Origin of the sequence: Edaphobacter sp. (assembly GCF_035763405.1) — a bacterium.
GTDB lineage: Bacteria > Acidobacteriota > Terriglobia > Terriglobales > Acidobacteriaceae > Edaphobacter.
In genome coordinates this window covers 1-57,671 of record NZ_DASUBE010000066.1, presented here as the reverse complement: position 1 = coordinate 57,671, position 57,671 = coordinate 1, and the positions used below count along the sequence as shown (strand labels likewise).

The following is a 57,671-nucleotide window of genomic DNA, read 5'->3' as shown; positions in this document are numbered from 1 at the left end:
TGGATGGCTCATAAAGGAGGCAAGCTTGTCGCCGGCGACCTGCGCGACTCCGCGGAGAACGACCCCAGCGAGCAGGTCCGCAGATCCGCTGTCTTCGCGCTCTCACGCTTGCCTGCCCCTGATGCTACAACCCAGCTCATCCACCTGGCCGACACCAGCAAAGACCCGGTCGTGCGCAAACAGGCCGTCTTCTGGCTGGGGCAGTCCCACGACCCGCGCGCACTCGACTACCTCACGCAATTACTTAAGCAATAGCGTGAACAAAACTCTTCGACGCAACGTATGTAGTGCTTATAAGACAAAACGATTCAGCAAAGCCTCCAGTTTGGCCTGCGCGATTCACTCCCGCGCAGGCCCCTTTGTTCTTTGGTGCTGAAATTTACTTCGCTGCGACACCGCTTCCTCTTCCGGTCAGGCTGCGGATCAGGTCCACCTCGTGCTGACGGTACGGCGTTCCATCTTTGTGAAACACATCGTGAAACCAGATCGTCGGCTTCGACCGCACATAGGGACGCTCCCATGAATCCCAGGGAAGATAGGTCTGCGTTTTACCGGCAACCAGGCCCCAGTTAATCGCGCCGACGTTGTACTTCTTCGCCAAGGGAAGCACCGTGTCGAAGGTGCTGCCGGCCCCGCGCGCCATGTACTCGGTGCAGATGATTGGTCTACCGAGCGGGAGCAGTGACTTCACACGCGCCTCAAAACCCTCCGGCCAGTCATAGTTGTGGAAGGTGACGATGTCTGACTCGGCGAGCTGGATCTTCGTCATCTCGCTCTCTTTCGCCGGGTCGGTCCAGTCACCTTGCCACACGCCACTGGTCAGCGGCTGCGTTGGATGCACAGAACGCGCCCACGCAAATGCCTTGGGCAGCAACGCGGCGACAAGCTCTACTTTATTCCCTGGCTCTTTGAATCTGCCGCCATTGGTGTTATCAGGCTCGTTCCAGATGTCCCAAGCCAGAACGCGATCGTCATTGGCAAATGCGCCGACGACGCCTTTGACGTAAGCCTCAAGCTTCGGTTCGTAGGATGGATCGGAGAGTTCCTTTGCCCCCGGACTCTGCACCCAGCCGGAGTTGTGGACGCCTGGGATCGGCGGGTGCTGCGGGCCCAGTTGCGGGTCCGGCTCCCAGCACGAATCAAACAGAACGAAGATGGGACGGATATGATGCTTCGCCGCAATGCCCAGGAAGGTGTCGAGGCGTTTGGTAAAGCCCTGCGGGTCCTGCTGCCAGAGCTGATCCTGCAGAAAGACCCGCATCGTATTCATCCCGATGGACTCTGCCCAGCCCAGTTCCCTGTCGTTCAATTCCGGATTGAACGTTGCCGCCTGAAACATCTCCAGTTGGTTAATCGCGTCGGAAGGAACATAGTTCGCTCCCACCAGCCAAGGCTGTTTGGCATACCAGGCATTCGCGGCTGCTGCCGACCAGCGTCCGGACTGGCTCTGGGCGAAGCTGAACAGTGAAAGTGTAAGCGCAAGACAAAGAGCCGAGATACCGGATCGCATGAACACCTCGAACCAGCATCATACCGTGAACCGTGCTTACCTCACGCCAAAGCGGTAAGTAACGCCTGTACTGATGCGGATGTCATTCTGGCGGTCGTTCACGGCGTTGGGAATGCGTGTATGGATCCAGTCGGCCTGCACGATGGTCCAACCCCACTTCGGCTTCACGGTTGTCGTCACACCGCCGCCAGCGAGAAAGCCGAAGGCGTTGCGGTTGATGTCGAACTGGATGTTCACGTTCTCCTTCGCACCGCCCAGCATGACCTCCGCATACGGAACGAAGCGGCTCGACCTGCGAATGCTGTAGCGCGGGCCGAAGAGGTAGTTGAAGATGCTGATGTTCTGCCCCGAGTTATTCACGTTACTGGCATGCGCGTACATGATGTCCGCTACAGCGGCCCACTTAGGCGACAGGTTGAAGATGAACGTGCCGCTGCCGCCATTCAGGCTGAAGCATCCACACTGCCCCGGGGGCGCATTCGCGTGGAAGAAGTTGTAGTTCGCGCCAACTTCGAAGCGCCCGATGTCGTCTACCGCTGAACCGTTCGGTATGGCCTGGCCGCTCAGCGCACACGGTAGAGCAATCATCGCTGCAAATAATGCGAATAGAACAATCCGTCGCAGGTCCATCATATTTCTCCTACTGTACGACCAGGGTTGCGGTGGCGGAATGTTGAACTGAGCCCTCGGTACCGGTCAAGGTAACAGTGTAGGTATGAGGATCCAGAGCGAAGTAGCCACCGGCGCAGCCACTGAGCGCGGCGATTGGCAAAAGCGTCGCAATCATCAGCAGCAGTACCAGCAACGGACGCGGCAGCTTCTTCCTCAATTTGCGCACCGTGCCCAGTCCGGCAAGGCCCAGCATTCCAAGCGCGATGGGCAGCCCACCGTGCGAGTTCGGCCCGTCGATCGGCACGCGGTTCTCTGCCGTCAACGAACTGCTGGTCTTCACCGTCAGGACGACGCCGGTCTCGCCGCTTCCTGCTGCGGCGGAGGTCGGGGTCAGCGTATAGGTCGAGCCTTCAGGAAGGCCCGTCACAGCCAGATTCACAGCATCGACGAACGTCGTCGAACCAACCGGGGTGATCTTGAAGTTGAACGCCGTGCTCTTGCCGGGGGACACTGATTGGCTCGCCGCGCCGCTGTTGACGACCGTGAAGTCTTCGACAACGTTGTCGAGCGGTGCAGAAGTGCTTGTGTCGAAGATGGTGTCGCCCGAGTAGACGGCGGTGATCTTATGGTCTCCGGTGGCAAGGCTCGAGGTCGAGAACGCCGCGTTGCCGACGGTCAGCGAGACGACCACGCCATTGGTGCTCAGCGGGGCCATGCCAATCTGGGTCTGGCCGTCATAGAAGGTGACAGTGCCGGTCGGCGTTGGGATGGGTGCCGTAACGACCGCCGTAAATGTGACCTTGCTATTGAACAACTGGGCCGCGCTGCTTGCGGTAATCGTGATCGTTGTGGGGACCTTACCGACGACCTGCAGCAGCGGGGCAGACGTCGCCGAGCTGTAATTGGTATCGCCAGGATAGGTTGCCGTAATGGAGTGCGATCCCGAACTCAGCACAGACGTGGTGAGAGTCGCAACGCCTGCTGCGTTCGGTATGCCTGTGCCGAGTACAGTCGAGCCGTCATAGAAGGTGACTGGAGCGGTCGCACCAGGGTAGACCGTTGCGGTGAACGTCACCGGCGCGCCCGGCGTCGAGGGGTTCGACGACGAAGTGAGCCCGATGGTGGGCACCGCCTTGCCGACCGTGACCGTGACCGCAGGCGACGTGGCAGGGTTGTTGTTCGCGTCACCCGGCGTCGAGGCCGTAATTTGGTTCGGGCCGATGGGCAACGTGCTGGTGGTGATGGTGGCAACGCCGCCGACGATTGGAGCCGTGCCGATGGGAGTGCTTCCGTTATAGAAGGTGACGGGGCCGGACACTCCCGGAGGAACCGTCTCCGAGATCGTCACGGTTGTGCCAACCACAGGATTGGGCGGGGTCGCCACCGGCGCCGGCAGTACCGGTGTGTCTTTGTTGACCGTCTGCGTGGTCGTTCCCGTGGCGGGATTATTATTGTTGTCGCCGCTATAAGAGGCGGTAATCGGATCGGAGCCAACTGGCAGGGTCGTTGTGGTGATCGTGACCGTGCCACCTGAGGTGACGGTGCCTGTCCCCAGCGTGGTGCCGCCGCTGGTCACTGTCACGGTGCCAGTGGTTCCCGGAGGCAGGGTGGTCGTGATGGTAACGGGCTGGCCGTAAGTGCTGGGTCCGGAGGTCGTCACCGTCACCGTCGGCGTTGTCTTATCCACAGTCTGGACGAGGGTCGCGGTCCCGGCAGCATACGTGGAATTGCCGCTGTAAGCTGCCGTGATCGTGTCGCTGCCAACCGGCAGGGTTGACGTGCTGACCGACGCGGTTCCGTTGTTCACATTCGACGTTCCAAGCACCGTGGACCCGTTCGAGAACGTTACGGTTCCGGTAGCTGCCGAAGGAACGGTTGCGGTGAAAGTGACAGACTGGTTGACGGTCGAAGGATTCAGCGATGAGGTCAACGTGATCGTCGACGGCGTGCTGTTGACTGTCTGGGTCAGAGTGGCGGTCGCCGTGTTGTTGTTCGAGTCTCCGCTGTAAGTTGCCGTAATCGCGTCGCTGCCTACCGGCAATGTGGACGTCGTGACCGCGGCACTTCCATTATTGACATTGGACGTTCCGATCACGGTGGATCCGTTTGTAAACGTCACCGTTCCGGTAACAGTCAAGGGGAGCGTCGCAATCAACGTAACCGACTGGTTGATGGACGACGGATTGACGGACGAAGTCAACGTCATGGTTGGCGTTGCTTTGTTGACCGTCTGGGTCAGGCTGGCATTCGCCGCGTTGTTGCTCGCGTCTCCGCTGTAGGTTGCCGTGATCGGGTCGCTACCGGCAGGCAGCGTGGATGTGCTGACGGTGGCAACTCCATTGTTCAGCGTCGATGTTCCCAGCGCCGTTGCACCGTTCATGAACGTGACGGTTCCAGTCGCAGTCGATGGGAGCGTCGCGGTGAACGTCACCGCCTGTCCGACGGTGGACGGGTTGAGCGACGAAGTCAGCGTCATCGTCGTGGCGCCCTTGCTGACAACCTGCGTCGTAGTCCCCGTGGCCGGATTGTAGTTGGTATCTCCCGGATACGAGGCCGTAATGGTGTCGGTCCCAACCGGCAGCACCGTGGTCGTAATCGTTACTTTTCCGCCGGAGATTGTTCCGGACCCAAGCGTCAAGCCGCCGCTCGTAAAGGTGATCGTGCCCGTGGCTCCGGTGGTGATGGTCGCGGTAATCGTTACCGATGAGCCAAAGTTGCTCGGACCGGACGTGGTTACGGTGACGGTCGGGGTTGCCTTGTTGACCGTCTGGACCATGGAGGCTGTTGCGGTTTTGTAGTTCGTATCTCCGTTGTACGTCGCTGTAATGGTGTCGCTGCCTGCGGGGAGTGTGGAGGTAGTCACCGTGGCAACTTTATTGGCAACGGTACCGGTGCCAATGACGGTTGAGCCATTCTTGAAGGTGACTGTGCCGGTAGCGTCGGCGGCCGTAAGGGTGGCGGTGAACGTCACCGCCTGCGCGACGTTGGATGGATTGACCGATGAGGTCAGCGCAAGCGTCGTGGACACCTGCGAGACCGTTTGAGTCGTGGTTCCGGTCGCCGGGTTATAGGTTGTGTCTCCGCCATAGCTGGCCGTGATGGTGTCCGTTCCTGCAGGCAGCGTTGAGGTTGTGATCGTCACCTTTCCGCCGGAGATGGTCCCGGAACCCAACGTCTGGCCTCCGCTTGTAAATGTCACGGTGCCGGTGGCGCCTGTCGTCACGGTCGCCGTAATCGTCACGGGCTGGCCGTAGTTGCTCGGGCCCGAGGTTGTCACGGTTACGGTCGGGGTCGCTTTGCCCACGGTTTGCGTTGTCGTTCCTGTAGCGGTGGCATAGTTCGCATCGCCGTTATACGTCGCAGTGATTGGATCGCTGCCAACCGGTAGCGAAGAGGTTGTCACCGTCACCACGCCGCCGCTGATCGTCCCAGTTCCCAGCGTCGTCGATCCGCTTGTAATGGTGATTGTTCCCGTAGGACCTGAAGGAACCGTGGCCGTAATCGTCACCGGCTGGCCATACGTGCTCGGCCCCGAGGTTGCTACGGTAACAGTGGGAACAGCTTTATTGACCACCTGCGTGAGGATGGGCGAAGTGGATGAGTTGAACGACGCTGTCATGTCATGCGACCCCACCGAAAGCGATGAAGTCGTGAACGACACGGACGGGCCTGCGATCGCCACTGTTCCCAGCAGGGTCGTCCCGTCGTAAAAATTCACACTACCGGATTTGCCTGCGCCAATCGTCGCGGTGAATGTGACCGACTGCAAATACTGTGACGGGTTGAGCGACGACGTGAGGACAATGTTCGTGACCGTTACACCCAGTGTGTTCGAGCTGCTCTGCTTATAGTTCGAGTCTCCTGGGAAGATCGCCTGCAGCGAATCGGAACCGACCGGCAGAGAGGTCGTTGTCAATGTGGCGACGCCATTGTTCAGCGTGCCGGTGCCAAGCGAGGCTCCACCGTTGTAGAAGGTGACCGTCTCGCCGTTGGTCGTTGTGCTCGGTGGTCCGGTGACGGTGTATGGGCTCAGAGTCGCAGTCAGGATGATGGGCTGACCAGCCAGCGTTGCCGTTGCGGGATTCGCGCTCAACGCCAACGTCGTCGGCACAGGTGCTGCCGTCAGCGGCACCAGCGATGACACGCTTCCTATATAGATTGAGTCGCCGGAGTAGCTTGCATCCACCTGGTGGACGCCGCTGCCCAGAGGCAGAACAGCCACACCGGTCAGAGCCGAAGCATCCGAGGTCTGTTGCACCTGGCTGAGAGACACCGCAGCCTGAGGACTATCGGCGTCCGTACCGATCAGGTCGGCGTTACCGTCGTTGTTATAGTCGCCCGCATTGACCGCATAGGTGAGCGAAAAACCGCCGATGACCGGCTCTTGATACGGCTGGAAGGTGCCGTCGCCATTGCCCTGATACACCAGAGCGCCGTAGCTGCCGCCAGCAATGATGTCGGGAATTCCGTCACCGTTGACATCGGCCAGGTGCGGGTCCGAAGGAATATCGGAGGTATAGACCGCCGGGGTCTGGAAGGTTCCATTGCCCTTGCCGAGCAGTACCCACAGGCTCTGGCCCACGTTGTTGGTGCCACTGCCGGGTTTGGTAATGGTGGTCGAGACGATGTCCTGAATGTTGTCCGCGTTTGTGTCGCCGGAGGTCAGGAATTCGCCAATCGCGGTGGCGACTTTGGTCGGCGTATTAAATGTTCCGTCGCCCTTGCCCAGCGCGACGTATAAGTCCGAAAGGTTGCCGGACCCTGAGCTGGCTACTGCATACGCGACGTCGTCGTTGCCGTCTCCATTGAAATCGCCGACCACGATGCCGTGAGACGAGGACGGCGTCGAAATGGTCGTCCCTCCAGTAAACGTGCCGTCGCCGTTGCCAAGGAGGATGGAGATATTTTTCTGAGACTGGTCAGAGACGGCGATGTCGAGCAGACCATCATTGTTGAAGTCGCCGACAGCAATGCCGAACACATCACCGGTCGAATAAGACACCGGTGCGCGGAACGTTCCGTCTCCGTTGCCCAGGATGATGGTGACTCCGCCGTTCGTTCCATCGGAGCAACCCAAGGCAACGTCGGTAGCGCCGTCACGGTTGAAGTCCGCCAGCACAACCTTCAGGGCCCGTCCCACCGGGCATCCGGTATAGTTCACCTTCGGCTTGAACGTTCCGTCTCCATTGCCAAGCAGTACGCTGATCGTCTGCTTCGCATCGCCGGTCACGACGTCCAGATTGTTGTCGCCATCCAGATAGGCCGACTCCAGCGCGACCGACCTGAGCGTCGTGTTGCCGCCTCCAATGGAAAATGGAGACAACTGAACGAAGGTATTGCTTAACGTTGAAACCTGAAGTGTCGAAGTTCCCAATACTGTGTTGCCTGCGCTGGTATCAATGAAGGACACGATGCCAGTTGGCCCCGCGGACAACGAGCCGACCCCGGCGACTCCAGCTTTGAGCGAGTAGCTACCCGGCGATCCGGTTGCTGCCAATGTCGTCGTTGAGGCATATGTCCCCGTCACCGAATAGCTGACCGTATTCGACGTGCTGGTCTGATAAAGATTGTTTGCCCTGAAAACCGCTTTGTATTTGTGGACACCGATGGGACCGCTGCCGATTTTGACCACCGCCGTCGCGTTGGGCGAGGTCAGTTGCGCGACCCCCAGCGCGGAGTTGTTTTCGCAATAGGTCGCCGTCGCGTCGCAGAACAGCACCAGACCCGACGTGACGGGAGTCCCGCCGGCTTTGACGGTCGCGGTCAAAGTAATCGGCGTCTTATATGGCACCGACGTCGATGAGATGGTCAGCGTTGTCGTGGTCGCCAACGTGACGGCCCAGGCTGCGGGGGTCATCAGCATCGCCACAAGAATAAGAGCGCCAAAAAAACGGCTCTGAACGAACGAAATCAGCTTTACGGCGGAGCGGGGAGGTGTCATACGGTTCCTTGTGCGCGGCATGACCGCGTCAGAACTTTCGTAACCACCGTAACCGGCTGTAGTTGGCTCAGGTATTGCACGAAAGTTGCACAGATGCTAAAGGCACAGTGGCCCTCGCCTCGCTCGCAACGATATGTCATACATGCGACTCAAAACTCGGGCATCGTTCTTCTCTACGCTGGTGTCCAAACGTTGTAGTTACCAGTTGCATCACCCCGATGTTGCGAAGCCGTTAGCGCAAGGGCAGCGATTTGTTGTCTACTGGTTGGGCGGAAAATCAATTTGTCGAAGGACAAGAGTGTGGCTCCTGTTTCAAGACGCAGGTTTCTCTATAGTTCAGCAGCATTGTCAGCCGGACTGTTTGCCGGAGCAGAGTCGCCGGGAGGACATCAATTGTTACTTGTTGGAACGCAGACGGCCGCGACGAGCAAGGGCATCTACGCCTACACCCTGGACACAGTCACCGGTCATCTGAAGCAGGTCGGGCTGGCGGCAGAGGCAGATAACCCCACCTTCCTCACGCTGGGGCCCGACCGCGAAACCGTCTTCGTGGCCAACGAGCTGGATGAATTCGAGGGCAAGAGCAGCGGCGCGGTATCGAGCTACCGGCTTGACCGGAAAAATACAAAGCTCATGAAGATCAGTGAATCGGCCACAGGAGGACCGGGCACCTGCCACGTCGCCACCGATCACACTGGACGAGCCGTGTTCGCAGCCAACTACGCCGGCGGCAGCGCCACCTCCTTCCGGGTCAGCCCTGACGGACATCTGAGCCCTGCCGTCTGGTTTGAGCAGTACCACGGCCATGGACCCAATGCACGCCGACAGGAGATGCCTCACGCGCACCGGGTCACGGTTTCGCCCAACAACCGGTTCCTGCTGGTCAACGATCTCGGCCAGGACGAGATTCACATCTACCACCTGGACGCGGCAACGGCTGAGGTGACGCCGAACGAGCCCGCAGTGTGGAAATCTGCTCCGGGGGCTGGCCCCCGCGCTCTGCGCTTCCACCCCAATGGCCGCTGGGCTTACTGCGTCACCGAGATGGGATCGACGGTCGATGTTCTGGACTGGGACCCCGAACATGGGTCGCTTAAGACAGTTCAGGTCGTCTCGATGGCTACCGCGCCGCACGACCACTGGAAGACCGGAGGATCGGAGATCGTTTTTGACGCCTCGGGGCGGTTTGCCTATGCTGCGGATCGGTTTTACGGAATCTTGATGACGTTCGCTATTTCGCCAAAGGACGGGACCCTGACCATCCTCGGTCGTGTCCCCTGTGGCGGGCGGCTTCCACGCCACATTGCCCTCGACCCGACCGGAAAATGGCTTCTGGTCGCAAACCAGGAGACGGACAATATCTCCGTATTTGCGCGGGACATACACTCCGGCCACCTCAGCAGTCCGGGGGCAAGTTTTTCTATTTCACGTCCGCAATGCCTGGTGTTTGCCTAAGTTGCGCCTAAATCCTCGTAATATGCTGTATTGATTAGCTTTATTTGAGGAATGCCTTAGCTCGCCTGTTTGTGGCATCAATACGGAGTCCGTACGGCGGCCATTTCCCGGTTGACATCTCACCCTGACTGTGGTGGCAGGGCAGTCATTTTTATCCTCTAAAATATCCCGTATCTGGGTGGACTTTCATATACTTAAGGGTATGCAAGCACCGCTCAGAACAGAACGGAGACGAACCCTGCCCGGCGTGTACCGCACCGCCTGCACCATCGCGGCGATGGTCGTCATGGCTGCGTTCGCCCGCGACGCCAGCCCGGTGTTCGCACGAACCTCGCTGACGACTGTCATCCGGCACGATCAAGAGCCTTCCCTGGCCAACGTGGCTGCACAGACGCCGAGGCTCAGGGTTGTCCGCCGCATTAAGAGCGGACTGGCAAGCTGGTACGGGAAGATGCTGCAAGGCCACCAGACGGCCAGCGGTCGTCCCTTTGATATGCATGAGCTTACCGCCGCCCACCGGACGCTTCCCTTTGGGAGCAAGGTCAAAGTCACCGACCTACGGAACAAGCGGTCGGTCGTTGTGACAATCACGGACCGTGGGCCGGTTCCCGATGACCGCGTCATCGACCTCTCGATGGAGGCTGCAAAGCAGCTCCGGATGGTCGGCAGGGGTGTGACCCCTGTTCGGCTGGAACTGATGGCCTACGAGCACTAAGCGAGAGCCTTCCGACTCGGCCAGCTTTGCTGCCACGGGTCTAAATGTTTATGCCAAAGAAAAGACAGCCGGGTCGCTTGTGGCCAGACGGCTGGTTTCGACGTGGCCTGCAAACCGGCGTAGCATTGGTGCGTCCTCCAGGTTGGTCATCGACAGGTCGAACCAGCCTGCGCTGGCGTCCAGGGGCCAGCGATCTTCGGTGACCTTTCCGGGTGCAAGGTCGTAGTGCCTGTTTTCACCCCCATAGCGATTGACGGCCGACAGAGTGCACGGCGAGGTCCCTGTATTGGTAAGCGTAAGATATACATCGCCCGAAAGCCGGTCGGGGCGAACGCTGGCTTCCGGCCTCCCAACCTGTTTGCTGCCGCCCCGGAAGTGGGCGAAGTAGCCGTTGGGGCCGTAGACGGACAAGTCATAGGCAACCTCTCCAGCGGTTGGCTCCCAATAGTCTGACAAGGATTGTCCGGCGGAGACTGCGTAACGGCGCGGCGGCGCATCTGGGGTATTCGATGTATTGCGGCTATAGATATAGAAGGCTGCGCCTGTTTTGCCGGTGTTGTGGAAATCGACCCAGACTTTGCCCTCTTCGATCCGGCACTGTGCCATGAACTCGTAGGGCAGAGTGCGCGCAGGCCGAACGCCCGGCTCCTGAACCGGCATCTTCTGGGCCACAGGAACGCGGTACCGTTTGTGACGAGACTGGATAGGCTTCGGTACGGGAAAAGATACGGTGCGCGTATCGGGGGATTTCGAAAAGTCGAAGGCGGAGGTCAGGTCTCCGCAAACTGACCTGCGCCATTGGCTGATGTTCGGCTCGTGGACGCCGAAGCGGGCCTCCAGGAACCGGAGGACTGAGGTGTGGTCGAAGGTCTCGGAGCAGACCCACCCGCCCGTGCTCCACGGGGAGATAACGAACATGGGTACACGCGGCCCCAGACCGACAGGCTGTAGACCGCCGGGATCGGCTCCCGGTACCAGCGGATGTTTCACGCTGCTGTATTTGTCCAGATCGACGAACTCGTCCTTCAGGCTCTCGGCCAGGTCATCGGATACAAGTCCCTGCGCCTTCACGGACTGCGTGGCGGGCGGCATGGGCGGAACAACGTGGTCGAAGAGGCCGTCGTTTTCATCGTAGTTAATGAGGAAGACGGTCTTGCTCCAGACCTCGGGGTTTGAGGTGAGTGCTTCGAGAACGAGGTTAATATAGTAGGCGCCGTGCGTGGGCGACGCTTCCGGGTGTTCGCAGTATTTGTAAGGCGCAACGATCCAGGAGACCTGAGGCAGGCGGTTCGACTCGACATCGCGGCGCAGGTCGCGGAGCGTGTGGGTCGAGACGCCGTTACGCACCAGCGAGCTTGTGGGTGAGGCTCCCTCTTCGACCTGATACTGTGCGAAAAATTCAAGTGAGTTGTCGGTGTAATTGTCAGTCGGCGTCCCTGGGATGCCGGTGCCTCCTTGATAGACCCGCCAACTGATGCCATTGGCCTCAAGCCGCTCGGGATAAGTGGTCCAGGTATATCCATTCACCTTGCCACGCTCTTCGAGAGCCGGGCCGTTGGGCTTTTTGCCGAGCACGTTGCGCGCGTCACAGGTGCCGGTCCACAGATAGATACGGTTAATGACCGTGTTGGCGTGCGCGGAGCAGAAGTAGGAGTCGCAGAGGGTAAATGCATCGGCCAGCGCATAGTGGAAGCTGACATCCTGCCGCTTCAGGTGCCCCATCGTCAGGACGTCCTGTTTCTGGTTGACCCACTGATCGTACTTGCCGTGGTTCCAGGCGAGATGGCCGCTGCTCCATCCATGATCGGTGCCCGCCTGATACTCGGTCGTGTTCTTGGGGTTCAGATACCAGGGTAGTACGTGCTCGGCCCGGGGTGACAGGCCGCGGCTGCGGTATCGTTTGGTTTTAACAGTTGCGGAAGGCTGATACCAGACCGGTTTTCCATCGGGGAAGATATGCGGACGGGGATCGTTGAAGCCGCGCACGCCTCGCAGCGTGCCGAAGTAGTGGTCGAAGGACCGGTTCTCCTGCATGAGGATGACGACGTGTTCCACGTCCTGAATGGAGCCGGTCACCCGGTTGGCCGGAATAGCCAATGCTCGTCGAATGCCCGAAGGCAACATTGCAACACCAGCAGAGGCTGCTGCTATCCGAAGGAATTCCCGCCTGCTTCTACTATGGCCCATCAGAATTTACCTTTGCGAAAGGAGGCCGCGAGGCCTCTGGTTTTATAGACGCTGATCTTCATGGAAAAGGACAGACCGTCATCCTCATGCGGTCTGTCCCAATGGTTAGCTCTTCGTGTCATGGAAGAGGAAGGCGATCAGAAATCGATGCGGGCCGAAATCTGCCCGCCCCGGGCGTCCCGTCCGCTGGTTATCTGACCGAACTTTGCCGAGCTGATGTTGAGGTTCGGATTGTTGAGGTTTGTATGGTTCAACACATTGGTGAACGTGCCCTGTAGTTGCAGCTTCATCCTCTCCGTGATGACGAACGACTTGCTCAGGCCAGTGGACAGGTTGAAGTATCCCGGCCCCTCAATCGATCCTGCGCCAGCGTTGCCGAAGCGACCGATGGGAAGAATCTGCGCCGTTCCTCCTTTGCCGTTACCTGTAGTGCAGGGGTGCCCAGCTATCCAGTTCGGGTCGCCGGGGCAGGTCAACCCTGCCGGGTTCAGCCAGTGCAGGCGGGTACGGCCCGAGGGCGTCATCGAGACACCGCGAACCTTGTCCGGGTACTGCGAGCGGCCGGTGAGAGAGTTTCCGTTGGCGTCGCTGCTGAGGCCCGAACCCGTACCGGAAGGGTCGCCTTGTCCGCTCGAGAAGTACGGTGAAAGATACGGGCCCGTCTCGATCAGCAGGATGTTTGAGAGTTGCCAGCCGCCGACGACCAGGTCTGCCAACCGAGGCATGGCGCCGCCGAATGCGCGGTTACGACCGAAGGGCAGGTCATAGACCATCGTTGTGTTCCACAGGTGACGGCGCGTACCGTACACGTTGCCATAGTCGATGCTGGGCTGGAGAATGGAGGTCGCGCGCGATCCGCCCGTCTCTCCCGAGAAGCCGCTGTTGCTTGCCGGTCCCTGGTTGTTCGCCAACGCTTTGGCGAAGGTATAGATCGAGTCGAGCTGCAGACCCGCGGAGTAGTGGTGCGATACCTCGATCTGGCCGGAGTGGTAGTTGGAGGACGCTCCCGTGTCGCGGGTGTTGATGACTCCCCAGTTCGGGAAGCGGCGCGCGCTCAGCGGCTGGTTGTACGCCGAGACCGTGCTGGAAAATGGCAACGTGTTCTCGTCCGGCGCATAGACCAGGTGTTGCGTCTGTGAGCCGATATAGGAGAGCCTCACTGCATACCCACGGCCCAGTGAACGATCCGCACTCAACGACCACTGGTAGGTATAAGGATCCTTCCAGTTGACGCTGTTCGCAGTACCGAAATAGTTGTGGCCGTAGCAGGTGGTGCAGCCTCCTTCGCCCGCACCCGCAGAGATCGCTGGCCACTGATAGCCAATCGCGTGCGACTGGCTGTCATAGGTATTGGAGTATTGTGTCGTGTCCGCCTGGACGGTACCGGTGAGCGAGTAGAAGTTGCCGCCCAGCAGCGTGATGTTGTACATGCCGAAACCTCCGCGGATCGCCGTGTTGTCGTTCCCGAAGGGACGCCAGGCGAAACCGAAGCGCGGCATAATGCGCAGCTTGGGATAGTGCTTAAGGCCCGTGGGGTAGCCGGCCTGGCTATTCGAGAGGACCGGCATGCAGGGCGCGCCGTTGAGCGTCGCGCCCGAAGTGGAACCGAACGGCAGGCAGGCGTTCGCGCTCTGCATGAAGGGCAGGGAGATCAGTTTGCCAAATCCATCCGGATAAATGATCGCGCCGCTCTTTCCGTAGGAAGGATCGAAATTGGCTATATCGCCGTGTACGTCGTGGTAGCTCGGATGCAGCTCATACCGGATACCGTAAGAGAGAACCAGCGAGGGAGTGGCAGCCCACTGGTCCTGCGCGAAAACATGATAGTGAGCCGACTTGCCGTTGTTGTCCTGGCTTACCACGTCATAGAACGTCTGGTTCGGCAGACCAAGGAGGAGATCGGCGAAGTCCACGCCCGTGAAGAGTCCGCCGCCGGTGTTGCTGGCGAATCCGAAGGTACCGTAGTTGTCCGCTCCTGAAAAGCCCAGCGGGGTGATCGCCTGGATGGTCTGGACGTCCACACCGAACTTCATCTGATGCTTGCCCCGCGACCAGGAGAGGGTGTCGTAGTAGTCGTAGGTATTGGACTGCGAGACTGAGTTCAGGCGATCCGGGTCGAAGTTGCTCAGACTGCTCGAAAAATCCACCTCGGGCAGCCCGTTGTAGAACAGGTTCTGCAACCCATTCAGACCCAAACTGTTGGTAAATGCCTTGCCGTCGAACGAATTGACGTCGCCGCTTTGGTACCGCGTATAACCGTAGCTGAATTCGTTGATCAGGTTTGGAGTGATGGTATAGTTCGCGCTGATCTTCAGCACGCGCGAGTTGCCGGTGCCCTGTGAGGCAGGAACGAGCAACTTCTGCGGGTCGATCGAAGACTGGTTCTTCCAGGTGTAGCGTCCCCAGAGCAGAAACTTCTGATTGCTGCCAAAGTACTGGTCAGCGCGCACGTCGAACTGATTGGAGCTCTTCGCCTGGCTCTTGTTGATCTGGTAGTTGGCCTTTCCGTTGTCGTCGAAAACGCTCGTGTCGCCAATGTTGGGATCGGGGAAGAACTGCATCAACTTTTGCGCAATCGAACTGATGCTTGCGCTTGGCAGCGTGTTGCCGTAGGTGCCGCCCGTGTAGGGGTTGTACAGTTTCCCGGAGAAGCCGGTGGCGAGGTAATTCGAAAAGTCGCCCTTCTTCATTGCCGCGGTGGGCACCGTGTACGTATACGTTGATGAGCTGGGATGGCGCCATCCTTCGAAGGTGCCAAAGATGAAGGTACGGTCACGCCCGTTGTAAAGGTGCGGGATCACGACTGGACCGCCAAAGCTGCCGCCGAAGGTATTCGCCACCAACTTCCCCTTCTTCGGAGTAATCGGATAGTTGTAAGGGATTGCATCGAAGGCCGCGTTCTGGTGATACCAGAAGAGCGAGCCGTGGATCGTGTTGGTACCCCCCTTCGTGGTTACAGTGACCTCACCGGGCTGTCCGTATTCCGCATCGTTCTGCACGCCGTCGGCACGCAGTTCGGAGATCGATTCGCTGGACGGGAAGGCATTGCCGAGTGGGCTATTTCCGGTCGCGCTCTGCACCGTGATGCCGTCCACCGAGATCTGGCTCTGGAACGGCAGGCCACCCTGCAAGGAGAACGAACCGTTGGTGCCGTTGTCGCTCTGCACGCCAGGCAGCACGCCCACGACGTTTAGCGCACTGGTGCCGCCCGCACTGGCGCGCGTATTGGTGGGCAGGTTCGCAATACTGGTGGAGTTGAATACCGCACTGACCGATGCACTTTCCGTGTTAATCGGCGGCTGTGAACTGGCGGCAACAGTCACCTCCTGCTGCACATCGCCGACCTGCAGCACCGCATCGACGCGGAGATCCTGATGCACAGACAGCGTAAGCCCGGTGAACTTCCATCCCTGGAAACCCGCTACAGAGATCTCCACCTTGTAATGGCCGGCGGGCACATCGATGAAGTGGTAATCGCCGGCCGCATTGGTGACCGCATGGCGCGTGACACCCTTGTCGGTATCGGTCAGAACTACAGAGGCATTCGGGACAATCGCCTGGTTCTTATCGCGGACTGTACCGATAATGCTGCCCTGGATCGACTGGGCCACTGCTGGATATGCGATCACAGCCATCGCAGCAGCAACCAGGACGAGAAATCGAACTCCTACCTTTAATCGCATAACGTTCCTTTCAGCTAGAGCCTCGCTCACAAAGTGGTTCGCAGAAACGTGAAACAACCGGATGAGACTGACACAGGGCATCCGTAGAGACTCTGCACGGACGGGTTGCGCCGCGACTGACCTGGACTTCTCATCACCATGTAGGTGCAGAATAGTCAGCCAGCGCGAAAACCGTTATCTCATTTCGGCAAAAGCGAGATATTTTTTATGATTTTTTACTGAGTATTAAGAAATGAAGCGGGGCGGCGCTTCAGGCGCTCGGAAGGGAGCTCGCCAAACAACTCGTGATAGTCCCGTGCGAACTGGCTCAGGTGCCAGAAGCCCCAGTCCGCCGCAGCCTGCTGCACCGAGGTGACGCCGGAGTTGGGATCGCGCAGGCAGCGGCGCACGCCATTGAGCCGCAGAGTCCGCAGATACGCATTCGGGCTCATCCCCATGACATCCTGAAACGCATACTGCAACGTGCGGCGGCTTATCTGGAATTGCTGACAGAGATCGACGACCGTGATGCTCTCGTCCTGATTTTGCAAAAGATGCTGCCGCACCTCGCGCACGATTCGGTAGTGGCTCATCTGCCGGTAGGGCGCACGGCCAGTCGTCTCATGCGAGCTGCAAACATCGGCCAGCGCATCGAGCACGGCGTTGCGAATGCTCTCGGTCGATGCGGGATTCACAACGATGTCGGGAGTGCGGGATGCCTGTTCGAGTATCTGCCGGACGAGTTTTTGCAAACCAAGTTTCTGTCCCGGCCTGACCCGGAGCAGTTCGTCCTGCATCGCACGCGGCAGAACGCTCGACTGATTCAACGCACGGATGTGCCGCTCGAGATCGTTCCTGCGCACTACCAGGCCGAGGATTTCAAAGTTGTTCGGCGTCAACAGCTCAAACTGCGACAGACCGGGCCTCATGGCAACCGTGTTTTCGCCGACCGAATACGAGCCGAGTTTGCAGCTCTCCGCCCGCTCCATCGGAATGCCAAACCACCAGCTCTCCGAGTCAACCACGCAGGACTGGCGCAGCACATGGCTCGTCGATTCCCGAAAGATCTGCATCCCGTTGATCCACAGCTCGTGGATGCTCCCGTTGAATCGCCCCGGCGCAAGCTGGTCGTAGAGCTGATGCCACCCGGTCAGGCTATGGGCCTGGTCGTCAACGTCGGTTGCTACATGCGCATAGAAGCCAGATCGGGGCATGCAGCCGAGTTCTGCCGATATGTTTGATGCCGTTGTCATGCTGTGTGCCTGGTAACGCTAACACGCTGGCGATTGAACTTCAAACTTCAATTTTCACCCGATCTCATTTCAAAATAGCATTAAAAAAATATAAAAAGATAGTATGCGCTAGGTGTGAGGCATTGGCATATCTCCTAAGTCTTCTTTCATAAGAAGCGTACCGGCATGACCTGCAATAGCTTGCGCGGCATCGTCACTGTCATCTTTGAGGTGGATGCCGGTACTCCCCAAAAGGCGGGCCTTGCGCAGCAAATAGGCCAACTTGTGCGCAGCCTGCTCGAAGGTGAGGCCTGTGGGCCTGATGTTCGAGATGCAGTTCCGCTCCGCGTCTGTTCGTCCAATGCACGGACGATAGGTAAGGTATGCCCCAAGGCTATCGGCGGCATTAAGTCCGGGTCGTTCGCCGATGAGCACCACCACCGCCTCCGCGCCGCGCAGCTCGCCAATCTCGTCTCCCAACGCAACGCGAGCCTGGGTTGCAAGCACGATGTCGTCCAGGTCCCACTCCGGTAACTGCTGCCTGAGTATAAGCAGCAGAGGGAGCGCATGCTGCATGGGAGCGAGTGACGAGAGTCCGTCAGCAACCACGACGGTGAGGCGGCGCACGGCGCTTGATTGCGGACGAAGACCCTCGACGCACGCTGGGTCGAGCCTGCGGCCAAGATCGGGGCGGTGAAGATACTCCTCGCGATCTTTGCTCCGGCTCCGCGCGTGAATTGTATGGAAGCCGCTCCGTTCCAGTTCGCGTGCCAGATGGCCAATCTCAAGTGGAGCGGAGATGACGCTGCGAGCGTGTGCGTGGTCCATTCCGAACTCCAGCAACGCCTTAGTAGGCAGGCTCGTTCCCACTCGCCCCATACCGATGCGTGCCGGTGTATACCGCCGCAGCGTCTGCCATGGATCGAGCGTGACGAGAGGGTTACTCATGGCGCCTCGACTGATAGAGGGCTTCCTGAAAGCAGCGCCCTGGCCGCGTTCCCCGAAGGTGCAAGCCTGCCGTCGCGGTTGACGATCCCCATCTGCTGTAACCATTGCTCGAACTCGGGAGCGCGCCTGAGTCCGAGGACCTCGCGCACATAGAGTGTGTCGTGGAACGAGGTGCTCTGGTAGCTGAGCATGATGTCGTCGGCGCCGGGAACACCCATGATGAAGTTCACACCGGCGACGCCAAGCAGTGTCAGCAGCGTGTCCATGTCATCCTGGTCGGCCTCTGCGTGGTTGGTGTAACACACATCACATCCCATGGGCAGGCCCAGCAGCTTGCCGCAGAAGTGGTCTTCCAGTCCTGCGCGAATGATCTGCTTGCTGTTGAAAAGATACTCCGGCCCAATGAAGCCGACGACGGTATTGACCAGCAGAGGCGCGTATCTGCGCGCCACCGCATAGGACCGCGCCTCGCAGGTCTGCTGATCTACCCCGAAGTGCGCATCGGCGGAGAGCGCACTTCCCTGCCCTGTCTCGAAGTACATGCAGTTCTGTCCGACGGTACCGCGTTTGAGTGAAAGCACGGCCTCGTGGGCCTCCTGTAGCAGGCTGAGTGTGATACCGAAGCTCTGATTTGCCTTCTGGGTCCCGGCGATCGACTGAAATACCAGATCGACCGGTGCCCCGGACTCGATGGCCGTCATCGTATTGGTGACGTGCATCAGGACGCAGGACTGCACAGGCGCCTCGAACCGCTGCCGGAAGTTGTCAAGCGCCCAGAGAAGTTCAATGGCCTTCGTTGTGCTGTCGGTTGCCGGATTGATGCCAATCACAGCATCGCCGCAGCCGTAGAGCAGGCCGTCTACCGTGGAAGCGAGGATGCCTTGAATGTCGTCGGTAGGATGGTTTGGCTGAAGGCGGACCGCCATGTGCCCTGGCAGGCCGAGCGTATTGCGGAAGCGCGTGACGACGCGGCACTTTTTCGCGGCGAGAATCAGGTCCTGGTTGCGCATCAACTTCGAGACGGCGGCGACCATCTCCGGCGTCAATCCAGCCGAGACGGCAGACAAGGCTTCGGCATCGCGCTCTTCGCCGAGTATCCATTCGCGTAGTTCGCCCACGGTGAGATGGCGGATGGGGGAAAAGACCTCGGCATCGTGCGTGTCGATGATGAGGCGCGTTATGTCGTCGTTCTCATACGGGACAACGGCCTCAGCGAGAAACCGAACCAACGGAACGTCGGCCAGAGCAAAACGGGCCGCAGCCCGTTCGATCTCCGACTCAGCCGCAACCCCGGCGAGAACATCGCCTGAGCGAAGCGGACTTGCTTTGGCAAGCAGCGTCTTGAGGTCCTCGAACCGATAGGTCCGCCCGCGGGTTGTATGAGAAAAGCTCACGATCCGGAATGCTCCTCGACAGCATCGGCAGCCTCCGGCACGAACCTCTTTCCGCGCCAGCTCAGCCGCAGTCCAAGGTATCCCACAACCAGCAGGCCAACAAACATCAGCGCAATCAGACGATTGTAGTAAACAAGACTGGCAATACAAATTCCCGCGCAAAGTAGCGTCCAAATAGGCGCGAACGGATACAGTCGTGCGCGAAATGGCCGCGAAAGGTGCGGCTCTGTCGTGCGCAGCCGGAAGAGTGCGAACATGCTGACGACATACATGACCAAAGCACCAAGCACGGACATGGTGACAATGTTCGCCGTCAACGGCTGCCCTCCGATGGTAATCCACGAGTCGCTGTAAATCGCCGCGATGCCAACCAGGCCACCGGCAAGGATCGCAAGATACGGTGTATTGAAACGCGAATGGACTTTGCCGAGAACTGATGGAAGATAGCCGGCGCGGGCCAGCGCAAAGATCTGCCGCGAATAGCCGAAGATGATTCCGTGCAGCGAGGCCACAAGCCCGAACAGACCCAGCCAGACGAGCATGTGCAGCCATCCGCTCTTTGCTCCGACGATGATCTTCATCGCCTGCGGCAACGGGTCGTTGATGTCGGCCAGCACGCGCCAGTCACCAACGGCTCCAGCAAAAACCATCACACCAATCGCCAGCAATAGGAGCGTCATGATTCCGGCAATGTACGCAATCGGGATGGAACGCGAAGGACGCTTCACCTCTTCAGCTGCCATCGCAACACCTTCGATGGCGAGAAAGAACCAGATTGCAAAAGGAACCGCAGCAAACATACCCGCAACGGTGATGGCAGAGAAGTGATCGTGGCCGGCCCATCCGTGCGCGAGGAAGTTGCTCAGCCTGAAGCCGGGAGCGACGACCGCCATAAAGACCAGCAGCTCGATGATTGCAAGCACCGTAACAATGAACTCGAAGCTCGCGGCAATCTTCACACCGATGATGTTGATCGCCATGAAGAACACATAGGCCAGCACCGCCGCATGTCTGGGCGAAAGGTCCGGAAACTGGACGTGAAGGTAGGCCCCGATGGCCAGCGCAATCGCCGGTGGCGCGAAGACGAACTCCACCAGAGTGGCTGCGCCTGCGATGTAGCCTCCTGTATCGCCAAAGGCGCGCTGAGCGTAAGCGAATGGGCCGCCCGCGCTGGGGATTGCCGTCGTCAGCTCAGTAAAACTGAAGATGAACGCCGTATACATGGTGGCCACCAGAACGGTGGTCAATAGAAAGCCGAGTGTGCCCGCGCTGGCCCAGCCATAGCTCCAGCCAAAGTATTCGCCTGAGATGACGAGGCCGACTGCGATCCCCCATAGCTGCCAGGTGTTCAGCGTTGCCTTGAGCTTTGCGTGTTCTTCCATGCCGCCTCGCAGTCCTCATTATTATGGGACTACGCCTGGTGGGGTTATCAAGAATCGGCAATCAGGCATGGCCTTCCGACAAAAAATTTCCTGAAATTTGCCGATTTCTGCTAACGCTCGTGTTTTGTGCTGACTATGCTGGAACCCATGGATGGCCGGGCGGCACGTTTGCAGCGCCTCATCGCGCAGGAGTACCGTAGCTACGCCCAGACGTAGGCGATCTCCCACAAGCTCACCCACGCCCGTCTAAAAAGACATCCAAATCGATGAAGGAGCGCACCCCATGTCCACCATGACCACCGCACCAGCCAGCAAAGTCGCACCCGGGTCATACGGGTTTCCCGTTAAGTTTCGAAAACAATATGGCAACTACATTGGCGGAGCGTGGGTTGCGCCCGCCTCTGGCACCTATTTTGAAAATGTCACACCAGTCACCGGCGAGGTCCTCTGCGAGATTCCGCGCTCGAACGCCGACGACATCAACCGGGCACTTGATGCCGCCCACGCCGCCAAGGGAGCGTGGGGTCGCACATCCACCGCTGTACGGGCCCACATTCTCGAACAGATAGCCCAGCGCATGGAAGATAACCTGGAGATGCTGGCCACCGTCGAGACATGGGACAACGGCAAGCCAATCCGCGAGACCCTGGCTGCCGACCTCCCCCTCTGCGTCGACCACTACCGTTACTTCGCCGGCGCCATTCGTGCGCAGGAGGGAGGAATCTCGGAGATTGACCACGACACCATCTCCTACCACTACCACGAGCCCTTGGGCGTCGTCGGCCTCATCATTCCGTGGAACTTCCCGCTGCTGATGGCAGCCTGGAAGCTCGCACCCGCGCTGGCCGCAGGTAACTGCGTGGTGCTGAAGCCAGCCGAACAGACTCCGCTCGGTATCCTTGTTCTGATGGAGTTGATTGGCGACCTTCTGCCACCCGGCGTCCTCAACGTCGTCAATGGCTTCGGTCTGGAAGCCGGCAAGCCGCTCGCCTCAAGCACGCGCGTGAATAAGGTGGCCTTTACCGGAGAAACCACCACGGGACGACTCATCATGCAGTACGCCTCGCAGAACATCATCCCCGTCACGCTGGAGCTGGGCGGCAAGAGTCCCAACATCTTCTTCGCCGATGTGATGCGTGAGGACGACGCCTTCTTCGACAAGGCGCTGGAAGGCTTCACGATGTTTGCGCTGAACCAGGGAGAAGTCTGCACCTGCCCATCGCGTGCGCTGGTCCAACAGTCCATCTACGACAAATTCATGGAGCGGGCGCTCGACCGCGTGAAGAAGATCAAGCGGGGCAATCCGCTGGATCGCGACACGATGATCGGCGCGCAGGCTTCAACCGAACAGATGGAGAAGATCCTTTCCTATCTTGACATCGGCAAAAAGGAAGGCGCGAAGGTCCTCACGGGCGGCAAGCGGGCGGACAATGGGGCCGACCTGGCCAACGGATTTTATATTGAACCGACAGTCTTTGAAGGCAACAACAAGATGCGCATCTTCCAGGAGGAGATCTTCGGGCCGGTGGTTTCGGTTACTCCGTTCAAAGACGAGGAAGAGGCCCTGTCGATTGCCAATGACACGCTGTATGGCTTAGGGGCAGGCGTTTGGACACGCGACTTGAACCGCGCCTACCGTTTCGGACGCAACATCCAGGCGGGACGTGTCTGGACGAACTGCTATCACCTGTATCCGGCGCACTCGGCCTTTGGCGGATACAAGCAGTCCGGCATCGGACGCGAGAACCACAAAATGATGCTTGACCACTATCAGCAGACGAAGAACCAGCTCGTCAGCTACAACCCCAACGCGATGGGCTTCTTTTAGACCTTCGCGCCTGGCTACTGCAACGCCTCCACTTGCCGCAACCAGTGGAGGCGTTGCAGTCCACATTGGACCACGCTGTTATGCCCTCTATTCCTCAACAAGTCATCGCTACGCCAGCCGCTATGGAGCTGATCGCGAAGCTCAAGCGGAAGCACGGCGACCTGATGTTTCATCAGTCCGGCGGGTGTTGCGACGGAAGCTCGCCGATGTGCTATCCACGTGGCGAGTTTCTCGTCGGCGACAGCGACATGCTGATCGGAATACTGGGGGAGACGCCGTTCTACATGAGCCGGAGCCAGTTTGAGTACTGGAAGCACACGCAGCTTATCCTGGACGTCGTTCCTGGACGCGGTGGTATGTTCTCGCTGGAAAATCCGGAGGGCATTCGCTTCCTGATCCGCTCTAATGTCTTCACGGATGAGGAGATAGCCTCACTGCGTGCGGCAGGACGAATTTAGACTGCTCGATGGGATGCTGTTATATCGGAGTCAATGATTCTGCATGGCTTGTGGCCGAGTTTGCGCGTGGCTGTGCTTACAGTTTGGGAAGTGTTCTCTCAATAGTGCCTTCTTCTCGCCGAGCATGCCGCATTCCAGTACCGTAACCGATTCCCAGACCAAGGCCGCAGGTTGCTTGAATCGACCAAAGTCTTGAGGGACGAGGTTGCCTGAGTGAAGGTAATAGCATCAAACTACAGGCTGCGAAGTTCTACTATTACAAAGCTATCGCTTTTCTGCGTCCGTCTTGGCCGAAGAAGGGCGATGGCACAGGCTATAGGATGACACTGACTCAAGCACATCTACGATCACAGGTTCTTTTGTTAACAACCTTTTGCTGGCTTGGGATCGCCGCAAAGGGACAACAATCACCCCCCGCAAATGCCCCCACAGCGCACCCTATGTCGCGGCCTTCGGCAATCATGCAGCCTTCGCTCAATGTCGTAGGTGAAGCGTTGGAGGTCTTACACCCCGAGAAGTGGAAGGCGCCAGGCAGCGTACGTGAGGCGACCACCGCAAATATCGACTCGATCCGCCGCGATCTTGAGGTGACGCTGCCGCCTCTGCTGACTGCTGCCGACCAGGAACCCTCCTCAGTCGCACACGCGCTGCCTGCCTATCGCAACATTGAGGCGCTGTATGACGTGCTACTCCGTGTGACGGAGGCAGGACGCCTTGCCGCCCCTCGGGATCAGTCAGTGACGCTGCAAAGGGCGCTCGCCAGTCTTGAAGACGGCAGGCGTGCGTTCGCCGAACAGATGCAGTCCGCAGCGGTAGCGCACGACCTGCAACTCCACAATCTGGAAGCCGCAGCACGGGCAGCTCCACGCACAGTCGCTGCCACGCCTGCACCTTGCCCTCCTGCGCCGCACATCCGGAAGCGTAAGACGACCTCAAAAACGACGCGGAAACCGGTGCATTCGTCCACCAGCGAGCCGACGAAAACGGCCTCTCACTAGCGGGCCGCTCGATACCTCTTGCGCATTGCGGCTGGTACATTGGCATAGAGTGATGCATATGCGATTTCTTCCCTGTTGCCTGCTTTTCGTCGTGCTTTCGGCGCTTCCGGCCTACTCGCAAACAGAGTCGTCCGTGGTTCGCGTTGACGTGAACGCGCAAGGTGCGACAACCGCCTTTCCGCACTTCTGGGAGCAGATATTCGGATCCGGTAGGGCCACCCTCTCGCTACGTGAGAGCTACCGTGACGACCTACGCACGGTGAAGAAGGTCACCGGGTTCAAGGCCGTCCGTTTTCACGGCATCTTTCTAGACGACGTTGGACTCTTCCACCTCGACCGGAACGGCAAGCCAGTCTATAACTTTTCCTACGTCGATCAGATCTACGACGGATTGTTGGCCAATGGCATACAGCCATTCGTTGAGTTGAGCTTCATGCCGAAGGACATGGCCTCCGACCCGGCTGCTCTGCACGCCTTCTGGTACAAGCAGAACGTCTCGCCGCCGAAGGATTACGAGCTGTGGGACGGCATGGTTGAGGCGTTTGCGCAACACCTCATTGACCGCTATGGCATCGACGAGGTTTCGAAGTGGGACTTCGAGGTATGGAACGAGCCGAACATCGATTTCTGGGTAGGTAAGCCGAAGCAGGCAACCTACTTTGAGCTGTATGACCACACTGCGCGTGCGCTCAAAAAAGTCAACAGCCGCATTCGCGTAGGCGGGCCGGCCACGGCGCAGGCGGCATGGATTCCGGCGTTTCTTGAACATTGCAAGGAAAACAACGTGCCGGTTGACTTCGTGACGACCCATGTCTACGCGAACGACACAGCCAAAGACGTCCTTCATACCAATGAGCAGATCCCGCGCGACCGCATGGTGTGCCGATCCGTGCGCAAGGTGCATGACGAGATTGCAGCCTCACCGTTCCCGAAGACACCGCTCATCTTCAGCGAGTACAACGCCAGCTATGCCAACGAGCCGGACGTGACCGACACTGTCTACATGGGGCCATGGCTGGCCGAAACGGTGAGCCAATGTGACGGCCTGACGGAGGCGATGAGCTACTGGTCATTCTCCGATGTTTTCGAGGAGCAGGGTGTGGTAAAGACCCCGTTCTATGGTGGCTACGGCCTGATTGCAGAGGACAGCATTCCGAAGCCTGCGCTGAACGCATTTGCGATGCTACATCGGCTCGGCAACCGCAGGCTGAAGGTAGACTCCGACGCTGCGCTTGCGACGAGAGCAGACGATGGAAGCACCGCTGTGTTGCTGTGGAACTATGCTCCCCCCTACGGCACGGGCGCAACATATACCCAGCCTCCGGCAGCCCCAGGGCCGGCAAAGACCTTCCACGTCCACCTTACGGGTGTCGCTCCCAACGCATCGGCGGAGATCTGGCGGCTGGATGCCAATCACGGTAACGTGATCAATGCCTACGATGCAATGGGGCGTCCTGCATTCCCTACGCGCGAGCAGATTGTCCAGCTTCGAGCGGTAGGGCAGCCTTCGCCTCCGGAAGAGACGTCGCTCAGTGGAGGCGAACTGACGGTTGAAATCCCTCCGCAGGGTCTTGTGTTGATCAAAATTACAGGGAATAGCACTAAATAAGTGCTGATGCTTCAGTAGGGATTCGTGACATCAGGTGGATAGTCTTCGCCGAACTTGTTCGCATGATGGTTCATCATGTCGCCGGTGGCGGTGAGACGGAAGTCTCCGAGCCGCGTGTTTCCGGAGGAGATTTCTACGATGCGGCCCAGCGCATTGAGACGCTCGTTGTCGACATTTTCCGCCCAGATGTGCAGCCGGTAGCTGCCGGGCGGGACATTATGAATGACGATGGTCCCGTCGGCTTTGGAGATGCCATAGTAGGGAGTGCTGAGCGTGATGACAACGGCGCCCATCTCCGGATGAATATTACAAAAGATATAGGAGACGCCCTCGCGATCGAATCGAACTGCGCGATGCGTGTGCGCTTCGTAGAGGCCAAGATCGAATCGCTTGCCGTTGAAGAGTGAAAACACATTATGAAAGAAGGGATCGAGGTTGGGGAAATCGACATTACTACCGGTGGGAACTACGAGCAGGTGTGGGATGAATTTTTTGTTCTTTTGCACCAGGGTATAGGTCTTCGTCTTTCCCGGATCGGACGGGACCTGCGTTTTCCGGGTTGCAACTAACCAGATAACAACGTCGGCGGAGGAGGTATGCTCAGTATGTGCGCGGCCCGTCTGGCGTTTGACTTCAACATGCGCGGAGACATCGACCGCCTGTGACCAGGCAAACGGCGTCAGCGTAAGGATCGAGAGCGCCGCCACACGGAAGCAACAGCGACTCTTTGTCAGCCTAATCGTCATTTATTACGCTCACTCACGACGGTCCTACGGAAATTCAGAGTCAAAACTGATACCCCGCAGTAATGGTGAAGACATTCGCAACGTTGTCCGTGCCAGAATAACGCCTGCTAAGTATTCGACGGTACTCGGGCGAAAGGATGAGATATGTGCGGGGACGAAAGATAAGATTTCCGGCAACAGTACTATTTCGTGCGTAGGCCTGAAAAGGGTTTGGGGAGGGAGACAAGACAAGCCCCTCAAAGTTGCTGCTGAAGGCGTTGTCGAAGCCGAACATAGCATTGGCCTCGAAGGTTTGTCCGAGTCGGAGTTTCAACTGGCTCCAGCCGCCAGCGGCTTCGACGCCGCGGGTAACGGCAAGGCCCGTGACAGCATCCTTACCTGTCAACGTGTCCTTGTATGCTCCTCCGCCGAGACCGCCGAGTGAGCGGCCGCGATAGATCTCACCCCTGAGCTCGAACCATTTCACTGGAATCCTCCAGTCACCTGTAACTGCCCAAGCGTGTATCCGCGTGGAACTGTTATAGAACAGGTTGCTGGAGTAAGCACCGATGCCAAACTCGAAAGAGTGTTCGATGTCGCTGAAGTCGCCCGCATTGCGATAGGAGACTCGACCTTCATAACCCGGATGACGGGAGGATTCAACAGGACTATCAAGTTGGATAGCAGTGTAGCCCGGAGACTGCGGATAGATAAAACCTCCTTCCAGAGCGAGCGCGTGTCCATCAAGAAATGGGACACGCTGTTCGACCCGAAGCTGAGGCGACCAACTCCAGAGATTTCCGGAACCGGCCAGAGCAGGCTGCGCGACGGTTGCGTAGGAGTCCGGAGAGAGCGGTGAGATGAAGGGTCTCGAATAACCAACATCAACTGTTGTCTTATCCCAATCGAGCCTGGCCATCGCTTCCCGCATACGCATGACGCCTGCGGCGGAATTGTAGCCATACATATTCGAGGACGTGCCGCCAAAGAAATCAACACCAATTCGAGCGGAACTGCGGGCGCTGCCCAACCTTGGCCCCGTGGCGTCGAGCGCAAGAACGGTTTGTCGCAGCGTAGCTCCTGCGCTGCCGTGCGACGCTCCGGAAGCACGTGGAAATGCCAGTGTGGGAAGCTCCACGTTGTCGACAACCCCTGCATTGAAGAAAGCGTTGAAGAGCGCCAGACCCGAAATTCGAACGGGATATTTGGAGGAGGTCTCAACTTTGGTCTGATCGTGTTGCTTGATTTCTGCCTGTACGGCATTCTGCTCTTCCTGGATGGACTCCAGGCTTTGCGCGACGGCAGAAGTATTCTCGTTGCTCGAAGGCGAAGTGGCCGTAGTTGCACCGCTGACGCCAGCCGCATTGACGGGCATCTGTGTACGCATGGCTTCGATCTGAACGCGAAGCTGCTGAATCTGCTCCGACGACTCCTGGAGCGCCTTCTGTGTTCTGGTAAGCGCGACCGTCACCTTATTGAGACGGTCCTCCATTTCTGCAAGACGAGATGAGTTCGCATCCGCAGTGTCGACTACATATCCCGATCTGGCCGCTGAGCCCAATGCCGTCTGGCCTGCCGGTGCCGCGCAGCTCAACGTAAGCAGTAAGGCAACGAAAGTGAAACGGCGGCGAATAGGATGCAATGAAAACGTGGATGAGCGAATCGCTATACGGTCCATAGGTGCTCACAGAGGCTTCAGATTTCTGTACTGCCAGCAGTGCCTATCTGCTCGTTGATGTTGCTGATGGTGACAGAGTCCGGCTGTTGCTTGTGGTGAGGCTCCTTCAAGAATCGCTTGTATAGCAGGATGCTGAAGACAGTCTTGCCGGGCATAGACTCCTCAATCTTCACTTCCCCACCGTGCTCCTGGGCAATATGTTGTGCAAGCGTCAGGCCGAGGCCTACGCCGTTTTCCTTCCCGGCGCTGACGAAGGGCTGAAAGAGGGTTTGACGAATTGCACTCGGCACGCCCGGTCCAGAGTCGCGGATGGCAATTCGGATCTTTTCCTCATCCTCTGATACCGTGACCACTACAACAGGTGATGCCTTGCCGGATTTCGCTGCCTGGCAAGCATTCAACAAGAGGTTATACACCGCGCGACCCAGTTTTTTGGGGTCGACCCAAGCATCGACGAAGCCCAGGTCAGAAGCACAAATTTCGACGGAGCTGCACTCGGGATGCTGGCGCACTGAATGAATCGTACGCTCTACAAGTTGACCTACTGACTCGTACACAAGATGGAGTGTCTGACCAGTTTGACTGAAAAGCAGCAGCGATTCGATCAGATCAGTCATTCCTTGAATTCCTTCGCGCACCTCCAGCAGCAATTCGAGCCGCTCTTTCGCGCCAGCATGTGGAAGACTCATAAATTCGGCGTTGGCATAGATTGCGGAGAGATGGTGACGTAGATCGTGTGATACCGAGCTTGCCATCCTTCCTATTGTGGCGAGGCGATCGGATTCGAGCAGCACTTTATGGGTGCTTTTCAACTCTTCGCGCATCCTATCAAAACTTTGCGAGAGTTCCTGGACTTCCTGCGCCCCGTCGGGACTGAGGCGGTAGTTGAAATCACCTTGTCCGAGCGCTCGCGCACCTGAGGCAAGCGCCTCCAATGGACGAGTGATCATGCGTGAGATTGCTGCCGCCAGAGCTAGACCGATGAGCAATGCGAATGCCCCGAGCATGACGATCCAACGGTTGACACGATGCAGATATTCGCTAGCGCGGTCGTATGACTTAAGGACGACGAGCCGTACATTGCGTCGACCGGCAGCGGGCAACGGAACGGCGGCAGCCACATAGACTTCGTTGTCCAGTTGGATCTTCCGGGGCGTGTCGCCCATTGCATCCAGTTCCTGCCGCTGCGACCGCAGCTCCGACAGTCTGGCCACAGGCAACGTTGCGGCTGAAACCCCGTCATCCACCATAAATGCAACCTCCGCAGCGGCAGCCTCGCTGACCTGTCTGGCAACCTGATCGTCGATTGAGTAACCGATGATGACATAGCCCAGTTGCGAATCGTTGGCCGGAGGTCCGAAGAGCAGCGGCTGGATAGAAACGACGTAGAGGTTTGGTCCGAAGGCGACTGTGCATGGATCGTCAGCTTCGACCATACAGGCGTGCAGGCCTCGCGTAACCAGGTCGTTGTCGAGAGCAGGGCCGCGGTTGGAATAGGTAAATAGCTTACCCGTCTGGCTGGCGAGGGCAAAGAGGTCGCTGCCGCTGATGCTCCAAAACTCATGACTTCCGTCCTGGATTGTCTGGGCATCCTGCGTCACCATCAATGCCTTGAGGCTGGGGAGGTCTGCGAGCAGCGAGGCTTCCCGAGAGAGCATCTGGTTGCGTTGATGCGAGATATTGCGAAAGGTATCGAGAGAGTGAGAGAGATCGGCGTTAAGACCCTTGTGGATCTCCTGCTGCACCGTGAGCCGGATGATCAGCAGACATGTCGCTGTGAGCCCAAGCGACGCGGCAAGCAGTGAAGCCATCAGGATCGTGCGCATGCGCCAGTGTTTCATCGGTCACTCATTCCTTTTGAGGCGCTCGCTTGTTATACATGCGGCACAAATTTATAGCCAACGCCATGGACTGTGCGGAAATGGACTGGATTCGCAGGATCCACTTCGAGCTTCTGGCGAAGTTTCAGAATCTGGTTGTCCACCGTGCGCGTAGTGAGATGGAAGCTGAGACCCCACACGTCGCTGAGTAGCTCCTCACGAGCAATGGCGCGACCGGGGTTCTCAAAGAAATACCGCAACAGCTTGAATTCGTGCGCGGTGAGAGGAACGAGTGCGCCACTTCTGTATATCTCCATCTTGACGAAATCGACGGTGACATTGCCAAAACCGAGCGGCAGTCCTTCCACCTTTCTTCGCGTGCGCCGGATCGCTGCCTGTACGCGCGCCAGCAACTCGCGCGGACTGAATGGCTTGGTCATGTAATCATCTGCTCCCGTTTCTAGCAGGAGTACCTTATCGGCCACTTCAGTCACGGCGCTCAGCACGATGACCGGCGTGTCGTTCGACCATGCCTTGATCTCCTTGCAGACGCTGCGACCGGAAAGACCGGGCAGCATCAGGTCGAGCACCACCGCCGCGGGACGGCGGCTTTTACAGGCGGCCAGACCTGAGGGGCCATCCCCTTCGACCTGGACCTCATAATCCTCTGCAATGAACAATCTTTGCAGTGCCCGTTGAATGCGCGAATCGTCTTCGATGACAAGAATCAGACTCATATATCTACCCCGATCAGAGCTGAGATGTGGATGATCGCCCCACTAATCCCCCTCTTTAGTTTCCGCCAGGACAAAGGCGGATCTGCCGACATCCCGCGAAATGACAAAAAAGAGATAATTAAGCATTGCCAGCCAACTCCGACAAAACTATAGCTCACAGACTGTGCTCCGTGGCAAAAGCTGCCCACTCGGTAGCCGCCCGAAGAGAATGGCCGCTATGCCTGCGAGCATGGCAACCGCAATTAGCGCAGCCGAATAGCCAAAACGGACAATCGCCGCGCCCATTGCCAGCGCCGCCACCGCTTGCGCAATTCCGCTAACAAAGAATGCCGCCGCCGATGCTCCATTATGTTCGGCAGTCGGAATCCGGTCCATTAGCAGGTTATAAATGCCGGGCTCATTCATCGACTGAGCCGACATGTAAATCCAGTAAATCGCCGCGACTTGCGCTTCGGCATGACTCGCGGAGAGCAGAACGAGCGTCGCGGCAACCGCCAACTGCGTCATCATAATGCCAGAAGCCAGACCGGCGCGCCGGAAGAGCAACGGCGCACAAATCACGGCGATGAACTGCCCCAGGTTGGCGAACGAAAAGACAGAACCGGCACGTGCCATCGAAAAACCAAGATGATGAACAAAGTAGACATTCGCAAACGGAGCGAATGAACCCGTAACCAGACCCCAGATGGCCATCGCGGGCAGGAAGCGGCGTAAAAAGGGGTTGGAAAAGCGTGGTAATTCCGGCCCGGAAGCATTTGCCCGCAAAGTAAGTCTGGAGATAGGGATGAGCGCCAGAAGCGCAATGCCGCATGAGACAAGAAGCGCCGCGCCGGTCGCCCGAGGGGATGTAAGCGACGAACCCGGAGCAAGTGAAAGAATCCACGCCGGCAGTCGACCTGCGAAGAAAGCTCCGAATCCCGCGACTCCGATACCCGATGCAAAAATAAGGCTGAAGGCAACAGGACGCTGCTGTTCTGTGGCAAGGCCAGCGACTGAAGGCGAAAGGCAAACCGCCCAACTGCACAGCGTAAGCCCGCAACATACAGCAAGGATAAGCTGTGCGGGTTGCCAGACGATCAGAGCGCGGAGAATGGAGAAGCACACAGTAAGCACTACACATCCGGTCAAAATCGCACGCAACCCAAATCGCTGTGCCGCAACTCCAGCAGGAATAGTGCCGATGATCGTGCCTATGGCCATTAGCCCGCCGACGAAGCCGAGAAACCTCTCGTTAAAACCAAAGTTGAGCAAATAAAGGTTGAAGAGGAAAAAGTACGCCGAGAACCCGAAGTTGAAGAAGATCGCTGCGGTAAAAAATACCCAGAACTGTCCGCGGGGAACATTGGCCAGCCAGCGCTGCCGCCGCGCCTCCAACGAAGAGATGGTTTTGGCCGGAGTTCCCATGAGTTGCGTCATATCGCCTCGCTGACTTCACCCTTGGCCAGACGATCGAGTTGAGCGACAGCTCGCGTGAGATCGGAATAGCGCAACTCATAGGTGTCGACAGCTGAAAGCTGTTCCAATGTGGCCGTCTGCGACAGGTCGATGACCTCCTCGGGATACACGTGCTGACGGAGATAATCCATCGCGAATCCCCTGGGAAGAGGCTTCAACTGAGCAACAGAAGACGGACGCCGGTTCAAAAAGATAATGTTGTGTATCGCGGCTTCTTCGACTGCGAGAATGTTCGGCAGTTCGGAAGTGGGGACTTCAATCGAAGGCTTGCCGCGTGCGCGGGGTGTCAGGCTGCGCCCGCCTAGCTCGGGGAAAAGAGTCTGAGCGGACGGACGAAAGCGAAACTGGTGCGAATTGCCAATGACGCGCGGCTGGTCTACACCGCGCAGAAGATGGCTCGCGTCATCGGATGTATAACTCCAGCCTGCACGCGCGCAGCCGTAGGCCAGCGACGACTTGCCCGCGCCGGACGCTCCGCAGAGCAACATACCGCGCCCGTACCGGCTGACGGCAGCAGCATGTACCGTCACCACGCGCAATGTCGCAAGAAGAGTCAGCGCGAGCGCCTCAAGAAAGTGATAGCGCAGATAGCTGCTATCGAGCATGGCTCCGCGATTCAACCACGCAAACGCAAATCCTTCCTTGAGGTCGCAGGATGCCTGATTGTGGCCGTCCGCGACAAGGGACAGCAAATGACCCCTGGCACGCACAACAGGGGCAGGAGGGCAAATCGCAGGACCCGTGTTGACGACACCGATACACAACCTTAAGGCACGATCCGAATAACGCTGGCGCAGGCCACCCCAACTTTCCATTGCCGCATCAAGCACTTGCTCTGAATTCGTCTCAATCTCAACAGCGAAGCCAAGCGGGAAAAATACGCGGCGGAGCGGCAATAGGGTCTTACACAACAGCGGGTCGTCTTCTGGCGTCGCCACGCTATAAGTTGAAGCTGCTAAAGCGTTCGCGTCCGTTCTATATTCCTGCACGAGATCGGACATTAGACCTCTCTCCTTTGTTGAAATGCGCGGTTTCATATCACGACTCGAAGCCGAGCACCTCAATCTTGTGAATTGCCCAGTCGATTAGAACTTTCTCCTGCGGCCTGCTGAGACTGAGTTCATGAAGAAGCGACAGCGCCCGATTGTCACCCTGCCACGCGACGATACGTATCAGCCGCTCCTGAACCGAAGGGCTGGATATTGGCAAGGCATGCCGCACATCTTGAAGAACTGCGGGGCCCGCCTTCACCAACATCCACTCCGCACGGTCGGCCACAACCTCGTCCGTGGAACCGAGGGCCTGGATCGCCAAAGCAGGATCGGCTGCGATGCGGTCCCAAAGCTGGTATCCGGCGAGGAGTGCTGTCACCTGTGAGTAGTCACTCACAGGACGAAAAGCCTGACCAGCAAGCGAATGCAGCGCGTCTTCGGGCGAGAGCAGTTCCAGCGAGTGGACTAGCTTCATCTGCTCGCGGTAGGTCTCCACAATCGGATCGATCTCTGCCTGCGTAAGTTTTGGTTTGCCGCGGCTCACATAGCGCGCGTAATCCTCGGCTATCTCCTTTTCTTCCTGGTTGAGCAGTTCCGGAATCGCATGAGCCGCGACTTCCGGCTGATGACGAGCAAGAGCAAGCGCGGCCGCTCCTCGTACAGTTGGAGTCCTGTTTTTCAAAAATGGAAGGAGTATGTCCGCAGGCACATCTCCCTGACAACGGCTCAGTGCAAGCAACGCCTCCCTCAGAACCACAGCATCCTTGTCTTGCAGCAAGGCGAGAAGTCCGGGCGAACACGGCGCACCTATCATGCCAAGCGCCCACGCCGCATTTTTCCGGGCAGTCATCTCTCGTGCAGAAAGCGCGCGGGTGAAGACGTCCGCTGAGATTGCTGGGCGTGCCGTGACCAACGCAACGGCAGCCGCACGGGAGATTTGATCATCGGGATCGTGGAGCCACCGGAGAAAGAGTTTTTGCGTCGGAAAACCCTCGTAATATGAGAGTTCGCGCACTGCACGGACACGGCTCTCCTCTTTCCCTGATGACGCGGCAGACGCCAGTGCGGCAAGCTTTGCTTCGACTGGACGACCCACTGCGTCCGCACCGAGTCTCGGATAATCCACATTGATTGCATCCACTCCCGCAGCAACTGCCTTTCGCATGGAGGGCATGTCCATCTCATATGCGTTGGCTGAAAAGTTCACGACCACGAACCTGCCCTGAGCATGAAGAGCTTCTACTTGCACGGCGGTGCAGCCCGGGTCAAGCCACGCCACTGGATCTCGATTCGCTTCCGGGTACAGTGCAAGCACATCGTCTGATTTGCCGCCAAAGATCACCCTTTCCAGCATTCCTTCTTGACGCAGCGCCGCAAGAATAGCTGGCCCCTCACCCTTGTCCTTAATATCGAGAAGAAGGCCAATACCCTGTTCGCGCGCCACGCGAAGTGCATCCACAAACAAGGGAATGCGCATGTGCGCAAAGCGGCCACTCATCGCCGCTCCGGTATCGAGCAACTTGAGCTCATCATAGGAAGTGCTCTCGACATCGCCCATGGCTTCGGTCAGCCGCTCAAGCATCCCGTCGTGATTCAGCACGAGCTGGCCATCGGCAGTCCGGCGAATATCAACCTCGACTACGTTACAGCCCATACGCGCTGCCAGCGCGAGCGCGTCCAACGTGCTTTCCGGCATATCGCGGTTCGCAGTGCGATGACAGATGAGCTGCACTTTGCCGCGTTGGAGAATGCCTGCTTTTGCGGCAGGCACTAGCAGACCTGCAACGATGAGAATGAAGAGGTCTTTCTTCATCACTCGGAGACCGTCCTCTGCTCCACTGCTACCAGATGATTGCTCTGTGTTTGCAAGGCAAGGTCCCGCTTCCAGCGTCTTGCTTCAATCAGGTACCGCACACCTTCAACGAGATGAAAGCGTGCACGAAAGAGTGCAAATCGCGCTTGAAACAGCCCCCTGTTGACCCTACTCCACAGGGTTTCGTTTGGCTCAGGGCAGGTAATACGCGGCACTCGATGCAGCGGCAAGAGCCGTCTACGTCTTATCTGCCGCCAGTCGTCTTCAGCCCCCGTCAACTCGTTCTCCAGCAGTAAGTACAACTTGGTTCCGGGAAGACTTGAGAGGACTGTTCTTCGTCCATAACGATTTGCCCAGAACCGTACATTCGCCGGCAGGCAATCAAGTGTCCAACTATTAAGTTGGGCAGGAGCACAACCCCCAAAGAGACAGGTCGAAAGATAGCTCGCCAGGCCAATGGCAAGATACGCATCACGCTTCGCCTCGGCGTATTGACGGACTCTGTTCCACAGTTCCCGATCGTCCTGGTGAGCAAATACAAATCGGTTGTACTCCAACAGCCACGAAAGACGGGTATACGGAGTACGCAGGTGCGAGAAGACATGGAGCGCCTGTACCAGAAACTGGTCGCCAGCAGACAGCACAGGAAAGCTGTAACCATGCCAAGTGCGTTCCTCGATGCGGCCAAGCCACTCACCATGCAGTAGCACATGCGGCGCAGCGACCGAGGTGCAGAAGTGCAACTCGACTGACCGTTGCGGTCCCGGTTTGTAATGATCTGCAATCCGTGCAGGACCCGACGACCCCGCCTTGAATTCCCACACTACTTCTGTTGCCATCGTCAACGTGTATCCCATTTCAGCGAGGACGCGACGGCAGAGATCCAGGTCACATTGGTCTACCAGAAAGTCAAAATCCAACTGATTCCGCAATGCCGGATCGGGACAATATCCAGGCGAGAGAGTGAGCCCTTTGACGTTGCAGTATCTCACGCCATGCTCAAGAAACACGCGGTTGATGGCGATAAACTCATCCATCAGGCATTCAGTCCGTTTGCTATTATCTGCAAGATTCTGTCGAAGTCTTTCAACCATCTGTGCAGATACAAATTCCTCAAGTCGGAGTTGCTGCACCTGATGCAGGAAATAGAGTGCCATCCCGCTGGCAATCAACCATGGATAGGCTCGCTCCCACTCCCCGCAAGCTACACCTGAAAGACGCTCCGCTGCCTTGTCCACCGGATCGCGGAAGGTGGAAATAACGGCATCAACTACCTTTTCATCGGCCGAGATGCTCCAACCCATGGATATCCTCATTAATGCTCTAGTGGTTGTAAACTTCAGGCTCTCCCAAACTGCCTGCCGGAGGTAGATGACGAAGGAAGATCACAATCGACCAAATCTCGTCGTCGCTCAGCGTTCCCTTCGATGCAGGCATCCCGGATGGTGAGATTCCGTTGTCGATAATCCACTTCAACTGGCCGTCGGTGTACGACTGCACTTCAGCAGAAGCTAGTGACGGCAGTGGCGGAGACATCTGATTAGCAAAGGGAACGCCCGTGCTTTGCCCATCGAGTCCATGACATACAACACAGTAGTGGCCGTATGCTTCTTTGCCCGCTGCAAAATTCTCCTTCGTGAACGACATGGGATTTTTCTCCGATTTATTGCGAACGGTAATGTCGTGCTTTACCGCCTCAAGGAAAGTCCGCTCAAATCGATTCGGCGTGGACACCTTGCAACCAGTCAGCAGCGCAAGCGCACAGACCGTTGGCAAAACCTGCCCAGCGCGCATCTGATTACTCCGTCACGCGGAGAGTCAGCTTCATCGATCCGTGCCCAGATCCGCAAAAGACCGAGCACTCGCCAACGAAGGTGCCGGTCTTTTCAGGCGTAAATGTGACTTTGCTTGTGGTCCCTTTTTTTGCTTTGATATTCAAACCCAATTCCTTGAACTTCAACCCATGTGCAACATCCTTACTCGTCAGCATGAGCACGACTGGCACTCCTTCTTTCAAAGTGATCACCGAAGGCATGTACTCGAAACGCTTCGCCACGATCTCAATTTGTTGTGGCTGACTTTGCGCAGCCCAACTTGTAGGCACGCAGAGTATTGCACCAAAAGCAACTGCCATCAGCGTCCGCAAGAAGAACCTGTGTTTCATAAATACTTCTCCTGAATAAATTCAAATCAAAGATCCTCGCTGCAAAATCTTCCCGTAGATTCCTCTAAGGCGACAGATAGTGCAGGATGTCTTGCGCATCTTCCGCACTCAGAGAAGCGCGCACGCGCATGTGGAGCACGATGGTTCTGGTAATCCGTGGCGAGAGTTGCTCCGGCGCCGTATGACAACGGCTGCAATTCTCCTGGAACTTCCGCTCGCCACTGCTGGACACAACCGCTTGTGCCGTGGCAGTCTTCTTGGAAACCCCTCTCTTATGCGGCGGCTGAGCAGGCAAGCAGCTCATGGAAAGGGCGAGACCGCAGAGGACGATGAGGACGAGGCGGACTCGCTGCCCACGGACTCTTGCAGGAATAGCAATCATTGGCCACCTCGCCACATCGGTAAAAGGAAGCGATAAGTGATCGCCATATCCCAGATGTTCGCGTTGCCTGTGGCAGAGAGCTTGCGCGAGTAGCTCGTCGTGAAGCGAACTTCCTGCGGCAAGTGGTACACCAGGCCTAAGTCGACCTGCTTCGTATCTGCCGCAGGAAGACTGTCACCGGGACCCGGACTATTGCGAAAAACCTGCTGTATCCGAAATAGAGGTTCCAACCGTCCGATGAAGTTGTCAGCGCCGCGCCACTGCGAAAGTCGGTAAGTACCCTCCAACCAGTAGCCCTGCGCATGTGCGCCGTGAGCATACTCAGAGCGGACCTGCAACGGCGCCCGCCATGGCTGCCACCAGAAATCAGTGCCAAACGAGTTGTTACGCGTGCCCTGAAGGAAACGCGCATAGGATGTTCCGACCTCAACGCGCTTGCCCGGAAAGTAAACGTCGATACGGTCTCCGGCCGCCCGCGCGGACTCAAACTGAGGCACACTGCTGAACGCGGAAAAATAACCGATGTAATTGACTTGAACTTCTGGCTTCGAAACCAGTACACCGCGCACCATCGCGCCGTCGCTGGAACCGGTCGTGCGTGTCCCAATGGGAAAGATCAGTGGAGCGTCTTGAAAGTTCTGCATCCAGATTGCCGACAGTCGCTCATTGTAAGTGCCGAAAGGGGTAAGGAAGCGGCCAACAGTAAGGGTGAGGTGCGAGGCAGCGATATAGTCCAGTTGCAGATATTGCGTCGACTTAAAGAAAGTTCCCTTATAAGGTCCATTCTTGCCGCCCTCAGGGGCGTACACTTCGCGAAAGTCAAACCTGGACTCCGCAAGCAGATGCCTGCCGATAGGAACCACGACCAGCGGCGCAACTACCGGCTGGAAGAAGTTGATTCCCGTATTCGTGCTGTCCAGAAAACCGACTCCACCGGAGACAATCGGAGTATTCTGAGCTACCGACGCGCGGACTGATAGAAGCCAAAGCATTGAACTGACGCAAAGCGCCATCGCTAAGGTTTTCCGCCGCTCGAAGTGTTTAAGAAGCCGCATAGGTGCCAGTTACTGACGCACCTTTACGCTAACAACACGCGCTCAGCCGAGTGTCAGCACCGTGTCTGCATAATGTCATTGGTTTGTAATCGCGCACCCAACCCCCTTTGAATGCGGGGGTCGCGGCCTTCTGATTAAGTCACTGGAGCGGGATTAAACAAAGCGAAATCATTGTGTAGGCCCCAATGGTCCGCCCACGTCTGTTTGCGTCCGCTGGCAACATCGAGGATGAGATGAAACAACTCCCAGCCGATTTCTTCGATGGTCGCGTCGCCGGTCGCAATTCTTCCTGCATCAAGATCGATCAGATCGGGCCAACGGTTTGCCAGCTCAGTGCGCGACGCAACTTTAATGACAGGAGCCATTGCCAGTCCGTAGGGTGTGCCCCGGCCTGTTGTAAAGACATGCATGTTCATCGCGGCCGCCAGTTGCAGCGTGCCACAAATGAAATCGCTCGCCGGCGTCGCAGCGAAGATTAGCCCTTTGCTCTTGACTCGCTCGCCGGGTCCAATTACGCCCATCAACGCGCTGCTCCCTGACTTTGCAATCGACCCGAGGGACTTTTCGACGACATTCGCGAGTCCACCTTCCTTGTTTCCAGGCGTTGGATTTGCGCTCCGGTCTGCCGCGCCGCGATGGAGATATGCGTCATACCAAGCCATCTGCCGTACCAGGTCGCGGGCCACGGACTCATTTACCGCGCGCGCGGTAAGCAGATGAATCGCATCGCGCACCTCCGTCACTTCGGAAAACATCACCGTTGCGCCGGTTCGCACCAGCAGGTCACTCGCATAGCCCACCGCCGGATTCGCGGTAACACCGGAGAATGCATCACTACCGCCGCACTGGAGGCCGACAACCAGGTCCGACGCAGGACAACTCACGCGCACACGCTGATTGAGCCGTTCCAGACGCTTTTCCGCCATTCGCATGATGGCCGCAACAATGTCTCCGAACCCGCGATGCTCCTCATCCTGAAAGCGCATCACATACGACTCTTCAGTAAGCACTGGAAGCCTACTTGCCGGCAGCATCCGCGTAGGCTGTAACTTCTCGCACCCCAGACTGACGACCAACGGAGTACCACCGAGGTTCGGATTCAGGCTGAGATTACCCAGTGTTCGAATCGGTATTTCAGCACCAGGAGCGTCGATAGCGACACCGCATCCATAGCTGTGCGTTATCGCAATGACGTCATCGACATTCGGATACCGAGGAAGGATCTCCGCTTTGATTCTTTTCACGGCAAAGTTCACACTGGGCGCGACACACTGCACCGTTGTGCTGATGCCCAGAATGTTCTTAGTCCCCACTGTACCGTCAGCGTTGCGATAACCCTCGAATGTATAGCCCTCAAGCGCAGGCTGTGGCACTGGTGTCTCGGTCGCCAGTGGCGCTCGATCAAGGTCGGGTGCCGTTGGTAGAGCGACCATCCCTTCATGCACCCAACTGCCTTGACGGATGGATCTCGTAGCTTGTCCAATCGTCACGCCATAGCGCACAATCGGCGCACCCTGCTCTATATCGATCAATGCCAACTTGTGCGCTTCGGGCACAGACTCCGTCAGAGTCAAGCCCGACTCAAACTGCACACCAGACGGCAGCCCACCGGAGTTCACAACAATCGCGACATTGTCGCGTTCATGCATTCGCAGATAGCGTGGCCGCCCAGTTTGCCGATCGCTCATCATTGCTCCTTCACATCGCGCGCCTTCAGGTGAGACAAGGCCGTTTAGGATTGAACTTCCATCCGGGACGCAGATATTGCATCGCCACAGCGTCGTCACGCCCGCCAGCTCCTGCCTGTTGATAGAGACGATGCGCAGCTTCTACCCGCTCCATGTCCAGTACGATGCCCAACCCGGGACGATCCGGCACAGTCAGCTTGCCTGCCACAATCTTCAGTGGCTCCGCCGTCAGTCGCTGTCCATCTTGCCATATCCAGTGTGTGTCGATCGCGGTTACATTGCCCGGCGCTGCTGCCGCTACATGCGTGAACATGGCCAGCGAGACATCAAGGTGATTGTTCGAGTGCGATCCCCACGTCATTCCCCACTCGCGGCAAAACTGCGCCACGCGCACCGATCCCTGCATTGTCCAGAAGTGCGGATCAGCCAGGGGAATATCCACCGCCTTCTCTTCCACCGCGTATCTCATTTCTCGCCAATCGGTCGCAATCATATTCGTCGCAGTAGGCAGACCAGTGGCTCGACGAAACTCCGCCAACGTCTCTCTGCCTGAGAAGCCATGTTCTGCACCACAAGGATCTTCCGCGTAGGCCAACACGTTCCCCTTTCCTCTGCACAGAGCAACCGCCTCCGCGAGAGACCACGCTCCGTTTGGATCAAGTGTGATGCGGGCATCAGAAAACCTCTCAGCGAGCGCAGACGCGGTTTCCATCTCCTGGGCGCCGGAAAATACGCCACCTTTCAATTTGAAGTCCCGAAAGCCATATCTCTCATGTGCGGCTTCGGCCAGGCGAAGAACCGCATCACTCGACAATGCCTCTTCGTGCCGCAGCCGTAACCAATTATCACTCGCACGCTCATCGCTCTTATAAGGAAGGCCAGTCTTCTTTCTGTCGCCGATAAAGAAGAGATAGCCGAGAACGTCCACGCAGCTTCGCTGTTGCCCCTCTCCCAGCAACTCTGCAACCGGCACACCCAGATATTGTCCAAGCAAATCAAGCAGTGCGCACTCAATCGCCGTCACTGCATGAACAGTAGTCCGCAGATCGAATGTCTGCACACCCCTTCCGGCAGCATCTCGGTCCGCAAAGCGCCTTCGCACCTCGTTCAGAATGCGCTGGTACGATGCAATCTGCTTACCCTCCACCAAAGATCGCGACTCTTCAAGCACCTGACGAATCTTCTCGCCGCCCGGCACCTCGCCCACTCCTGTGTGTCCTGCACTATCACTCACAATGACCAGGTTCCGCGTAAAAAAGGGCGCGTGTGCACCGCTCAGGTTCAACAACATGCTGTCGTGGCCCGCAACCGGCACCACGTGCATCGTCCTGATCTGTGGCGAGCTGTAGGAGGAACTCCGGATTGCGGCCTGCTCTATCATGCAGCCTCCCCTTCAGGTTTAGGCAGCCTCAAATCAACGCGCTTAATCTCGCCCACAATCGGCAGATAGGCGACAATTGCCATCAACGCCGTCGCCACAACAAAGACGAGCGCGCCGTTGAAGGAACCGGTTTGCTTCACGATATATCCAATGACAATAGGCGTGGTGATGCCGGCCAGATTTCCAATCAAATTGAATAGCCCGCCGTTGATGCCAATCAGTGTCTTCGGCGATGTGTCGGCAATCACCGTCCAACCCAGCGCGCCGAAACCTTTGCCGAAGAAGGCGAAAGAGAGCAACAGCATCACAAGCCATTGCGAGTTGGTGTAGTTGCAACCGATCATCGTCACCGCAAGCAACATCCCGGCGACAATCGGCAGCTTGCGCGCAAACGTTAGCGAGTGCCCCGCGTGCAGCAGCCTGTCTGAAGCCACGCCACCCAAAATTCCGCCAACCGATCCGCATAGCGCAGGCAGCGCAGCCATAATCCCTACCTTAACGATCGACATGTGCCGCGCCTGGCTTAGATACACCGGAAACCATGTCAAGAAAAACCACGTCAGCGTTGTAATGCAATACTGACCCAGATAGATTCCAACCAACATCCGGTTGCCCAGCAGCATTCGGATCGCAGACCACGTGAGCTGGTTTGCGGGCCCCTTCTGCGCTGCCCCTTCTTTGAGGTCAATGTTGGTTAACCCGCCACCCTGCTCAATGTGATCGATCTCCGACTGATTGATACGAGGATGGCTCTTTACTCCATGAATGACCTTCGTCCAGAAAAACGCCAGGACGAAGCCAAGCACGCCCAGAAACCAAAAGCACTCCTTCCAGCCGCTGATGTGCGCAATCCATCCCATAATCGGCGCAAAGAGGACGAGCGCGAAGTACTGCGAAGCATTAAAGATCGCCGATGCCGTTCCACGCTCCGCCGCCGGAAACCAGCTCGCAACGATGCGCCCATTGCCGGGGAACACCGGCGATTGCGCAAACCCGGACAGCAGCCGCAACAAGAAGATCACCGTGAACGCAATCGCCGCCGGAAAGTACCCGGCGAAGCCCACAAGAAGCGCCAGCAGCGACCAGCAGACGATACTTATCCCGTAGACCCGCTTCGATCCATACCGGTCCAGCAGACCGCCCGCAGGCAGTTGTCCGGCAACGTAAGCCCAACTGAATCCGGAGAACAGATAGCCCAGCTTCAGCGCATTCAGGTGCAGGTCGCGCGAGATCGAGACGCCCGCAATCGAGAGCGCCACACGGTCGCCATAACTGAATGCACTCGCTGCAAACAGCATCAGGACGATCAGGTACCGCACCCGCGTCGGCTTCATTGATGCGCCGCTCTGTGGGCCTGTCAGGAGCAGTCTCCGATCAGTTTCTTCAACTCGGCAAGCTCCTGCTGATTCAAATCGACCAGCGGCGAACGCACAGGACCCGCTGGACGACCAACCGCTGTCAGCCCGGCCTTAACGATAGATACCGCGTAGCCCTTCCCACGGTTGCGGATCGCAATGTACGGCAGCACAAATTCGCGCAGACCTGCATACACCTTGGCGTGGTCACGCCGCCTCACTGCCTGATAAAACTTCTGCGCAAAGTTTGGAACGAAGTTGAAGATAGCTGAGGAGTATGTCGTAACTCCCATCTCCAGATAAGGGAGTGCAAAAGTCTCCGCCGTCGGCAGCCCTCCTATATAGGTTAAGCGGTCGCCCAACCTTGCGTAAATGCGGGTCATTAACTCAATGTCGCCGTGTCCGTCTTTGAAGCCAACGAGATTTGGACATCGCTCGCAAAGCTTTGCCAGTGTCGTATCGTCCATCACGGCGTTGTCGCGGTTATAAAAGATGACGCCCAGCTGCGTCGAGGCGCAGACTGCCTCAGCATGGGCCGCAAGGCCATCTGCACTGGCGTTCACCAGATACGGAGGCATCAGCAGCAAGCCATCTGCCCCCGCGTCTTCAGCCGCTTTGGCGAACTCCTTCGCCATTGCCGTGCCGTAGCCGCACCCGGCAAGCACGGGCACGCGCCCAGCCGTCTCACGCACCGCCGCGCTCACAACCTCGGAAAACTCCGCCAGTGTCAGCGAGAAGAACTCGCCCGTGCCGCCGGCTGCAAAGAGTCCGGCAGGATTGTGTTCCAGCAACCATGCAATATGTCGTCGGTAAGAATCTTCGTCAAATGCATAGTCACTTGCAAAGTGCGTAACCGGAAAGGAGAGCAGGCCCTCGCCTATCTTCTTCGCCATCTCCGCGGGATCCATTCTCTGCATTCCTGTGCCTCTCTTCTGGATTTCTGTCGCATTGCGAACTAAGTAAATATATCGCACTGGTATAACCACATTCTCGCCACCCACATACGTTGCATACTGACCCAAAAGCTATCCATCATTGACAATCAGCCTACAAAACCGATAGAAATAACCCGAGAAAACGATTTCTTCAACATCCCTTTACACACTTAAGGAGCAGCCTTGGCAATCGTCGCCGGAGTCGACTTTGGAACACTCAGCGTCCGCGTAACCCTGCTCTCCGGCGAGAAAGGCCGTCTGGGAACGGCATCGGCCGAATATCCTCTCGCGCGTCGTCGCGAAGATCCCGACTACGCCACGCAGTCTCACGCCGACCAGATGCAGGCGCTCATTCGAGCCACCCATCAGGTACTTGCCGAAAGCAACGTCCGCGGCGAAGACGTCGCAGCCATTGCTCTCGACACCACCGGCTCCAGCGTCATTCCAGTCGATACGCAATTACAGCCGCTCGACGACTACTACCTCTGGTGTGACCATCGCGCTCATCAAGAGGCTCGCCAGATTACCGAGCTTGCCCTCGCCGAAGACCTCGAAGCCATCCACTGGTGCGGCAACGTGTACTCGCACGAATGGGGCTTTGCCAAACTACTGCACTGGCTGCGTCACAACCCGCAGAAACGCGAACGCTTCGCCACCGCACTCGAACATTGCGATATGGTCGCCGCCACGCTCACCGGCGTCACCGATCCGGCAAAAGTAAAGCGCAGTATCTGCGCCATGGGGCACAAGTGGATGTGGAACCCCAAATGGGGAGGCCTTCCGCCGCAGTCCTTTCTATCCAAGGTAGACCCGCTCTTCGACGGCATCCGCGAAAAACTCGGCGGCGAATATCTTGCCTCCGACTCCGTCTCCGGCCAGCTCACCGAGAGATGGGCCGCACAAATGGGCCTCCGGCCTGGCATCCCCATCCCAGTCGGCGCGTTCGACGCGCACTGGGACGCCATCGGCGCAGGCTGCCGTGCAGGTGATGTCGTCAACGTCGTCGGCACCTCCACCTGCATCATCGCCATGGCCAGGAAACCCGAGCTTGTCCCCGGCGTCTGCGGTGTCGTCCCTGGCAGCGTGCATCCGGGCTATACAGGAATCGAAGCCGGCCTCTCCGCCACCGGCGACATCTTCGAGGCCATCGCGCGTCGTGCCGGAGTCAAGGTCAGCGAGTTGGCCCGTGGTCTCGAAGCCTATCGCGCGGGCCAGACCGGCCTGCTTCGCCTCACCTGGGACAACGGCGACCGCACCGTCCTCGTCAATCCCGAACTCGGTGGAGTCACCTTCGGCTGGAACCTGCTGCACACCGCACAGGATGAACTCTTCAGCGCCATCGAAGGCACGGCATTCCACACACGCATCATCCTCGATCGCATGGCCGAACACGGTGTTCCGGTCGAACGCGTCATCAACGCAGGCGGTATCCCTCAAAACAATTCCGTGCTCAATCAGATTTACGCCAACGTGTTCAACAAGCCTGTGCTCGTGCCCGATGGAACGCCCACCAGCCTAGGCTCAGGCATCTTCGCGTTACTCGCCGCCGGGGACTTCAAGACCATCGAAGAGGCGCAGAAGAACATCTGTCTGCCCTACCGCACCTACACCCCAGAGCCCAAGGCAGTCGCGGTTTACAATCAGCTCTTCCCCCTCTACCGCAAAGCCTACTTCGCGCTCGGCCAGTCGTCTGCCCAAGCCATCCCGCTCGGCGATATTCTCCCCGATCTGCGCAAAATCGCAGCCTCAGCTCGTGCCTGACTTTCAATCCACCATCCGCAGAGGATGGCCGCACGCAGGTCTGGAGAAATAAACGCACATCAACAATAGAAAGAAGAGGCGCGGTCGCAACGGCCACGCCTCTTCTCCGCACGCGCAGACGGTCACTACCCCAGATGAATCGTAACCTTGCTTACCGACGCAGGCGGAAATGTAAAGACAACCGCACCGCCCTTCACTTCAACCGAATGCTTTGTCGTCTGAACTACATTCGGCTGCTCGAATGTGTTGTGCGCGTGAATATCTGCGTTCGTCAGCACAACGGCCTCGGCTGACGCAACGCCTCCCTCTCCGCGCAGCGCAATCTCCGTCAGCCGTGATTCCTTCACGTCTGGATTCGTCACCGTCAGCGTCACCGTCTTGCCGCTGATCGAGGCAGATCCAAGCAGTCCGGACAGCGACGCGGATTTACCCATCCTTTGATAACTGACCTGCGGAGCAGAAACATTCAGCCGCAAAGACTGCGCTCCCTGATGTGCCGCATACATATCAAAAACATGAAATACAGGCGTCGTAATGAACTTATCCCCGTGCGAGAAGAACAGCGCGTTCAGGCAGTTCACCAGTTGCGCGCACGCGGCCATTCCAACCTTCTCTGCATGACGGTTGAAGATGTCGAGCGTCATCGCCGTCAGCAGAGCATCACGCAGCGTGACCTGCTGACCCAGCAAATGCGTAGGATCGAGCTGGGTTCCAGGCTTATACCACGCACCATACTCATCGACCACCAGCCGAATGTTGCGCGCAGGATCAAACTCTCCCAGCAAGCCCCACTGCGCCTCAACGATCTCCTCCATCTTCAGTCCTTGTAGGAACAACTCGTACCATCCCTCATCGTCGAAGTTGAGCGCATCGCCCTTCGCTGCAACCCAGTCGTTCGTCTTTCCCTCGCTCATGTTCCACGTATAGTAGTGGACGCTCCATCCTCGCAGCTCGCGCGGCATATAGTTCTTCTTGCGTAGTGCCTCGAAGAACCCGTTTGTCCATTCCAGATCGTTGCCGTTCGAACCCGAGCCGACGAAATAGAGCGGCACTCCATAGCCCGGCACCCACGTCGTAAAACGCCTGAACTCTTCTGCATACTCTCCGGGTTCAAAATTGCCGCCGCAACCCCAGCTCTCGTTCCCCACGCCCCAGAACTTCACATCATACGGTTCCACAGAGCCATTCGCCGCCCGTTGCTTTGCCAGCGTGGTCGATCCGGCAGGAGAGTTACAGTACTCAACCCAGCGCGCAAACGCCATCGCCGGCAGGCTGCGAAGATTGCTCGCGAGATACGGCTCGGCCCCGCTCAGCTTGCAGAAGCGCAGAAACTCGTCGGTGCCGAACGCATTGGTCTCGTACTTCTGCACTGCGTTACCCTTCAACCGTTGCGCATCCGGATCGCCCGCCCAGAAGTTCGTGCGCGTCGGCCGGTCTTTCCCTGGGCCAATCCCGTCCCGCCAGTCATAGCTATCGGCGAAGCATCCGCCGGGCCACCGCACTACCGGAACGCGAATCTGCCTCAGCCGGTCGACGATCTCTTTGCGAATACCGTGAACATTGGGAATCGGCGATCCCTCACCTACCCAGATACCGTCATAGATCACACCACCCAGATGCTCGGTAAACTGCCCATATATCTCCGGCGCGATGGTTCCGACGCTTTCCTCCAGCAGAATCTCGAGATGCGAGTCCGCCGTTGCGCTCCACCCCTGCTGCGCTCCAAATGCGAATACCGCTCCAGCCAGCGACGAGGTCTTCAAGAATCTTCTACGGTCCACAATCACTCTCCATTCAGCACGATGCGCCTCTAAAGCAGCATGTTCGCGCAATATTCATACTGGCTGCAATGACCCGCGATCACTGCAACGTCGAAACATGTACATAGTTGAAGGTTGCAGTATAGCCTGAGCGCTTGCCCGCGTAGAGCGCGAACTTCGCGCCGCTGCCCAGGCTATGCGTCCACGTTCCTCCACACAACCAGGTCGTATCGTCGTTGCTTGAGTAGCCCGTATACAGTTCCTTGCCATCCACGGTGCGCTTAACAATCCGCAGCCACGCCACCTCTTGCCCTGAGACGGCCGCCGCAGAGAATTGCTATCGTCGCCGTAGATCAGCAGGCCCGCCTGCGCGTAGTCGAACCCACTTCCGCTCGTTGGCAGATTAATCGTGACCTTCGCCTCCACCATGTAATCTCCCGTGCGCCCACACCGCGAGCTTCGCCGTGTTGAGCGTCGCCCGTACGGTAATATCCAGCGGTTCCGTACCGGTTAGAAAACGTTACCCCAAATGACAGCATACATACTCCCGCCCTGAACATTGATTGTCAAGCGATACATTTTCTGTATTGGACAGCCGATTGCTCATCGATGAAAACTTCGCAAGGAAACATTTACTCAAACCCTCCTATTTCCCTGCCCCTTCCTCCCTCCCGTCTCCCCCAGCGCGTGTAAGCTATCTTCTGAACGCATTCCCGGAAACCATCGGCATGACTTCTAAAGGAACCAGGCAAAAAAGACGCAGGCTCGACAAACCCGAGCGTATGGACATTCGCACCATCGCCAAGGCGGCCAACGTCTCCATCGCGACGGTCTCGCGTACTATCAACCACGTCTCCACAGTAAACCCCAAGCTCGCAAAGCGGGTCTGGGAAGTCATCGATGAACTCGACTACTTTCCCAACACGCAGGCCCGCGCTCTTGTCTCCGGCCGCAGCCGGCTCTTCGGCCTCATCGTCTCGGAGATCACTAACCCATTTTTCCCCGAGTTGATCCAGGGCTTTGAGGACATCGCTGTCGAAAACGGTTACGAGATCCTCGTCAGTTCCACCAACAACGATCCCAAGCGTATGACGCACTGCATCCGCCGCATGATCGAGCGCAAGGTCGAGGGCGTCGCTGTCATGACCTTCGGCATCGAGGAGCCGCTGCTCGATCAGCTCGCCAAACGCAAAATGCCGCTCGTCTTCATCGACGTCGCCCCAGAGCGCCCGGGCATCAGCCTGCTCAAGGTGGACTACCACCACGGCATCCGCCAGGGAGTGCAGCACCTGGCCGCGCTCGGGCACAGAAGCATCGCCTTCATTAGCGGTCCGGCAAAGTTGCACTCGGCACACTCGCGCGCCATGGCGTTTTCCAAATCGCTCAAGGAATGCGGCATCGCTCCGAATCCGGCGTGGATTGTCGAAGGGGACCACACACTCGAAGGCGGCATCGCTGCCATGGAGCAGGTTCTTGCCGCCAAAGCTATGCCAACCGCAGTGATGTGCTCAAACGACATGACTGCCATCGGCGTGCTGCATAAACTCTACCGCGCGGGGCTCCGCGTCCCCGACGATCTCTCCGTCATCGGCTTCGACGACATCCACATCGCCGAAGTCACCATCCCTCCGCTGACGACCATCCAGATGTCGCGCTACGAACTGGCGCGCTCCGCCTTCTCCGCGCTCCGAGCCCATGTGGAACATAGCGGGGACTCCGCGCCTAAGCGCGAATACAATATTCCCACTGACCTCATCGTTCGGGAATCCACGGGGTTTCCCCGCGGCACCATGGCGCACCTGGGCAAACGCAAGTCCTGACCGTCACCGGCTGCCGTCTGGAGTTTTCAATCGGAGATGGTTCGATGCAGCCTTGTTGTCAGCATCGGCCAGCTTTGTCGCAATCGCCAGTTCGTGGCGCGACTCCTCTGTCTTTCCCAGCCTCGCCAGCGTCAGCCCGAGGTAGTAATGTCCGGGCTGATACTCCGGAGCCGCAGCGGTCGCTCGCTCCAAGAACTCCTCAGCCTTGTCATATTGTTTTTGCCTGAAGTATGCGGTCCCGGTCCCGGCCAGCGCGCCTCCGTGCTTCGGGTTCCGTTCAAGCGTCTTGCTGAAGTTAGCAACGGCATCCTTATAGTCTTGATGCTCAAGCTGGATATCTCCGAGCTGGTAATAGGCTTCGGTTTGTACAGGTTCGAGGGTAATCGACCGCTCAAACTCTGCTTTCGCCTTGTCCATCTGCAACCCCTGCTGGTAGATGCGCCCGAGTCCGTAGTGGGCGGAGGCATCGTTGGGGCGGGCTTTCAGGTAGGCTTCCATGTTCTCTGCGGCCGGTCCGAGTCGTCCGAGATCGAGCTTCACGCGGGCGACGGCGTAGCTGACGCTCGGGTTCTCCGGGTCGATTTTTTGCAGGCGGGCGAGGGTCTCGTCGGCATCCTGGTACAGATGCATCTGGTCTTCGAGGATGCCGAGGTCGTAGAGAAGGCGAGGATTGTCAGGGGAAGATTTTTGAGCGTCCAGCAAAATGTCCAGGGCTCCGTCGTTGTTGCCGGCCTTGCGGGCGTCGAGTGCCTGTCTCTCGGCAGCGATGACGGCTGCATCGGGCGGAGGGACTGCGGCCGCCTGAGGCAAGGCAGCCGCGAGGAGCACGAGCGACGAGAGTCCGGCTAGCAACATAGGCTCCGGGTGAGACCCCCCTCCCCCTATTTAAGTCCTAAAGTCCTTCGAACAAAGGGGTTAGGTCCGGACCTCGACATTGGGGTCCATCCATAAAATGGAAGCCTTCCGAAGAAGGTTAGTGAGGCACTCTTTTCCCCTATTTCTATTTTACCGAGGCGAGAAAACTCAACCGCCAGATTTCTGAGATTTTTTTGCACGCGAGCACCGCGCAGCAAGCAAGACGACCGTCGGCCGCAAGCGAAGACCACTGCCAGTTGGCATCCTCAACTTGAGGCCAATCTAATTCCTGTCTGGGGTTGAATGGGAGCCGTTGAGGGCGGCGGCACGGGCAAACTCCGCGCGCGCACGGGCGTCCTGACCCTGCCGCCGATAGACCTGGCCAAGCATGAAATGCAGCGCCGCGTTGTCAGGGGAGAGCGTGACCGCCTGAGTAAACTGCTGGGTGGCGTCGCTCAGCTTTCCCTGATGCAGGTAGAGGTGCCCCAACTGCTCGCGGATCTTCGGGTCGCGCGGCGCGATCGCCACGGCCCTGGTAAGCAGCAAGAGTGCCTCATCGAAATGCCCGCGATGCATCAGGACAATCGCCAGATTGAGCATGGGCTGTTCGCCTGGAGGCTTGCTCGCCTGCTCGCCAAGATCCTGCTCGGACTGGAGCGCCTTGCGATAGGCCGCAATGGCGTCGTCGGTGCGGTTCAGCCCCTCGTAGGCGAGCCCCAGGTTATTCTCGGCTTTGACGCTGCGTGGTTCGAGCGCGAGCGCCTTTTGGAAGCACTCCACCGCATCCTGAAACCGGCCCTTTGTGTAGCGGATGCGCCCGAGGCCATACCAGGCATCGGGGTCCTTGCTGTTCATCTGGAGTGAACGGCGCATCCAGTTGTCCGCATCGTCGTAGTCGTTCAGCAGGACATAGTCGAGCGCCACGTTTTTAAGGTCTTCAGCAGAGGGCGTCCGCAGTTTGGCCGCGAGCGTGTACTCGCCCAGCGAGTCCTTTGGCCGGTCCAGGCGCATAAGCGTGTACGCGAGCAGAAAGCGCCCGCTGGCTGAGTGCTCGTTGCTACTGAGATACGCGCGCAGATCAGCCTCGGCGCGCTGGAATTCTCCGGATTCGACGAGTTGCCGTGCGCGCTCCAGAGCAGGATCAGTGAATGCCGGTTGCATAACAGCGGGGACATTCGGCAACACCTGTCCCGCTGCGAGTCCCGTAAGCAGGCACATCAGTGAAAACAGCACCAACGTCTTTCGCCTATCGAAGACCATGCCCTTCCGCAGGCCAGACAGCGGCCTGATCGAAGACCTCACAGGCACCCTTTCCGCTCCTTCTCCCGGCGCTCGTGCGCGCCCGACACTTGCATGGTAAACCTGTTCATAGCCCGACTGTTTGCAAGGACCCTGTTCATGCCCGCTTGCCGCCCCACGCTCTATCGTCTTTTTTCGCTTCGCTCGATGGCCGTCGCTGCACTCTGCTCGACGCTCTTGCCCGGCATGGCCGGTGCGCAGGCGCCGCAGATGGGCGGGGTCAACACGGGTGGCGTGCACCAGGCGGTGCTTGATGCCGAACACAGGCCGATCACCGCAGGAGGCTTCGTCAAATCCGGCCCCATCGTCTTTGAGGACGTCGCCCAGAAGGCTGGACTGTACACGTGGAAGCACACGATGGGCACGGCGCAAAAGAAGTACATCATCGACACGAACGGCTCCGGCGTGGGGCTGATTGACTACAACAACGACGGCTGGCTGGACATCTACCTGGTCAACGGCTCGACCGAGGACGCGCTGACGGGAAAGGCGACTCCGCCCCACGCCGCGCTCTTTCGCAACAATCACGACGGCACCTTCACTGACGTGGCCGAGCAGGCAGGAGTGACCAATGACCGCTGGGGCGTGGGTGTCGCCATTGCGGACTACGACAACGACGGCTGGCCTGACATCTTTGTCTCGAACTTCGGCAAGAACCGCCTCTACCACAACAACCATGACGGCACCTTCACCGACGTGGCAGAGAAGGCAGGAGTGCAGCTTGGCAACTGGTCCGCAGGGGCGACCTGGGGCGACTACGATGGCGATGGGCGGCTTGATCTCTTCGTCCCCGGTTACGTTCACTTCGACCTGGCGCATCCGCCTGCCTCCAGCAGCCAGGGCACGATGCTGTGCCAGTTTCGCGGCATGGAGGTGATGTGTGGGCCTCGCGGTTTGAAGGGTGAGGCCGACCACCTGTTCCATAACAACGGCGATGGTACCTTTACCGACGTGAGCGAGAAGGCTGGAGTCAGCGACAAGAGCCTCTACTACGGACTCGCTTCGCTGTTCATCGATGTCAACGGCGACGGCAAGCCCGACCTGCTCGTAGCCGACGACTCCACGCCCAACTATCTGTACATCAACAAAGGCAACGGCACGTTCGAGGACGACAGCTACGCCTCCGGCTACGCGCTGAACGAGAACGGCCGCGAGACCGCGTCGATGGGCATCGCCTACGGTGACTACCGCAACAACGGCCTGGTGGACTTCTACAACACCACCTTTTCCGACGACTACAACCCGCTCTACCGCGACGATGGCGACGCCAACTTCACCGACGTCAGCTACCAGATGGGAGTCGCTGAACCTACGATTCCCTTTCTCGGCTGGGGCGACGCCTTCCTTGACTACGACAACGACGGCTGGAAGGACCTCGTCATCGCCAACGGGCACGTCTACCCAGAGGTCGATAAGACAAACTGGGGAACTACGTTCGCCCAGCGTCCGCTGTTGTTCCGCAACATCGATGGCAAGAAGTTCGCCGAAGTCCCCGCTGTCGAAGGCACGGGGCTCGCCAAAACCTACGTAGGGCGCGGTCTCGCCGTTGGCGACCTCTTCAACGATGGCAGGCTCGATGTCGTCATCAACGTCCTCGACGGCCATCCGGCGCTGTTGCGCAATGTCTCGAACGACAAGCACCACTGGGTGGAATTGAAACTCGTGGGAGGACCGAAGAGCCCGCGCGACGCGATCGGCGCAACGGTCTACCTGACAGCGAACGGGATGCGCCAGAGGGAAGATGTCGTCTCCGGGGGGAGCTACGCTTCGACCAACGACCCGCGCCTGCACTTCGGCCTGGGCGACGCCACGAAGATCGACCTCATCGAGATCCATTGGCCTGACGGCTCAAAAGAAAAGTTCACGCTCGACAAGGTTGACCAGATCGTCACCCTGACAGAGGGCAAAGGCGCGAAGCTGTAGAAACTCTTCAGTAAAACGAAAGCGGCCTCGGAGATGATCCGGGGCCGCTTCGTGTTGGGTGGAGATGGTTAGAAGGACAGCTTCGCCGACACCTGCAACTGTCGCGGGCCATAGAGCGTATTGGCTGTGCTCGACGGAGCGCCGAAAGCGGAAGCCCCCGTTGCCGTGAAGGGAAGGATGCAGCCCTGCAACGCAGCGCCGGATGGCCCCGGCGTCTGGGTATTGAGATTGCACGCCGGATTCGGCGTCTTCGTTGAGGGAAGAGCCGCGGCACTGTACTGCGCGTAGGTGCCGTTGACGCCGGTGATGATGCGGCGGTTGAGCAGGTTGAAGGCTTCGCCGATGAGCTGAAGCTTGAGGTTCTCGTAGATGGGAATGTCGCGCGTGATGCGCATATCGAGACCGTTGAAGCCGGGTGCGTAGATGCTGTTGCGGCCAACCTGCGGTGCGCGACCTGTGGTAGCAAAGCCTGAGCTGGAACTGATAGCGCCGCCATAGATATTGCCGCCTGAGCCGTAGCTGCCGGAGCCGCCGTTGTAGACCGTGCCGCTCATGCTGAGGAAGATGGGCTGGCCGCCGGACGCGACGAAGCCGCCGGAGAAGAGGAAGTCATCCACAGCCAACTTCACCCACTTGTTGTCCGGCATGATCTTCGGCTGATAGACGAAGCTCATCACGAAGCGATTGCGGATGTCGTTATCGGAGTTACCGTAGTCGCGGCGAGGATCGTTGGGGTCGAGCGGCGTATCGCCACCGTAGAAGGTGCCGAAGGACCCGGCAACCTGTCCCGTGTCGGTTGCATGTGACCAGGTGTAGTTGGCGAGCAGTTCGAGCCCGTTTGCGAATGGGCGGCGGAGGCTGACGGCCATCGAGTGATACCAGGTGTTGGCCACCGAGAAGCCGGTGTTGTAGGACTGGAGCGTGGGGATGCGACGGTCGTTGATCAGATAGACAGGCACCGTATATTGACGGACCAGCTTCCCGCTTGCGTCGAGCAGGTTGTATGTGGCGCTCCCATGCGGGGTCTGGCCGCGCAGATTGGCATCGACGAAGATAGGCAGGCGCAGGCCGCGAGTGCCTACGTAGCCGACCGAGAGCGACATCTTGCCGGGCAGGGCCTGCTCAACACCGAGTTCGGCTTCGTGCGCCAGCGGCGGTACGAAGTTGGGGTCGAGGCCGTGGAAGCTCACCGATCCCTTGCCGCTGGAGTTCGTGACGGTCGGCTTATTTGCACCCGTCGGTATGGCGGCCGAGGAGAGCGGCGGGCCGGGAGGCGTAAAGGGAACGTTGGGAAAGACAATACCGACAGCCGAGGGATTGCAGGGCGTCGAGGAGGTGAGTGTGTTCGAGCCGCAGCCCGTGAAGTTGTAGTTCACCTGAATGACGCCGTTCTCGACGCGCATGGCATAGTAGGTCGAGCCCTGGTTGAGCGCCGAGAACAGACCGTAGCCCGCCCGCACGACTGTGCCGTTGTGCGGCGACCACGCGAGGGCGATGCGCGGCTGCACGCGGCTGGTGTTCTTGATGGTGCTGCTGTAGAGCGTGGAAAGCGGCGGGTAGTTAGGATTGTTCTTGATGGGCGGAGGCGTGATCTGGATGTCGTAGCGCACACCGGCGGTGAGGGTGACGTTCGGACGCACCTTCCAGGCATCTTCGGCAAAGCCGTCGAACATCTTCATCCAGAAGTCGTCGAGGCCGGCCTTGGAGGCGGGGTTGAGGATGTCGGTGGTCTGGACGAGGCTGGTGAAGTGATAGCCGGCGACGGGGTCGGTATCGCCGGCCTGGCCGGCGAAGCTGTCGGCAGCCCAGTTGGCGAAGTTGATCGCATTGGTCGCTCCGGAGTAGGAGTAAATACCACCACCCTGGAAGAGGTTGATCATGACCTCGTGGACGATGTTGGCGTCGCCGCCGAACTTGAAGGTGTGGTGTCCGCGCGTGGTGGAGAAGACGTCCGTGATCTGCGTGCGGTGCTCGTCGGGCTCAGCAGTGCGGGGCAGCGCATTCGGCATACCGTAGGTGAAGGTGCCAATGGCTACGCTGGGAGCGGCTGCATTGGCTCCGGCGGTCTCAAGGTCACGGCCATACTGGAAATGGACCTGATTGATGGAGATCGCAGAGATCTGAGTGGTGAATCCGCCCACGAGGAACCGCTCGTGATAGTGGGTGGGGCCGTTGGTGGTTGGAGAACTGCCGTTGAAGGTGTTCGATCCGTTGTAGCCGTAGGTGGAGTCGTAGTTGGCGAAGTTGTAGTTCACGAACATGTCGTTCTTCGCGTTGATGTGCCAGTCGAGGCGCGGAAAGAAGATGTCTTCTTTAGAGAAGCGTGTGGGCGCGCCATAGCCGTTCGCCAAAATGAAGTTGATGGCGGAGGTACACTGCGCAGCGGTAATGGTGCTCGGGCACTGCGTGGGTGAGATGACCGTTCCGTTCTTGTCGGTGGGCGTCGGCGTCAGAGTGATGGGATTGTTGTTGTAGTAGAGCGCCTTGCCCACGCGGCGGAAGCCGTCGTAGGTGAAGAAGTAGAAGAGGCGGTCTTTGATGATGGGGCCTCCGACCGAGCCGCCGAACTGCTGCTGCTGGTGGATGGGCTGGGTGAGCAGGAAGGCCGCGGCCTGCGGGTTGGGCGTGTTGTGCAGCGCGCTCCACTTAGTGAGCGGGTCGAGTGCGTTCAACGACGGGTAGCGCAGATAGTAGAAGAGGTCGCCGTGGATGGCGTTGGTGCCAGACTTGGTGATGGCGTTGACCTGACCGCCTGCGGCTTGTCCGAACTCGACTGAGTAGTTGGAGGTTTCGGCCTGGAACTCCTTGATGGAGTCGAGCGAGTAGACGTAAGGCGCGCCCGAGGAGCGTCCGCGAGCCTCGGAGAAGAGCATCTGATTGTTGTTTGCGCCGTCTACGTAGTTCTGGTTGTAGAGGCCGGAGATGCCGCGGAAGCTGACCAGGCCCGTGCCTCCGTCAGGTGCGACGTTGGGAGTGTTGAGGACGAAGGCGCTCCAGTTGCGGCTGTTGACCGGCAGGTTGCTGATGAGCTGCTGGCCGATGGTCTGCGAGACCTCGGTCTTCTCCGTGTCGAGGATGGGTACTTCGCTTGAGACTTCAACCTGCGTGGTAACGGCACCGGCGGTAAGGGAGGCGTCGATGTTGAGCACCTGGCCGACGGTGAGCAGCAGACCCTTGCGCTCGGTCTTGCTGAAAGCGCCGCCGCCGATGAGCACTTCGTAGTGTCCTGGCTGGAGGAAGGGTGCGGTGTACTCGCCCGCGCCGTTGCTGGAGATTGTGCGGACGACACCGGTGTCGGTGTTGGTGATGAGGACCTGGGCGTTGGGGACGGCCGCGCCGGTGGTATCGGTAACGGTGCCGCTGATGGTGCCGGTACCCGACGTCTGAGCAAGAACCGGCAGCGTGAAGGCGAAGAGAATCGCCGCAAACAGCAAGGCTAGGCGCTTGAAGACAGAGGATATTGTCATTTCACTGGCTCCTGAAGAATTGCAATACTATACCGATAACGATGCATGTACGAAGGACCTCGGATGCATACGCCACCGCTATCGTGTCGCAATTGGCGTTGCCGTGTGGCCTGGGACGAGACTATTGTAGTCCTTGCGCAGCGTTCACCATGTGAAAAGATGATGACGGAGATGTCTCCGGGCAGCCGCGTAACCATTTGGCTGGTAATGATTTCCCGAGACAGGGCGGGGATTCATTTAATTGCGCTCGACCGGGCCCGGGCCCTAATGGAGCATGTCCGGGATGACGGCGTACTGGATGAGGATCTCAAAGGGGACGATCTGGAGTGTGGCTTCATGGGTGGCTTCGAGTACGACCGGGCAGGCCGCTCCAGCTTGATGCACCTGGAGCCAGCGCGCCGCGCAGACGCACCAGCGGTCGCCGGGCTTGAGGCCGTCGAAGCCGAACTCGGGACGCGGGGTGGAGAGATCGTTGCCGAGCACTTTGGACGCTTCGAGAAAAGGTGCGTCCACGATGCAGCAGATGGTGTGTACGCCGAGGTCGTCGGGGCCGGTGTTGCAGCAGTTGTCGCGGTAGAAGCCCGTCGTTGGATTGGCAGGCCCGCAGCCACAGGTAGCAAGCGGTTGGCCAAGGACGTTCCGGCTAGGAGCTTTGGTGGGTTCGGTGGCGGGCAT

At 58.4% G+C, this 57,671-nt stretch carries 40 protein-coding genes (1 of these 40 running past the window's edge); 10 read left to right on the top strand and 30 right to left on the bottom strand.

Annotated elements, in window-relative coordinates; translation table 11 throughout:
* Window positions 1-255, top strand: the 3' end of a protein-coding gene (locus tag VFU66_RS06615; protein ID WP_326445452.1) for a HEAT repeat domain-containing protein. Its footprint begins 765 nt before the window's first position; the window shows 255 of its 1,020 coding nt (coding positions 766-1,020); the start codon falls outside the window, past its left edge; the stop codon is at window positions 253-255.
* A gap of 124 nt (window positions 256-379) precedes the next feature.
* Here VFU66_RS06615 and VFU66_RS06610 read toward each other — a convergent pair whose 3' ends face one another.
* Genes VFU66_RS06610 through VFU66_RS06600 form a run of 3 tightly spaced genes read right to left on the bottom strand, consistent with a single transcriptional unit; the run spans window position 380 to window position 8,063 of the window.
* On the bottom strand, window positions 380-1,510 hold the full coding sequence (locus VFU66_RS06610) for a cellulase family glycosylhydrolase (protein WP_326445451.1): 1,131 nt from the start codon (window positions 1,508-1,510) through the stop codon (window positions 380-382).
* A gap of 36 nt (window positions 1,511-1,546) precedes the next feature.
* Window positions 1,547-2,098, bottom strand: coding sequence for an outer membrane beta-barrel protein (locus tag VFU66_RS06605; RefSeq protein WP_326445450.1), 552 nt, complete (start codon window positions 2,096-2,098; stop codon window positions 1,547-1,549).
* A 52-nt stretch (window positions 2,099-2,150) separates the two neighbouring features.
* The gene (locus tag VFU66_RS06600) at window positions 2,151-8,063 is read right to left on the bottom strand and encodes a beta strand repeat-containing protein (protein ID WP_326445449.1); all 5,913 of its coding nucleotides are present in this window, start codon (window positions 8,061-8,063) and stop codon (window positions 2,151-2,153) included.
* Between the two features lie 393 nt (window positions 8,064-8,456).
* On the opposite strand from VFU66_RS06600, the gene VFU66_RS06595 reads away from it, so the two are divergent.
* Both VFU66_RS06595 and VFU66_RS06590 read left to right on the top strand, forming a co-directional pair.
* On the top strand, window positions 8,457-9,518 hold the full coding sequence (locus tag VFU66_RS06595) for a lactonase family protein (protein WP_326445448.1): 1,062 nt from the start codon (window positions 8,457-8,459) through the stop codon (window positions 9,516-9,518).
* 247 nt (window positions 9,519-9,765) lie between these two features.
* Complete coding sequence (locus tag VFU66_RS06590; RefSeq protein ID WP_326445447.1) at window positions 9,766-10,233, top strand: septal ring lytic transglycosylase RlpA family protein; 468 nt, start codon at window positions 9,766-9,768, stop codon at window positions 10,231-10,233.
* A 48-nt stretch (window positions 10,234-10,281) separates the two neighbouring features.
* Here the strand turns inward: VFU66_RS06590 and VFU66_RS06585 are convergent, their stop codons facing one another.
* The 6 genes from VFU66_RS06585 to eat form a co-directional block, all read right to left on the bottom strand.
* On the bottom strand, window positions 10,282-12,420 hold the full coding sequence (locus VFU66_RS06585) for a phosphocholine-specific phospholipase C (protein WP_326445446.1): 2,139 nt from the start codon (window positions 12,418-12,420) through the stop codon (window positions 10,282-10,284).
* A gap of 137 nt (window positions 12,421-12,557) precedes the next feature.
* Complete coding sequence (locus tag VFU66_RS06580; RefSeq protein WP_326445445.1) at window positions 12,558-16,103, bottom strand: outer membrane beta-barrel protein; 3,546 nt, start codon at window positions 16,101-16,103, stop codon at window positions 12,558-12,560.
* Between the two features lie 215 nt (window positions 16,104-16,318).
* A complete protein-coding gene (locus VFU66_RS06575) occupies window positions 16,319-17,296 on the bottom strand; it encodes a helix-turn-helix domain-containing protein (RefSeq protein WP_326445444.1) in 978 nt (325 codons plus the stop codon).
* A gap of 147 nt (window positions 17,297-17,443) precedes the next feature.
* Window positions 17,444-18,262, bottom strand: a complete 819-nt coding sequence (gene eutC / locus VFU66_RS06570; protein WP_326445443.1) for an ethanolamine ammonia-lyase subunit EutC — start codon at window positions 18,260-18,262, stop codon at window positions 17,444-17,446.
* On the bottom strand, window positions 18,259-19,656 hold the full coding sequence (locus VFU66_RS06565) for an ethanolamine ammonia-lyase subunit EutB (protein ID WP_326445442.1): 1,398 nt from the start codon (window positions 19,654-19,656) through the stop codon (window positions 18,259-18,261). The genes eutC and VFU66_RS06565 overlap by 4 nt, the downstream gene beginning before the upstream one ends.
* Window positions 19,653-21,038: an ethanolamine permease gene (eat, locus tag VFU66_RS06560; RefSeq protein WP_326445441.1), complete on the bottom strand. Its 1,386-nt coding sequence runs from the start codon at window positions 21,036-21,038 to the stop codon at window positions 19,653-19,655. The genes VFU66_RS06565 and eat overlap by 4 nt, the downstream gene beginning before the upstream one ends.
* Window positions 21,039-21,321: 283 nt before the next feature.
* Between eat and adh the strand changes: the two genes are divergently transcribed.
* The 4 genes from adh to VFU66_RS06540 all read left to right on the top strand — a co-directional run bounded on the left by adh (window position 21,322) and on the right by VFU66_RS06540 (window position 25,931).
* Window positions 21,322-22,866 (top strand): aldehyde dehydrogenase, encoded by a 1,545-nt coding sequence (gene adh, locus VFU66_RS06555; protein ID WP_326445440.1) that lies wholly within the window; start codon window positions 21,322-21,324, stop codon window positions 22,864-22,866.
* Window positions 22,867-22,946: 80 nt separating this feature from the next.
* The gene (locus VFU66_RS06550) at window positions 22,947-23,324 is read left to right on the top strand and encodes a DUF779 domain-containing protein (protein WP_326445439.1); all 378 of its coding nucleotides are present in this window, start codon (window positions 22,947-22,949) and stop codon (window positions 23,322-23,324) included.
* A 494-nt stretch (window positions 23,325-23,818) separates the two neighbouring features.
* On the top strand, window positions 23,819-24,322 hold the full coding sequence (locus VFU66_RS06545; RefSeq protein ID WP_326445438.1) for a hypothetical protein: 504 nt from the start codon (window positions 23,819-23,821) through the stop codon (window positions 24,320-24,322).
* A 133-nt stretch (window positions 24,323-24,455) separates the two neighbouring features.
* Window positions 24,456-25,931 (top strand): GH39 family glycosyl hydrolase, encoded by a 1,476-nt coding sequence (locus VFU66_RS06540; protein ID WP_326445437.1) that lies wholly within the window; start codon window positions 24,456-24,458, stop codon window positions 25,929-25,931.
* Window positions 25,932-25,942: 11 nt separating this feature from the next.
* On the opposite strand, the gene VFU66_RS06535 is transcribed toward VFU66_RS06540, so the two are convergent.
* The 15 genes from VFU66_RS06535 to kdgD form a co-directional block, all read right to left on the bottom strand.
* Window positions 25,943-26,677: a hypothetical protein gene (locus VFU66_RS06535; protein WP_326445436.1), complete on the bottom strand. Its 735-nt coding sequence runs from the start codon at window positions 26,675-26,677 to the stop codon at window positions 25,943-25,945.
* A 40-nt stretch (window positions 26,678-26,717) separates the two neighbouring features.
* Window positions 26,718-28,334 (bottom strand): hypothetical protein, encoded by a 1,617-nt coding sequence (locus tag VFU66_RS06530; protein WP_326445435.1) that lies wholly within the window; start codon window positions 28,332-28,334, stop codon window positions 26,718-26,720.
* Window positions 28,335-28,351: 17 nt separating this feature from the next.
* The gene (locus VFU66_RS06525; RefSeq protein WP_326445434.1) at window positions 28,352-30,175 is read right to left on the bottom strand and encodes a sensor histidine kinase; all 1,824 of its coding nucleotides are present in this window, start codon (window positions 30,173-30,175) and stop codon (window positions 28,352-28,354) included.
* Window positions 30,176-30,207: 32 nt separating this feature from the next.
* Entirely contained in the window at window positions 30,208-30,891 is a 684-nt protein-coding gene (locus VFU66_RS06520; RefSeq protein WP_326445433.1) for a response regulator transcription factor, read from the bottom strand.
* Window positions 30,892-31,038: 147 nt separating this feature from the next.
* Window positions 31,039-32,307 (bottom strand): MFS transporter, encoded by a 1,269-nt coding sequence (locus VFU66_RS06515; protein WP_326445432.1) that lies wholly within the window; start codon window positions 32,305-32,307, stop codon window positions 31,039-31,041.
* Complete coding sequence (locus VFU66_RS06510) at window positions 32,304-33,347, bottom strand: aldolase (protein ID WP_326445431.1); 1,044 nt, start codon at window positions 33,345-33,347, stop codon at window positions 32,304-32,306. Before VFU66_RS06510 ends, VFU66_RS06515 begins: the two co-directional genes overlap by 4 nt.
* A 37-nt stretch (window positions 33,348-33,384) precedes the next feature.
* Window positions 33,385-35,151, bottom strand: a complete 1,767-nt coding sequence (locus VFU66_RS06505) for a glycerophosphodiester phosphodiesterase family protein (protein ID WP_326445430.1) — start codon at window positions 35,149-35,151, stop codon at window positions 33,385-33,387.
* Entirely contained in the window at window positions 35,151-36,455 is a 1,305-nt protein-coding gene (locus tag VFU66_RS06500) for a nucleotidyltransferase family protein (protein WP_326445429.1), read from the bottom strand. Before VFU66_RS06500 ends, VFU66_RS06505 begins: the two co-directional genes overlap by 1 nt.
* 19 nt (window positions 36,456-36,474) lie before the next feature.
* Window positions 36,475-36,945, bottom strand: coding sequence for a c-type cytochrome (locus VFU66_RS06495; protein ID WP_326445428.1), 471 nt, complete (start codon window positions 36,943-36,945; stop codon window positions 36,475-36,477).
* Between the two features lie 4 nt (window positions 36,946-36,949).
* Window positions 36,950-37,315 carry a cupredoxin domain-containing protein gene (locus VFU66_RS06490; RefSeq protein ID WP_326445427.1) on the bottom strand — a complete coding sequence of 122 codons (366 nt, stop codon included), beginning with the start codon at window positions 37,313-37,315 and terminating at the stop codon, window positions 36,950-36,952.
* Between the two features lie 378 nt (window positions 37,316-37,693).
* Window positions 37,694-38,752 carry a hypothetical protein gene (locus VFU66_RS06485; protein ID WP_326445426.1) on the bottom strand — a complete coding sequence of 353 codons (1,059 nt, stop codon included), beginning with the start codon at window positions 38,750-38,752 and terminating at the stop codon, window positions 37,694-37,696.
* Between the two features lie 134 nt (window positions 38,753-38,886).
* The gene (gene garD, locus VFU66_RS06480) at window positions 38,887-40,440 is read right to left on the bottom strand and encodes a galactarate dehydratase (protein WP_326445425.1); all 1,554 of its coding nucleotides are present in this window, start codon (window positions 40,438-40,440) and stop codon (window positions 38,887-38,889) included.
* Between the two features lie 25 nt (window positions 40,441-40,465).
* Window positions 40,466-41,821: an enolase C-terminal domain-like protein gene (locus VFU66_RS06475; RefSeq protein WP_326445424.1), complete on the bottom strand. Its 1,356-nt coding sequence runs from the start codon at window positions 41,819-41,821 to the stop codon at window positions 40,466-40,468.
* Window positions 41,818-43,155 (bottom strand): MFS transporter, encoded by a 1,338-nt coding sequence (locus VFU66_RS06470; protein ID WP_326445423.1) that lies wholly within the window; start codon window positions 43,153-43,155, stop codon window positions 41,818-41,820. Before VFU66_RS06470 ends, VFU66_RS06475 begins: the two co-directional genes overlap by 4 nt.
* A gap of 23 nt (window positions 43,156-43,178) precedes the next feature.
* A complete protein-coding gene (gene kdgD / locus VFU66_RS06465; protein WP_326445422.1) occupies window positions 43,179-44,069 on the bottom strand; it encodes a 5-dehydro-4-deoxyglucarate dehydratase in 891 nt (296 codons plus the stop codon).
* 225 nt (window positions 44,070-44,294) lie between these two features.
* Here kdgD and VFU66_RS06460 point away from each other — a divergent pair, with 225 nt between their 5' ends.
* The gene (locus tag VFU66_RS06460; protein ID WP_326445421.1) at window positions 44,295-45,872 is read left to right on the top strand and encodes a ribulokinase; all 1,578 of its coding nucleotides are present in this window, start codon (window positions 44,295-44,297) and stop codon (window positions 45,870-45,872) included.
* Between the two features lie 125 nt (window positions 45,873-45,997).
* Here the strand turns inward: VFU66_RS06460 and VFU66_RS06455 are convergent, their stop codons facing one another.
* Complete coding sequence (locus VFU66_RS06455; RefSeq protein ID WP_326445420.1) at window positions 45,998-47,653, bottom strand: alpha-N-arabinofuranosidase; 1,656 nt, start codon at window positions 47,651-47,653, stop codon at window positions 45,998-46,000.
* Between the two features lie 79 nt (window positions 47,654-47,732).
* Window positions 47,733-47,936 (bottom strand): hypothetical protein, encoded by a 204-nt coding sequence (locus VFU66_RS06450; RefSeq protein WP_326445419.1) that lies wholly within the window; start codon window positions 47,934-47,936, stop codon window positions 47,733-47,735.
* Window positions 47,937-48,360: 424 nt separating this feature from the next.
* Here VFU66_RS06450 and VFU66_RS06445 point away from each other — a divergent pair, with 424 nt between their 5' ends.
* Window positions 48,361-49,452 (top strand): LacI family DNA-binding transcriptional regulator, encoded by a 1,092-nt coding sequence (locus tag VFU66_RS06445; protein WP_326445418.1) that lies wholly within the window; start codon window positions 48,361-48,363, stop codon window positions 49,450-49,452.
* 3 nt (window positions 49,453-49,455) lie between these two features.
* On the opposite strand, the gene VFU66_RS06440 is transcribed toward VFU66_RS06445, so the two are convergent.
* Window positions 49,456-50,307, bottom strand: a complete 852-nt coding sequence (locus VFU66_RS06440; protein WP_326445417.1) for a tetratricopeptide repeat protein — start codon at window positions 50,305-50,307, stop codon at window positions 49,456-49,458.
* A gap of 282 nt (window positions 50,308-50,589) precedes the next feature.
* Window positions 50,590-51,609, bottom strand: a complete 1,020-nt coding sequence (locus VFU66_RS06435; protein ID WP_326445416.1) for a tetratricopeptide repeat protein — start codon at window positions 51,607-51,609, stop codon at window positions 50,590-50,592.
* A gap of 96 nt (window positions 51,610-51,705) precedes the next feature.
* Between VFU66_RS06435 and VFU66_RS06430 the strand changes: the two genes are divergently transcribed.
* Entirely contained in the window at window positions 51,706-53,529 is a 1,824-nt protein-coding gene (locus VFU66_RS06430; protein WP_414649384.1) for a CRTAC1 family protein, read from the top strand.
* Between the two features lie 68 nt (window positions 53,530-53,597).
* Here the strand turns inward: VFU66_RS06430 and VFU66_RS06425 are convergent, their stop codons facing one another.
* Window positions 53,598-56,996: a TonB-dependent receptor gene (locus VFU66_RS06425; RefSeq protein WP_326445415.1), complete on the bottom strand. Its 3,399-nt coding sequence runs from the start codon at window positions 56,994-56,996 to the stop codon at window positions 53,598-53,600.
* A gap of 264 nt (window positions 56,997-57,260) precedes the next feature.
* A partial coding sequence (locus VFU66_RS06420) for a DUF2237 family protein (protein WP_326445414.1) occupies window positions 57,261-57,671 on the bottom strand: 411 nt, incomplete at its 5' end.

Excerpts from the sequence above, each read along its gene's own strand:
- VFU66_RS06505 (WP_326445430.1), bottom strand. The coding sequence starts at position 35,151 with ATGAAGAAAGACCTCTTCATTCTCATCGTTGCAGGTCTGCTAGTGCCT.
- VFU66_RS06605 (WP_326445450.1), bottom strand. The coding sequence starts at position 2,098 with ATGATTGCTCTACCGTGTGCGCTGAGCGGCCAGGCCATACCGAACGGT.
- VFU66_RS06600 (WP_326445449.1), bottom strand. The coding sequence starts at position 8,063 with ATGACACCTCCCCGCTCCGCCGTAAAGCTGATTTCGTTCGTTCAGAGC.
- VFU66_RS06500 (WP_326445429.1), bottom strand. The coding sequence starts at position 36,455 with ATGGGTTGGAGCATCTCGGCCGATGAAAAGGTAGTTGATGCCGTTATT.
- adh (WP_326445440.1), top strand. The coding sequence starts at position 21,322 with ATGTCCACCATGACCACCGCACCAGCCAGCAAAGTCGCACCCGGGTCA.
- VFU66_RS06550 (WP_326445439.1), top strand. The coding sequence starts at position 22,947 with ATGCCCTCTATTCCTCAACAAGTCATCGCTACGCCAGCCGCTATGGAG.
- VFU66_RS06520 (WP_326445433.1), bottom strand. The coding sequence starts at position 30,891 with ATGAGTCTGATTCTTGTCATCGAAGACGATTCGCGCATTCAACGGGCA.
- VFU66_RS06515 (WP_326445432.1), bottom strand. The coding sequence starts at position 32,307 with ATGACGCAACTCATGGGAACTCCGGCCAAAACCATCTCTTCGTTGGAG.
- kdgD (WP_326445422.1), bottom strand. The coding sequence starts at position 44,069 with ATGGCGAAGAAGATAGGCGAGGGCCTGCTCTCCTTTCCGGTTACGCAC.
- VFU66_RS06445 (WP_326445418.1), top strand. The coding sequence starts at position 48,361 with ATGACTTCTAAAGGAACCAGGCAAAAAAGACGCAGGCTCGACAAACCC.
- VFU66_RS06575 (WP_326445444.1), bottom strand. The coding sequence starts at position 17,296 with ATGCCCCGATCTGGCTTCTATGCGCATGTAGCAACCGACGTTGACGAC.
- VFU66_RS06430 (WP_414649384.1), top strand. The coding sequence starts at position 51,706 with ATGCCCGCTTGCCGCCCCACGCTCTATCGTCTTTTTTCGCTTCGCTCG.
- VFU66_RS06610 (WP_326445451.1), bottom strand. The coding sequence starts at position 1,510 with ATGCGATCCGGTATCTCGGCTCTTTGTCTTGCGCTTACACTTTCACTG.
- VFU66_RS06475 (WP_326445424.1), bottom strand. The coding sequence starts at position 41,821 with ATGATAGAGCAGGCCGCAATCCGGAGTTCCTCCTACAGCTCGCCACAG.
- garD (WP_326445425.1), bottom strand. The coding sequence starts at position 40,440 with ATGAGCGATCGGCAAACTGGGCGGCCACGCTATCTGCGAATGCATGAA.
- VFU66_RS06580 (WP_326445445.1), bottom strand. The coding sequence starts at position 16,103 with ATGCGATTAAAGGTAGGAGTTCGATTTCTCGTCCTGGTTGCTGCTGCG.
- VFU66_RS06530 (WP_326445435.1), bottom strand. The coding sequence starts at position 28,334 with ATGGACCGTATAGCGATTCGCTCATCCACGTTTTCATTGCATCCTATT.
- VFU66_RS06440 (WP_326445417.1), bottom strand. The coding sequence starts at position 50,307 with ATGTTGCTAGCCGGACTCTCGTCGCTCGTGCTCCTCGCGGCTGCCTTG.
- VFU66_RS06535 (WP_326445436.1), bottom strand. The coding sequence starts at position 26,677 with ATGACGATTAGGCTGACAAAGAGTCGCTGTTGCTTCCGTGTGGCGGCG.
- VFU66_RS06485 (WP_326445426.1), bottom strand. The coding sequence starts at position 38,752 with ATGCGGCTTCTTAAACACTTCGAGCGGCGGAAAACCTTAGCGATGGCG.
- eat (WP_326445441.1), bottom strand. The coding sequence starts at position 21,038 with ATGGAAGAACACGCAAAGCTCAAGGCAACGCTGAACACCTGGCAGCTA.
- VFU66_RS06495 (WP_326445428.1), bottom strand. The coding sequence starts at position 36,945 with ATGCGCGCTGGGCAGGTTTTGCCAACGGTCTGTGCGCTTGCGCTGCTG.
- VFU66_RS06470 (WP_326445423.1), bottom strand. The coding sequence starts at position 43,155 with ATGAAGCCGACGCGGGTGCGGTACCTGATCGTCCTGATGCTGTTTGCA.
- VFU66_RS06585 (WP_326445446.1), bottom strand. The coding sequence starts at position 12,420 with ATGGGCCATAGTAGAAGCAGGCGGGAATTCCTTCGGATAGCAGCAGCC.
- VFU66_RS06490 (WP_326445427.1), bottom strand. The coding sequence starts at position 37,315 with ATGAAACACAGGTTCTTCTTGCGGACGCTGATGGCAGTTGCTTTTGGT.
- VFU66_RS06525 (WP_326445434.1), bottom strand. The coding sequence starts at position 30,175 with ATGAAACACTGGCGCATGCGCACGATCCTGATGGCTTCACTGCTTGCC.
- VFU66_RS06510 (WP_326445431.1), bottom strand. The coding sequence starts at position 33,347 with ATGTCCGATCTCGTGCAGGAATATAGAACGGACGCGAACGCTTTAGCA.
- eutC (WP_326445443.1), bottom strand. The coding sequence starts at position 18,262 with ATGAGTAACCCTCTCGTCACGCTCGATCCATGGCAGACGCTGCGGCGG.
- VFU66_RS06425 (WP_326445415.1), bottom strand. The coding sequence starts at position 56,996 with ATGACAATATCCTCTGTCTTCAAGCGCCTAGCCTTGCTGTTTGCGGCG.